Annotated in this window: 36 protein-coding genes; 12 read left to right on the forward strand and 24 right to left on the reverse strand. The window is 43.9% G+C overall.

The genetic code is table 11. The features are described from left to right. Nucleotides 1–334: 334 nt before the first annotated feature. The 3 genes from AAC854_RS08710 (at nt 335) to AAC854_RS08720 (ending at nt 1,904) form a co-directional block, all read left to right on the forward strand. Nucleotides 335–532, forward strand: coding sequence for a hypothetical protein (locus tag AAC854_RS08710; RefSeq protein WP_340616751.1), 198 nt, complete (start codon nt 335–337; stop codon nt 530–532). A gap of 48 nt (nt 533–580) precedes the next feature. Continuing rightward, nucleotides 581–1,441 carry a hypothetical protein gene (locus AAC854_RS08715; RefSeq protein WP_340616752.1) on the forward strand — a complete coding sequence of 287 codons (861 nt, stop codon included), beginning with the start codon at nt 581–583 and terminating at the stop codon, nt 1,439–1,441. Between the two features lie 61 nt (nt 1,442–1,502). Next, a complete protein-coding gene (locus AAC854_RS08720) occupies nt 1,503–1,904 on the forward strand; it encodes a DUF1240 domain-containing protein (RefSeq protein WP_340616753.1) in 402 nt (133 codons plus the stop codon). 34 nt (nt 1,905–1,938) lie between these two features. Here AAC854_RS08720 and AAC854_RS08725 read toward each other — a convergent pair whose 3' ends face one another. The 3 genes from AAC854_RS08725 to AAC854_RS08735 form a co-directional block, all read right to left on the reverse strand. Next, nucleotides 1,939–2,418 (reverse strand): Hcp family type VI secretion system effector, encoded by a 480-nt coding sequence (locus AAC854_RS08725; protein ID WP_340616754.1) that lies wholly within the window; start codon nt 2,416–2,418, stop codon nt 1,939–1,941. A gap of 268 nt (nt 2,419–2,686) precedes the next feature. Further along, nucleotides 2,687–2,860 (reverse strand): hypothetical protein, encoded by a 174-nt coding sequence (locus AAC854_RS08730; RefSeq protein WP_340616755.1) that lies wholly within the window; start codon nt 2,858–2,860, stop codon nt 2,687–2,689. A 32-nt stretch (nt 2,861–2,892) separates the two neighbouring features. Beyond that, entirely contained in the window at nt 2,893–4,341 is a 1,449-nt protein-coding gene (locus tag AAC854_RS08735; protein ID WP_340616756.1) for a flavin-containing monooxygenase, read from the reverse strand. 116 nt (nt 4,342–4,457) lie between these two features. Between AAC854_RS08735 and AAC854_RS08740 the strand changes: the two genes are divergently transcribed. Next, nucleotides 4,458–4,613, forward strand: coding sequence for an AbrB/MazE/SpoVT family DNA-binding domain-containing protein (locus tag AAC854_RS08740; RefSeq protein ID WP_161796539.1), 156 nt, complete (start codon nt 4,458–4,460; stop codon nt 4,611–4,613). 45 nt (nt 4,614–4,658) lie between these two features. On the opposite strand, the gene AAC854_RS08745 is transcribed toward AAC854_RS08740, so the two are convergent. From AAC854_RS08745 to asnC, 17 genes are all read right to left on the reverse strand, one after another. Beyond that, nucleotides 4,659–7,832, reverse strand: a complete 3,174-nt coding sequence (locus AAC854_RS08745) for a type III restriction-modification system endonuclease (protein ID WP_340616757.1) — start codon at nt 7,830–7,832, stop codon at nt 4,659–4,661. A 10-nt stretch (nt 7,833–7,842) separates the two neighbouring features. Further along, complete coding sequence (locus AAC854_RS08750) at nt 7,843–9,786, reverse strand: site-specific DNA-methyltransferase (protein ID WP_340616758.1); 1,944 nt, start codon at nt 9,784–9,786, stop codon at nt 7,843–7,845. Nucleotides 9,787–10,087: 301 nt separating this feature from the next. Continuing rightward, a complete protein-coding gene (glmS, locus tag AAC854_RS08755; protein WP_340616759.1) occupies nt 10,088–11,917 on the reverse strand; it encodes a glutamine--fructose-6-phosphate transaminase (isomerizing) in 1,830 nt (609 codons plus the stop codon). 126 nt (nt 11,918–12,043) lie between these two features. After that, nucleotides 12,044–13,459: a bifunctional UDP-N-acetylglucosamine diphosphorylase/glucosamine-1-phosphate N-acetyltransferase GlmU gene (glmU, locus tag AAC854_RS08760; RefSeq protein ID WP_340616760.1), complete on the reverse strand. Its 1,416-nt coding sequence runs from the start codon at nt 13,457–13,459 to the stop codon at nt 12,044–12,046. A 187-nt stretch (nt 13,460–13,646) separates the two neighbouring features. Continuing rightward, a complete protein-coding gene (locus AAC854_RS08765) occupies nt 13,647–14,069 on the reverse strand; it encodes a F0F1 ATP synthase subunit epsilon (protein ID WP_045967700.1) in 423 nt (140 codons plus the stop codon). 21 nt (nt 14,070–14,090) lie between these two features. Beyond that, complete coding sequence (gene atpD, locus AAC854_RS08770) at nt 14,091–15,473, reverse strand: F0F1 ATP synthase subunit beta (protein WP_047962565.1); 1,383 nt, start codon at nt 15,471–15,473, stop codon at nt 14,091–14,093. 34 nt (nt 15,474–15,507) lie between these two features. Continuing rightward, nucleotides 15,508–16,371 (reverse strand): F0F1 ATP synthase subunit gamma, encoded by an 864-nt coding sequence (gene atpG / locus AAC854_RS08775; protein WP_047962566.1) that lies wholly within the window; start codon nt 16,369–16,371, stop codon nt 15,508–15,510. Between the two features lie 73 nt (nt 16,372–16,444). Next, nucleotides 16,445–17,986 (reverse strand): F0F1 ATP synthase subunit alpha, encoded by a 1,542-nt coding sequence (gene atpA / locus AAC854_RS08780; protein ID WP_047962567.1) that lies wholly within the window; start codon nt 17,984–17,986, stop codon nt 16,445–16,447. A gap of 14 nt (nt 17,987–18,000) precedes the next feature. Next, on the reverse strand, nt 18,001–18,534 hold the full coding sequence (gene atpH / locus AAC854_RS08785; RefSeq protein WP_340616761.1) for a F0F1 ATP synthase subunit delta: 534 nt from the start codon (nt 18,532–18,534) through the stop codon (nt 18,001–18,003). A 12-nt stretch (nt 18,535–18,546) separates the two neighbouring features. Next, nucleotides 18,547–19,017, reverse strand: a complete 471-nt coding sequence (atpF, locus tag AAC854_RS08790; RefSeq protein ID WP_340616762.1) for a F0F1 ATP synthase subunit B — start codon at nt 19,015–19,017, stop codon at nt 18,547–18,549. Nucleotides 19,018–19,072: 55 nt separating this feature from the next. Next, a complete protein-coding gene (gene atpE / locus AAC854_RS08795) occupies nt 19,073–19,315 on the reverse strand; it encodes a F0F1 ATP synthase subunit C (protein WP_099112978.1) in 243 nt (80 codons plus the stop codon). 50 nt (nt 19,316–19,365) lie between these two features. Next, on the reverse strand, nt 19,366–20,190 hold the full coding sequence (gene atpB / locus AAC854_RS08800; RefSeq protein WP_099112977.1) for a F0F1 ATP synthase subunit A: 825 nt from the start codon (nt 20,188–20,190) through the stop codon (nt 19,366–19,368). A 31-nt stretch (nt 20,191–20,221) separates the two neighbouring features. Next, nucleotides 20,222–20,599: a F0F1 ATP synthase subunit I gene (gene atpI / locus AAC854_RS08805; RefSeq protein WP_187653991.1), complete on the reverse strand. Its 378-nt coding sequence runs from the start codon at nt 20,597–20,599 to the stop codon at nt 20,222–20,224. A gap of 611 nt (nt 20,600–21,210) precedes the next feature. After that, a complete protein-coding gene (rsmG, locus tag AAC854_RS08810; protein WP_340616763.1) occupies nt 21,211–21,831 on the reverse strand; it encodes a 16S rRNA (guanine(527)-N(7))-methyltransferase RsmG in 621 nt (206 codons plus the stop codon). An 11-nt stretch (nt 21,832–21,842) separates the two neighbouring features. After that, the gene (gene mnmG / locus AAC854_RS08815) at nt 21,843–23,732 is read right to left on the reverse strand and encodes a tRNA uridine-5-carboxymethylaminomethyl(34) synthesis enzyme MnmG (RefSeq protein WP_340616765.1); all 1,890 of its coding nucleotides are present in this window, start codon (nt 23,730–23,732) and stop codon (nt 21,843–21,845) included. A 375-nt stretch (nt 23,733–24,107) separates the two neighbouring features. Further along, the gene (mioC, locus tag AAC854_RS08820; protein ID WP_340616778.1) at nt 24,108–24,548 is read right to left on the reverse strand and encodes an FMN-binding protein MioC; all 441 of its coding nucleotides are present in this window, start codon (nt 24,546–24,548) and stop codon (nt 24,108–24,110) included. Nucleotides 24,549–24,639: 91 nt separating this feature from the next. Then, nucleotides 24,640–25,101: a transcriptional regulator AsnC gene (gene asnC, locus AAC854_RS08825; RefSeq protein WP_047964586.1), complete on the reverse strand. Its 462-nt coding sequence runs from the start codon at nt 25,099–25,101 to the stop codon at nt 24,640–24,642. Nucleotides 25,102–25,267: 166 nt separating this feature from the next. Here asnC and asnA point away from each other — a divergent pair, with 166 nt between their 5' ends. Next, nucleotides 25,268–26,260: an aspartate--ammonia ligase gene (gene asnA, locus AAC854_RS08830; protein ID WP_340616766.1), complete on the forward strand. Its 993-nt coding sequence runs from the start codon at nt 25,268–25,270 to the stop codon at nt 26,258–26,260. A 3-nt stretch (nt 26,261–26,263) separates the two neighbouring features. Here the strand turns inward: asnA and viaA are convergent, their stop codons facing one another. Continuing rightward, nucleotides 26,264–27,721, reverse strand: coding sequence for an ATPase RavA stimulator ViaA (viaA, locus tag AAC854_RS08835; RefSeq protein WP_340616767.1), 1,458 nt, complete (start codon nt 27,719–27,721; stop codon nt 26,264–26,266). A gap of 170 nt (nt 27,722–27,891) precedes the next feature. On the opposite strand from viaA, the gene AAC854_RS08840 reads away from it, so the two are divergent. Beyond that, a complete protein-coding gene (locus AAC854_RS08840) occupies nt 27,892–31,377 on the forward strand; it encodes an SNF2-related protein (protein ID WP_340616768.1) in 3,486 nt (1,161 codons plus the stop codon). A gap of 83 nt (nt 31,378–31,460) precedes the next feature. Here the strand turns inward: AAC854_RS08840 and ravA are convergent, their stop codons facing one another. Beyond that, complete coding sequence (gene ravA, locus AAC854_RS08845) at nt 31,461–32,954, reverse strand: ATPase RavA (RefSeq protein ID WP_340616769.1); 1,494 nt, start codon at nt 32,952–32,954, stop codon at nt 31,461–31,463. A 276-nt stretch (nt 32,955–33,230) separates the two neighbouring features. On the opposite strand from ravA, the gene rbsD reads away from it, so the two are divergent. The 6 genes from rbsD (at nt 33,231) to rbsR (ending at nt 39,125) form a co-directional block, all read left to right on the forward strand. Continuing rightward, nucleotides 33,231–33,650: a D-ribose pyranase gene (rbsD, locus tag AAC854_RS08850; protein WP_340616770.1), complete on the forward strand. Its 420-nt coding sequence runs from the start codon at nt 33,231–33,233 to the stop codon at nt 33,648–33,650. A 7-nt stretch (nt 33,651–33,657) separates the two neighbouring features. Further along, complete coding sequence (gene rbsA, locus AAC854_RS08855; RefSeq protein ID WP_340616771.1) at nt 33,658–35,202, forward strand: ribose ABC transporter ATP-binding protein RbsA; 1,545 nt, start codon at nt 33,658–33,660, stop codon at nt 35,200–35,202. A gap of 25 nt (nt 35,203–35,227) precedes the next feature. Further along, nucleotides 35,228–36,199 carry a ribose ABC transporter permease gene (rbsC, locus tag AAC854_RS08860; RefSeq protein ID WP_340616772.1) on the forward strand — a complete coding sequence of 324 codons (972 nt, stop codon included), beginning with the start codon at nt 35,228–35,230 and terminating at the stop codon, nt 36,197–36,199. A 24-nt stretch (nt 36,200–36,223) separates the two neighbouring features. Then, nucleotides 36,224–37,114 carry a ribose ABC transporter substrate-binding protein RbsB gene (gene rbsB / locus AAC854_RS08865; RefSeq protein WP_340616773.1) on the forward strand — a complete coding sequence of 297 codons (891 nt, stop codon included), beginning with the start codon at nt 36,224–36,226 and terminating at the stop codon, nt 37,112–37,114. Nucleotides 37,115–37,191: 77 nt separating this feature from the next. After that, on the forward strand, nt 37,192–38,121 hold the full coding sequence (rbsK, locus tag AAC854_RS08870; RefSeq protein ID WP_340616774.1) for a ribokinase: 930 nt from the start codon (nt 37,192–37,194) through the stop codon (nt 38,119–38,121). Nucleotides 38,122–38,123: 2 nt separating this feature from the next. Beyond that, nucleotides 38,124–39,125, forward strand: coding sequence for a ribose operon transcriptional repressor RbsR (rbsR, locus tag AAC854_RS08875; RefSeq protein WP_340616775.1), 1,002 nt, complete (start codon nt 38,124–38,126; stop codon nt 39,123–39,125). 5 nt (nt 39,126–39,130) lie between these two features. Here the strand turns inward: rbsR and mdtD are convergent, their stop codons facing one another. Together mdtD and AAC854_RS08885 are read right to left on the reverse strand one after the other, a co-directional pair. Continuing rightward, nucleotides 39,131–40,513, reverse strand: coding sequence for a multidrug transporter subunit MdtD (gene mdtD, locus AAC854_RS08880; protein ID WP_340616776.1), 1,383 nt, complete (start codon nt 40,511–40,513; stop codon nt 39,131–39,133). A 67-nt stretch (nt 40,514–40,580) separates the two neighbouring features. Beyond that, complete coding sequence (locus tag AAC854_RS08885; RefSeq protein ID WP_340616777.1) at nt 40,581–41,270, reverse strand: FadR/GntR family transcriptional regulator; 690 nt, start codon at nt 41,268–41,270, stop codon at nt 40,581–40,583. Between the last annotated feature and the right edge of the window lie 324 nt (nt 41,271–41,594).

Raw genomic sequence — 41,594 nt, forward strand, 5'->3', positions numbered from 1 at the left:
GCCTAAGGGAACCGCTTTTGGCCCACTGACGGAGCAAGCTATCAGCGATATGGAATTGAGGCTGAATATGACACCAAGAAAGATTTTAAATGGGCTGACGCCAATGGAAGCTTATACCGGTCGCATGTTGCACTTATTGCGTTAATCCAGCATTACGTTACTTATTTCTTTGATTTTTGGATAGGGATAAATAAAATCCTATCAAGTTACAATCATTCTTTATGAATGATTCATCTTTGATTTTAATGGAGTATTACAATTTTATTGGTATGGCTATTTTTTATATAAAGGTGTTATATTCTGTCGATTAATAAATAAATGATAGGGGTGTTGTATGGGTGATAAAGAAGTATTGATGCAGGAAATAAGGCAGGTGTTAGTCAATAGCCCAGCCATGGCAGAAGAGAAACTGGCTGTGATGATGTTTAGTTTTCAATTATTATTGCCGACTCAGGCCGACATGAGTAATATGCGTTTTTCTGATGGTCGAGCATTAACATTAAAATTAGAACATAAAAATTTAAGACATTAAAATCTTTGTTTTAAATTTATTATTTTATTTAAATTGAGGTGTGTTGAAATGAGTCGAAGAGAATTTGAAAGGGCATTTACTGATGGCTCTCTTGTTGTTGAAAATGGAACGTTAAAGCCTTTAAGCATGAGCAAAGAAATCAGACGAAAACAATATTCTGAACTTGAAAAAAAATTAAGTGACAATGAAGAGCTTTATGTTTTATTAACATTTGAAGAAGCTGTTAATATAGTAAAAAACATGTGTGGGCCTAACCCAAACTCATCATGGAAAGAAGCTGGTTTTTTATGTTCAGATTTTGTTACATCCTTCACAGGAAATATAATTGATGCCTATGGTTTTGCTCAACTGGCAAATGAACTCCGCAATAATTTTGGTGTAAGAGTGACTGAATATGTTGATAGATTTGGTAATAGAAGTATAAGGTTAACAGGTAGAACAGGTGTTAGAAGATTCTTGACTGCTGCAAAATATAGTGTGGGTAACTGGAGAATGATCGATATGGGGATAGGAACGCAAGGAATGCAACATGCTGTCATCGATGGGGCTAGGAGAGTTATTTTTGTTGCCGCTGCTTATAGATTATTAGAATTAGCGTTTAGAGACGAGTATGATCTTTATAATCTTCTTGGAAATATAGCTATGGATGTAGCAAAAACAGCCGTTGGAGTTTTGGCAGGTATGGTAGTTACAGCTGCTGCTGGAATGATTTTAACTGCTGGTACTTATGCCCTTGCTGTCGCTGCCGTAGCTGTTGGGGTTGGTCTCGCGGTTAGTTATCTATTATATTACCTTGATAATAAATATGAGTTAAGTAAAGCTCTGATAGACCACATGCGAAAATTAGATCAGATGACAGATGCTCATCCGCGTCCTTGTATTCAGCCATTTGGTTACCCTTGTGAATAAATAAAATTAAAATGGTGATTTTATTTTGATAGATTTTTAGTTTAATGGTAAAGAGGTTGGTATGGATAATAAAAAAAATTTTTTTGTTATAATAAGTTCGCTGTCTATTGTTTTAATAATAACCCTTGTTTCTTATCTTATTTTTGACGATATTTTGTCAATTATTGAAATGAGGAAAGAAATAACTTTCTCTTGGAGGTCTATTGCTATTTTGTCCGTATTTCCTCTTTGTTTTTATATGTTTTCATGCGTTTTTTATTATAGTGTCACATTAAAACCAATGAAGCTTAATGCTAATCTAGTGAAGATCCTTACCATCACCTTTTTTGTTTTTTTATTTTTAAGTTTTCCTTTTTCTTGGTACTTAGATTCAAAGCTGAGGGAAGAGGGATATGTTGTTTGCCAGAGATTGTCAGTTGGCTCACCAAATAAGTATGTAAAAGATCCAAACTTATGTCGCTAAGCATATATATTATATATGCTTAGTTATATTATTTTTAATAAACCCGGTCTTCCCATATACTATATGCGGAAGTTCCTGCTGTTACATGGTTCCATGATATTGATTTATAATTGAGCATTATTTTTTCATATGGCATCTTATCATGATCATTTATAGAGTGTGGGTAGACACAAGAAATATCAGAAATTGTTGCTTCCGTGATCTTGACTTCATAAAAAAGTTCCAGTTGCCCAACCTGACTGGTTCTATAAAAAATAAATTTACCATCCAGTGATTCATTGGCGTCTATCGCCATTGCTAATAATGGCGATGATTTATCGATGGGTTTGATAAATTGTATAGGGCTGTGGCTAACATTTTGTTGACGGGATAGCGAGTGATTTAAACTAAGTATTTGAATTTGGTTTTCGTGTCCTTTTTGATATCGGTTCCCTATCGAATCAAGCGTTGAACATCCCGCAGATATTAATCCTTGTTTCTTACCGTTTAAGGTTAAATAGATCATGTATGACATACAGAGTTCCATCCTAGTTTGGATTTAAATAATATGGGCTTAATGTTTAAGCCAGAGAGGAATACGTTAACATATTAAAAAAAATAGTGATGGGATCGTCAAGGCAAAAAAGACCTGCTTGAGATCCTTTTTGTTACAAGGGGCTGGTCAATTTTTTCCTTCAGCCAGTCATGGTAAAGCATCAAACCAAGACAGTTACTGCATAAGCTTACTTCTTACCCACGACAGAATGAACTGGCAACAGCCCTTCATGAAGTAGGTACAGGGTCTAACCCTGCCGGATAGCACCCACAATATCCGTTTGTTGGATAGTGGCCAGAATATTCTGGCCAATTTCTTCAGGCACGATTTCAGCCAGTTCCCTGAATTGGGAGGCGCTGGTATCCAGTGAGTTGATGGCATTCCGCTTAATTTCATTCAGTTCTGACAGAGCTTGGTTCATGTGCATTTTTTGTGTCGTCGGATATTAAAAAGTCACTTCCAGCGTAATGCCATATCATCTACTGGCTGCCCTATAACTTCTTTATCCTTTTTGTAATCGTGTGGAACATTCCAATTTGGGCTGCGCCCCTGACGAAGAAGACCAAATTCACCACGTTGTACATACCCCGATCGCAATGCACCAAAAATATGCTCATTGGACAAGATTTCACCCGATTGGGCATGTGGTGTCACAACCGAGGCATGGCGACGATCCATCTCGTTTAACAAGCGACAAATATATTCTGCTGATAGATCAACTTTCAATGTCCAGGCATTATTGATATAACCAAATAAATAGGCGAAATTAGGGATATCCTGTATCAATGTCCCTTTATAAAACATTAGGTTATTGCTTTGCGGTTGTTGTCCATCAACTAAAAGCTCAATTCCGCCCATCAATTGTAATTGCAACCCTGTCGCTGTCACTATGATATCCGCAGGTAGTTCTTTACCAGACTGCAATAAAATACCGTTTTCAGTTATACGTTCAATCTGGTCGGTAACGATAGACGCTTTACCTTCTCTCAATACCTTAAATAGATTGCTGTCGGGAACAAAACACAGCCGTTCATCCCATGGCATGTACTTTGGAGTAAGGTGTTTCATATCAAAATCAGGGCCGACTTTTCTGCGAGCTAAACCCAGCAAAAACGATTTCAATAGCTTAGGAGAATATCGGCTTATCCTATACAACGAACTGAAAAAAAAGATATTGCGACTTCTGCTCAACGCGTAAACCCAACGTCGCGGAATAATCCCTTTTAAAATATCAGCGAGCTTATCCTTTCCCGGTATTGAAAAAATGTAGCTTGGGGAGCGCTGAAGCATAGTGATGTGTTCAGTATCATTAGCCATTGCCGGAAGTAAAGTGACAGCAGTTGCGCCGCTCCCAATCACAACAACCCGTTTTCCTTTGTAATCTAATGTTTCAGGCCAATGTTGAGGGTGAATGACCGGACCTTTGAAATTTTCAAGGCCGGGAAATTTGGGTATATAAGGATCATCATAGTTATAGTAACCTGTCGCACCGACAAGAAAATGACAGGTAAATTGCCGAGTATCCCCACTGGTTTCGTCAATCGAGGTAATAATCCATTGGCGAGTTTCATTTGACCAATTAGTTTGGGTGATCTTTAATCCAAACTGGATTTTCTTATCAACTCCATACTCTTCTGCCGCTGAGTTGAGATAGCGCCTGATTGAAGGCGCATCTGCAAAAATACTGGTATCTTCCCAAGGACGAAACTTATAGCCATAGCTCATCATATCGGTGTCTGTGCGAATACCCGGATAGCGAAATAGATCCCAGGTTCCACCTATATTATGGCGACGTTCTAAGATCCCCACTTTCTTGTCAGGACATTCTCTTGCCAGATGACACGCCATACCAATGCCGGAAACGCCAGCTCCCATAATCAAAACATCATAATGGTTATTCATATTATTTCCCCCGCAAAAAGACTTTCTAATCAGATAAGTAGCTTTCTGTTCAATATGTCATGTTATTTTTTATTTGCAGGGACAACCATTTGCATTTATATGGGGGGAGTATCAGGATGTTAATGATCAGAGCAAAAGGCAAGGAACGTACTATCACACCTGTTCAAAATACATGGGATAGTTTTTTTCTCTTAGGTCAATCCGTGGCTGACGATTTTTTATCTGAACGCCCTGATCAAGTAACCAGTCAAAGAGAATCATTTGATGATTAAATATCTACTAAGCAATTATGCACGGCTGATAGCCGTACATAAAGATTAAAAATGAGCACTGAACGTATCAAAGTTATCGGCTTTGACAAATTTGGCAGCATTAGGCACCTCTTTGCCATTTTTGTCTTTGCTTAGCGCATTGAAATGCTCAACGCCACACTTGATCTTAGCCTGTTCAGCCTCACGCAAATCATCTGAGAATATACTTGATTTCGTTTCAACCACGAAGTAAAGCTGCTCTCCCATTCCATCATCTTTGTCAATTAATACCGCCCAATCAGGATTGTAACTGCCCAGCGGGGTATCAATCTTGAACCAAGATGGCAGCTTGGAATAAATCTTCACTTCTTCAGCGCGTTCTAGCTTTTCGGCGAAGTTAAACTCGGTATCTGAATCACAAATGATGTAGTCATATATCGACTTTTCAGCTTTCACCATATCTTTGAGGTAGCCAGTCAGCTCTTCTTCCTGAAAAAGCTCTTGGGCATAGTATGTTTCGTCACCAAGACGGTGATATTTAACACCACCTACAATGACAATACGCATTTGTTTACGAATAACTTCACCAGCTAACTCGATAAAGCGCTGAGGGTTGTTTTTGAAGGCTTCCAGCTTATCGCCCAAACCCAGCAGAATATCGATAATTGTCTGGCGGGTCAGATTGGTCTGATCGGTCAGATAAGTCACGATATCAGGCAACTGGAAGTTGCGATTGCGATAATACTGTATTTTGGTTTTCTCATCGTAAGTTTCCAGTTCAGCTTCAGTAACTGCAACCTTAACTTTGGTGTACTGAAATCTGGCGCTGGCTACCACCACGTTCGCCCTAATTTCCCTGATACAGTTTTCAACCAGTTCGTTGATACTAAAGTTAACACGATAAGTCGTTTTGTATTTAATACGTCCCCAAAGCGCCTTAAAGGCTTCACCAAGTACAACCTGCTTACCATTTGTATCTTCACACAAAGCGACAGAGCACTTCTCTTCGTGTTTTTTCACGTTCAAGCCTTTTGTCAGCTTCTTCAACGTGGCAACGATGGCATCAGTATGCTCAGTGACACTGGAAGGCAGACTCACCTCGTTGTTATTGATGGCAATTTTCAGCGCATCCTGAGTCTTGCCTTTGGCATCGATATAACCTTGAGACATAAGGTGCCGGAAGATCGCTTCTGACTTCTTCGCCCCCAAGAAGGCTTTCTGATCCAGCCCGCCAGAAACAACAATATTGGCAAATTGGTGAGGCTCAACCGCACCAAATTTAATGCCTTCTTCCGCTTCAATCTCTTTTTGCAGTTCAGAAACAAAGCCTTCATAAGATTCGTTTGCCATAACGGTCAGCGTATTTACCTCAAAACCATAAGGCACGCGCTCACCCGATTGATCAACGGCTAAACGTAGGCCACGACCGATTTCCTGTCGTTTTTTAGTGATTGAATTGGTTTCATTCAACGTACAGATCTGGAAAACATTCGGGTTGTCCCAGCCTTCTTTCAGTGCTGAGTGTGAAAAGATAAAGCGCAGCTTCTCGTCTATAGATAGAAGCTTTTCTTTGTCTTTCATAATCAGGTTATAGGCAGACTCATCGGCCGCCGTTTTTCCCCCTTCGCCTTTAGATGAAAGCTTCGAATCAGCGAACTGAGGGTTGCCAGAAGCATCTTTTTTCTTGTCCTGTGCAAAGTAGCCATCATGTAGCGCTTGAATGAGTTCTCGCAACGCGACTTCGTTGATGGTGTATTTATCTCCATCATGATCCCAGATTCTCGGGTACAACACGCGATATTTGGGCTTGCTAACCAGTCTGGCAAACTCTTCTTCAAACCACTTGGCAAACTTACCCTGAACAGGAACGCCATCTTTCGAGTAGCCGCGGTAGTTGGCAACCTTATCGATAAAGAACAGACTCAGCACCTTAATCCCTTTCTGGCTTAGAATTTTCGGGTGCTCGAGCCTGTCATAGCCCGTTGTTACCTTGTGATAGAATTTCAGCTCTTTTTCCAGATGCTCTTCGATAGTTTTGGCTATTTGAAGGCGCTTAAAGGCCTCTGAATCCACTTCACCAATGGCTTGCCCAAGGCGCACAATTTCATCGCGACTGGTAAAATCAATATACTCATTACCTTCTTCGCAATAAATATCGTTAACAATATAGCCTTCATAAACACTACGCCCACCCGAAAGTTCGAATAAGTCATTAATCTGACCATCTTTGATAGTTATTACCTTACGTGGTTGCAGCTTGCCTGTGCGTGTTTGAGCGTCAATTTCAATCTTGGCAGAAATGGGGGACGTCTTATTATCAACACTCACTAGCTTGATGTAGGCTTGGTTGTGCCCGTCCTTAACATCCAGAGAAGCAACCTCAATTTGCTTAACCAGTTTACGCTCATAGGCATCAATAGCGTCAAGTTTATACAGCAGATGTGGCGCTTCCTTCAACGTGGCTGAATAACGGAATGTACACAGCGGTTTTAAGCTGCCTATCGCTTCTTTTCGGTTTGCCGTTGATACTACTGATTGTGGTTCATCAATGATTACCACAGGGCGAGTAACCTGAATAAATTCAATAGGCTTCATCCCGTTCAATCTGTCATCTGTACGGTGAATCAGATTCGCGGTAGTTTCCTTCGTCGGATCGGTGAATGACTTACTGAACGCATCAATATTGATCACCATGATTTGGATGTAATCATTGGTAGCAAAGTTACGAATCTGTTCGCGCTTTGATGAGTCATAGACAAAATAGTCATACTGGATGTTTTTGTACTGCTCACGGAAATGCTGCTCCGTTATTTGCAGTGATTTATAGACACCTTCTTTAATCGCAATGGACGGCACCACGATGATAAATTTTGTCAGTCCATGACGCTGATTTAGCTCAAAGATAGAACGCAGGTACACATAGGTTTTACCTGTACCTGTTTCCATCTCAATGCTGAAATCTAGACTTGGCAGTTCTTGTTTGACGTTTTCAACCTGTGCCAAGCCATTCTTTAACTGGACATTACGTGTGTTGGTATAAATCTCATCAGGCAATAAGGCAAGAATATTACCAACACCGATGTCGTTGTTCTTACCAAAGATATCTAGCTGCTGGTTCGCCAACATATTATCAGCTACAGTGAAATGAGATTGAAATGTTTCCTGCCCTTCAAACACACCTAAAACAGCCTCAACCGCATCTATTTGGTGTGATAAGTTCGATCTAAATTGAATCTTCATTACCATCACCTTAAATGCTCTTCACATCGTCGATACCATACTGCTTCAGGATCTGAATCGTATTGGCCTTCACTACGCTGTCGGCAAAGCCTTGATCCTTAAGTACAACTTGGGTACTTTCAGGGTCAAGCTCTTGTTTCAGTTTGGCAATACCTTCAACCACCTGTTCGGTAATATCGTCATCAAGACAGACCATCAACACACCTGAACCAACTATAAAGACTTTTTTGCCTTCAACCGTAGTTTCTTCTACTTGTTCGGTCAGCTCTAAACCATATTTCAACAAGATCTCGTAAAGCACATCTTCAGGTATACGGTCATCTTTGATAGATTTAGCAGCCAGTTGCAGGGCAGGTTCTAAGCTTTCAAAATCAGCATCCCAAGAATGAATATTTGTTTGATCTAATTTGAAAAACTTAACACCTTGAGTTTTATCTTCTTCTGCAATGGCTTTTTTTATTCTTTTGAGGGAAATTCTGGAGATAAATCCGGGTATTGACTCCTGAGTACAATACTCTGTTGCACCCGCATTTTTTGGGACAGGCTCAGGCAATTGAACCAATATAAACTTTCTTTTACCGCTATCTTTCTTATTTTGTTTTAATACAGCATGACCTGTAGAACCACTTCCAGCAAAAAAATCAAGAATGATATCTTCCCTATCCGTGACCTTCATTAAGTGCTCAATTAATCCTGTCGGTTTTGGATAATCAAAAACAGATGAACAGAGAAGGGCTTCAACCTCTTTACCTCCTTGCTTCGTTGTAAAATCTGTTATTATTGTTTTTGGATGTTCAGTGCCTCGCTTTTTAACATACTGAAGAACACCATTAGGTTTGAAGAAGAACTCAACAACCTGCTGTCCTTTAGAATCAAAAGTATCATTTCCTGATAGCCAATTTTCGATTTGGCTCTTCATTGTCCAACCCGCTTTTAGAGTGACCTCGCTAGCTAAGGCTCCATTCTTACATTCAAATACCCCTGAAGTAACTTCAATAAATTCTTTATCTCCAAATGCTGATGAAAACGTTTTATTTTCACCTAAAAACTTGACGCCAGCAGGGAAGGTTATTTCTGACGCAGGGTTTTTAAAGCTAACCTTTTTTATTGCGCGATCAGAAATCAAGCTATCATCTCCCTTATAAACAATATGAGGTAATTGAGATATATCTTTTGCATAGGCTAAAATATATTCATGTTCTCGGGTAAAAGTTGATGCTGAGGTTCTTCCACTCTTCCAAATAAATCTTTCAACAAAATTATCTTCACCAAATATTTCATTGCACAAATTGGATAAATTAATAACTTCATGTTCATCTATCGATATAAATATAATTCCACTATCGGATAATAAATTTCTGGCCAATTTCAATCTTGGGTAAAGCATATTTAGCCAATCGGTATGATACCGACCAGATGTGTCAGAATTAGTGCTAAAAGGATTACCTTGATTATTTACTTGTCCCGTTAATATCTGATAATTTCTTATGTTATCATGGAAATTATCTTTATAAACAAAGTCTTTCCCCGTGTTATATGGCGGATCGATATAGATCATCTTTACCTTTTTATGGTAAGACTTTTGTAATATTTTAAGTACTTCAAGATTATCACCTTCAATAAAAAGGTTCTCTGTGGTATCCCAATTCACACTTTCTTCTTTACAAGGGCGTAGCGTACCTGTTGATGGAGTTTGAGCAATTTGACGTGCGCGGGTTTTACCATGCCAAGTGAAGTTATAGCGCTCATCTGAATCATCAACGACTTCACCAAGCATAGCTTTTAAGGCGTCAAAGTCGATTTTTCCTTCAGAAAATACCTCAGGGAAAAGTTGTTTAAGTTGATCGATATTTTTTTGAGTGATATCTGCACTCTTGGATTCTGGGTAGTTCAGGGTGATTTTTTCAATTGTCATCAGAGGAATTCCATTTATTGCCAACTGAGCAAAACTCATGCCCGTGGTTCATATTCTTCGTTAAACTGTTAAATTGTTGCCTTAATCGCAGCAAGTTACTGTTTAAGCGTAGTAAAGAATTCCTGAAACATCATAATAAATACTGATGCTTTTATAACATAAACTGATATATGAAACTAAAACCACTGAACCGCCAACATTCTGCTGAATTGAAAACAGCGCCTGTTGCAACACTACAGGCCATGCCCTGCGCACTAATAAAAAATCCGGTCAGCTTACGCGTAACCGGATTTAGAAAGTTTGAATTTTCTTTATGTGTCTATATTAAAACAGATGGGTCTTACTCCACCGTTACCGACTTCGCCAAATTCCGCGGCTGATCCACATCCGTACCTTTGATCAATGCAACGTGGTAAGACAGCAGTTGCAGTGGCACGGTATAGAAGATCGGTGCGATCAACTCTTCTACGTGTGGCAGGGAGATGATCTTCATGTTTTCGCTGTTGGTGAAACCCGCATCCTGATCAGCAAAGACATACAACAAACCACCACGGGCACGAACTTCTTCGATATTGGATTTCAGTTTTTCCAGCAGTTCGTTGTTTGGCGCAACGATAATAACCGGCATATCCGCATCAATCAGTGCCAACGGGCCATGTTTCAGCTCACCGGCTGCGTAAGCTTCTGCGTGAATGTAAGAGATTTCTTTCAGTTTCAGCGCACCTTCAACCGCGATCGGGTACTGATCGCCACGGCCAAGGAACAGTGCATGATGTTTTTCAGAGAAGTCTTCCGCCAGTGATTCAATCAACTTGTCTTTAGACAACATGCTTTCAATACGGCTTGGCAACGCATGCAGGGCGTGGACAACATTTTGCTCTAAAGACGCATCTGCACCTTTCAAGCGCCCCATATATGCCACCAGCATCAATAACACAGTTAACTGTGTGGTAAAGGCTTTGGTGGATGCTACGCCGATTTCTGCCCCGGCTTTGGTCATCAGGGCAAATTCTGATTCGCGTACCAGAGAGGAACCTGCCACGTTACAAATGGTCAGTGAAGTCAGGTAACCCAGCTCTTTGGATAAACGCAATGCAGCCAGAGTATCCGCCGTTTCACCGGATTGGGACAGGGTGATCAGCAGGCTTCCTTTACGGCGCGCCGGCTTGCGATAACGGAATTCAGAAGCGATTTCAACATCACATGGAATGCCCGCCAAAGATTCGAACCAGTAGCGCGAAACCATTCCTGCATTGTAAGAAGTGCCGCAGGCAACAATTTGGATATGCTCAACTTGAGACAATAATTCCGCTGCGTTAGCGCCCAGTTCTGACAGATTTACCTGACCATTGCTCAAACGGCCTTCCAATGTGCTTTTGATCGCCATTGGCTGTTCGTAAATCTCTTTCTGCATGTAGTGACGGTATACACCTTTATCACCTGCATCGTACTGAACGTTGGATTCAATTTGCTCGCGCTCAACCGCTTCGCCCTGTACATCAAAGATACGTACGGTACGGCGGGTGATTTCTGCAATGTCACCTTCTTCCAGATAGATAAAGCGACGAGTTACTGGCAGTAACGCCAGTTGGTCAGAGGCAAGGAAGTTTTCCCCCATCCCCAAACCAATCACCAATGGGCTGCCAGAACGTGCTGCTACCAGTACATCAGGATGACGGCTATCCATAATCACAGTGCCATAAGCGCCACGCAATTGTGGGATCACACGCTGAACCACTTCCAGCAATGAGCCGCCTTGTTGCTGTTCCCAATGAACAAGATGGGCGATAGTTTCTGTATCTGTATCAGAAGAGAAGATGTAACCACGCGCTTTTAACTCTTCGCGCAGTTCTTCGTGGTTTTCAATAATGCCGTTATGCACAACCGCAATATGTTCAGAAAGATGAGGATGGGCATTGCGTTCGTTTGGTTCACCGTGAGTCGCCCAACGAGTATGAGCAATCCCTGTGCCACCAGTGACTGGCTGTTTATCTGCTTCATCAGCCAACATTTGTACTTTACCCACTTCACGCAGACGGGTCATACGGTTTTCACTGTCAACGACAGCAATACCCGCAGAGTCATAACCTCGGTACTCCAGGCGACGAAGACCTTCGATCAGAATTTCTGCTATATCTCGTTGTGCTACTGCACCAACAATTCCACACATGTTGTTTTATTCCTAAGAACAGGGCAAATAAAGCCCTTTTTACTGTCGCCAGCCTGATTGTGTTTCGGCTATCGCCGTCCCCGAGCTTTGTAGAGATGGGGATTATTATTATGGATATATCTTTATTTATTTTTTCTTAACAGGACGTTGCCAATTCTGAATATGGGTTTGCTTCACGCGGCTGATAACCAATTCGTTCTCAGCAACGTTTTTTGTTACTGTGGTTCCTGCTCCAATAGTTGCGCCTTTCGCTACCGTAACAGGTGCAACAAGCTGGGTATCAGAACCAACAAATACATCATCGCCAATGATGGTTTTAAATTTATTGGCGCCATCATAGTTGCAGGTAATCGTTCCCGCACCAATATTCACATTATTACCAATTTCAGAATCACCAAGGTAAGTCAGGTGACCCGCCTTGGAACCTTTTCCAAGAGAGGATTTTTTCATTTCGACGAAATTGCCAACATGCGCTTTTTCCGCCAGTTTAGAACCCGGCCGTAAACGGGCAAAAGGCCCAACGGTGCATTCAGTAGCAAGTTCAGAATCTTCGATTACGGTATAAGGGCTAATTACCGCGCCATCACCAATAATGCAATTTTTTAGGATACAACCAGAACCGATATGAACATGATTTCCCAGTGTGACATGCCCTTCAATAATCACATTGGTATCAATCACTACATCGCGGCCGTGTTCCAATGTTCCACGCAAATCAAAACGGGCAGGATCTAATAACATAACACCCGCCAGCAATAATTTGTCAGCCTGTTCAGACTGGTAAATACGCTCCAGTGCGGAAAGTTGAAGGCGATTATTGACCCCTTCCATTTCACTCAATCGGCTTGGGTGTACTGCCTTTATTTGGCGGCCTTCTTTATGTGCGATCGCAATAACATCGGTAAGGTAATATTCGCCCTGTGCGTTGTTGTTTTCCAACTTGGATAGCCAACGTTTCAAATCACCGCCATTTGCCACCAAAATACCGGTATTAATTTCGTTGATTTTACGCTGCTCTTCCGTCGCATCTTTCTGTTCGATAATGCCCGTTACTTCGCCATTTTCGCGGATGATCCGGCCATATCCGGTTGGGTTATCCAAAATAGCCGTTAATAAACCAATACCGCCTTCTGGCTTAACGTCGACCAGACGCTCTAAGGTATCTTTCGCGATCAAAGGGACATCACCATAAAGGATCAGAATATCTTCATCATCTGAAAAATGCGGGGCGGCCTGCTGCATGGCATGACCAGTACCAAGCTGTTCAGCTTGCAGTACCCAGTTTAAATTTTGGTTGGCAAGATTTTGGTTGGATAGTGTTTGTTTCATCAGGTCACCACCATGTCCATAAACCAGATGAACATTTTGCGTACCTAATTCCATTGCGATATCAATGACATGCTGAACCATCGGTTTACCAGCCAGCAAGTGCAGAACTTTAGGAAGATCAGAATACATGCGCGTTCCTTTACCTGCGGCAAGAATCACAACACTTTTTGCACTGATACTGTTTTCACTGGCACAGTTTTCACTAATAGACATAAGAAACCTAACAATTCCCAATTTTAAGTATGAAAGTAAACCTGTTTCCGAAATAAATTGCTACATATTTCGCAATGCAAAAAAGCCAGTTAGCTTTCACTAACTGGCTTTTTATCTCACTGCCTATACCCTTTATCTTTCAAGTTGCAGCCCAGTTGGGCGCAATTCAAAATCTATCGGGTACTTATTACATCATTTTTTTTGTCAATTCGATAACGCGAAGTTTCGCGATCGCTTTCGACAATTCAGCAGATGCCTGAGCATAATCAACATCGCCGTGAGAATTACGGATATGTTCTTCCGCCTTGCGCTTGGCTTCAAGCACTTTAGCTTCGTCCAAATCCTTACCACGGATCGCTGTATCGGCCAGTACGATAACGCCGTTTGGCTGAACTTCAAGAATTCCACCTGACAGGTAGATAAATTCTTCTTCACCAAACTGTTTAACAATACGTATCATGCCCGGTTTTATGGCAGTAAGCAGTGGTGTGTGCTGAGGATAGATCCCCAGTTCACCTTCACTGCCTGTCACCTGAATTTTCTGTACCAGTCCTTCAAACATCTGTTTTTCAGCACTGACTACGTTCAGGGAGAACGTCATTGCAGCCATATCAACCTCCCGTCAGCCGTATTAAAGCTTTTTCGCTTTTTCCACAGCTTCGTCGATGGTACCAACCATGTAGAACGCCTGCTCTGGCAGGTGGTCATAATCACCGTTCAGGATACCTTTGAAGCCACGGATGGTGTCTTTCAGAGAAACGAATTTACCTGGTGAGCCGGTGAAGACTTCTGCAACGAAGAATGGCTGAGACAGGAAGCGCTGGATCTTACGGGCACGTGCCACAACCAGTTTGTCATCTTCAGACAGTTCGTCCATACCCAGAATAGCGATGATGTCTTTCAGTTCCTGATAACGTTGCAGGATAGACTGAACGCCACGGGCAACATCATAGTGCTCCTGACCAACAACCAGTGGGTCAAGCTGACGGCTGGTTGAATCCAGTGGGTCAACCGCAGGGTAAATACCCAGAGACGCGATCTGACGGCTCAATACGACAGTTGCATCCAAGTGAGCAAAGGTTGTCGCTGGTGATGGGTCAGTCAAGTCATCCGCTGGTACGTAAACCGCCTGTACGGAGGTGATAGAGCCAGTTTTGGTTGAAGTGATACGCTCTTGCAGAGCACCCATCTCTTCCGCCAGTGTTGGCTGGTAACCTACCGCAGATGGCATACGGCCCAACAGTGCAGATACTTCTGTCCCTGCCAGGGTATAACGGTAAATGTTATCAACGAACAACAGAACGTCACGGCCTTCATCACGGAATTTTTCCGCCATGGTCAAACCAGTCAGAGCAACGCGCAGACGGTTTCCTGGTGGCTCATTCATCTGACCGTATACCAGAGATACTTTATCCAGTACGTTTGAATCGGTCATTTCATGATAGAAGTCGTTACCTTCACGGGTACGCTCACCAACACCGGCAAATACGGAGTAACCTGAGTGCTCGATCGCGATGTTACGGATCAGCTCCATCATGTTAACGGTTTTACCTACACCCGCACCACCAAACAGACCTACTTTACCACCCTTAGCGAATGGGCAGATCAAGTCCATGACTTTGATACCGGTTTCCAGCAGTTCCTGAGAGTTGGACAGCTCTTCATAGGTTGGTGCTGTACGGTGAATTGACCAGCGTTCTTCTTCGCCGATCTCACCTTTCATGTCAATTGGATCACCCAATACGTTCATGATACGGCCCAGTGTTGCTTTACCCACTGGTACTTCGATTGGGTGCCCTAAATCAGTTACGTCCAAATGACGGCGCAGGCCATCGGAGGTACCCATTGCGATACAACGAACGATACCACCACCTAACTGCTGCTGAACTTCCAGCACCAATTTTTCTTCACCGTTTTTAACCTCAAGGGCATCGTATACTTTCGGTACGCTGTCCTGAGGGAATTCGACGTCCACTACGGCGCCGATTACCTGGATAATCTTTCCAGTAGCCATCTTGAATCCTCTACGTAATTCGTAAACCTAGCTGTTAAACCGCAGAAGCACCCGAAACGATTTCGGTGAGTTCCTGAGTGATGCTGGCCTGACGAGCCTTGTTGTAAACCAACTGCAACTCTTTGATCAGGTTGCCACCGTTATCGGTCGCGGCTTTCATCGCTACCATTCGTGCGGCCTGTTCACTAGCCAGGTTTTCAACGACGCCCTGATAAACTTGCGATTCTATATAGCGGCGCAGCAGGGTATCCAACAGCGCCTTAGGATCAGGTTCATACAGATAATCCCAGGACTTCTTCTTCAGTGTTTCATCGTCTCCGGCTGGCAGAGGCAATAACTGAGTGATCGTCGGAACCTGAGACATTGTATTCATGAACTTGTTTGTCACTATATACAGTTTATCCAGACGCCCTTCGTCATATGCTTGCATCATGACGTGGACTGGCCCGATCAATTCGGACAATGATGGGTTATCTCCCATCCCTGTTACTTGGGCAACAATGTTGCCACCAACAGAAGAAAAGAAAGAAACCGCTTTCGATCCAACAAGCGCCAAGTCAACCTGAACGCTTTTATCAGACCAGTCTTTCATTTCTATCAGCAATTTTTTGAACAAGTTAATGTTCAAACCGCCACATAAACCACGGTCAGTCGAAACAACCACATACCCAACACGCTTCACTTCACGCTCTTCAAGGTATGGATGTTTGTACTCCAGATTACCTAACGCAAGGTGTCCAATCACACTGCGAATGGTCTCTGCATAAGGACGGCTGGCTGCCATGCGATCCTGCGTTTTACGCATTTTGGACGCGGCGACCATTTCCATCGCTTTAGTGATTTTTTGCGTGTTCTGCACACTGGCGATTTTGGTACGTATCTCTTTTGCGCCGGCCATTTCTGCTTCCCCTCATTAACCAGACGGCCCATGTTTTTTATTCATCAACAGAATCAAACAGGGCCGAATAGTGTTACCAGGACTGAGTCGCCTTGAAGGATTCCAACAGAGCTTTCAGCTTAGCTTCAATCTCTCCGTTGTAATCACCAGACTGGTCAATCTCTTTCAGAAGATCAGCATGTTCACGGCTAGCATATGCCAACAGCGCAGCTTCGAAACTGACCACTTTCGCGATTTCGACATCTTCCAGATAGCCACGCTCAGCAGCAAACAGGGACAGAGCCTGCTGTGCAATGGACATCGGCAGATACTGTTTCTGTTTCAACAGTTCAGTTACTTTCTGACCATGATCCAACTGCTTACGTGTTGCATCATCCAGATCAGAAGCAAACTGGGAGAACGCAGCCAGTTCACGATACTGAGCCAGAGCAGTACGGATACCACCAGACAGTTTCTTGATGATCTTAGTCTGAGCAGCGCCACCAACACGGGATACGGAAATCCCCGGGTTAACAGCCGGACGGATACCTGCGTTGAACAGGGAAGATTCAAGGAAGATCTGACCATCAGTAATGGAGATAACGTTTGTCGGTACGAACGCAGAAACGTCACCCGCCTGAGTTTCAATGATTGGCAGTGCAGTCAGAGAACCTGTTTGGCCTTTCACTTCGCCATTGGTGAATTTTTCGACATATTCAGCGTTAACACGCGCTGCACGCTCCAACAGACGGGAGTGCAGATAGAAAACGTCACCAGGGAATGCTTCACGTCCAGGTGGACGACGCAGCAACAGGGAAATCTGACGGTATGCAACAGCCTGTTTAGACAGGTCATCGTAAACAATCAGTGCATCTTCACCGCGATCACGGAAGTATTCACCCATCGCACAACCAGAGTAGGGTGCCAAATATTGCAGGGCCGCTGATTCTGAAGCGGACGCAACAACAACGATGGTGTTTTCCAGTGCACCGTGCTCTTCCAGTTTACGAACTACGTTAGCAATGGTAGAAGCTTTCTGAGCAATCGCAACATAGATACATTTGATACCAGAATTACGTTGGTTGATGATCGCATCGATAGCCAGAGCAGTTTTACCCGTCTGACGGTCACCGATTACCAGCTCACGCTGACCACGGCCGATTGGGATCATGGCATCAACAGATTTGTAACCTGTCTGGACAGGCTGATCAACGGATTGACGATCGATAACGCCCGGGGCAATCACTTCAACAGGTGAGAAGCCATCGTGCTCAACAGCGCCTTTACCGTCGATTGGCTCACCCAGTGTGTTAACAACACGACCAAGCAGACCACGACCAACAGGTACTTCCAAAATACGGCCGGTACATTTGACTTTCATGCCTTCGGCTAAGTCAGAATACGGACCCATGACAACCGCACCTACGGAGTCGCGCTCCAGGTTCAGTGCAATTGCATAACGGTTGCCAGGCAGAGAGATCATTTCACCCTGCATGACATCGGCTAAACCGTGGATACGAATGATACCGTCGTTAACGGAAACAATCGTACCTTCATTGTGAGCTTCGCTCACGACATTGAACTGAGCAATACGCTGTTTGATCAGTTCGCTGATTTCGGTGGAATTCAGTTGCATATGCTCCAGTCCCCTTAAGACTGCAAGACGTCTGTTAAACGATCCAGACGGCCACGAATACTGCCATCGATCACCATGTCACCTGCGCGAATAATCACACCGGCAATAACAGACTTGTCAATTTTGCAATTCAGCTTCACTTTGCGTGACAGACGTTTTTCCATCGCCGCAGAAATTTTAGCCTGCTGCTGCTCATTCAGTTCGGACGCAGAAATCACTTCAACATCGATAGTTGCTTCAAGTGACGCACGCAATTGGATAAATTGCTGGAAGACTTCTGGCAGTACCAGCAAGCGACCATTTTCTGCCATTACACGAATAAAGTTCTGAGCATGCTCATCAACCTGCTCACCACAAATGGTGATGAAGGTTTTGGCTAACGTTTCCGGTGCCAATGAACCGGAAAGCAGCTCACCAACCTGCTCATTGCGAGTGACCTCGGCAGTGAACGCCAGCATATTTTGCCAGTGTTCAAGAGACTGGTGTTCTACAGCAAAGTCAAAAGCTGCTTTGGCGTAGGGGCGAGCTACCGTAGCGAATTCAGACATGCCCCTCCCTCCTTACAGTTCAGCGACCAGTTTATCAACGATGTCGCTGTTAGCAGCTTCATCCACGGAACGTTCGATGATTTTCTCGGCACCTGCGATAGCCAGCATCGCAACTTGTTTACGTAACTCTTCACGAGTGCGCTTGCGTTCAGCTTCAATTTCAGCATGAGCTTGCGCGACAATTTTGTTACGTTCCAGCTCGGCTTCTGCTTTAGCATCATCAATAATTTGGGCTTTTTGTTTATTAGCCTGCTCGATGATAACTTGTGCATCAGCTTTCGCTTTTTTCAGTTGGTCGGACGCATTGGCTTGCGCTAAGTCCAGGTTCTTTTTGGCACGCTCTGCTGAAGCCAAACCGTCAGCAATCTCTTTCTGACGTTTTTCAATGGCCGCCATAATTGGTGGCCATACATACTTCATGCAGAACAAAACAAACAGGACAAACGCGATGGCCTGGCCGAGGATTGTTGCGTTAATATTCACAGCACAATACCTCTATTTCAATTAATGAATTGGCGTAATTTGCAGTTCTGCTATTTTATTGACCACCAACAGCGAACATCATATACAAGCCCAGGCCCACAGCAATCATCGGGATGGCGTCAACCAGACCCATGACGATAAAGAACTGCGTACGCAGCAGAGGAATCAGATCAGGTTGGCGAGCAGCGCCTTCCAGGAATTTACCCCCGAGGATGCCGATACCGATCGCAGCACCGATAGCCGCCAAACCCATCAGAATAGCGGCAGCTATGTACAGCAGATCCATGTTTATATCCATGACAGTCTCCAGTTTGTTTCAGTTAAAACACGATTAATGATTGATAAAAATTAATGCTCTTCAGATGCCATCGAGAGATAAACAATCGTCAGAACCATGAAAATAAAGGCTTGTAACGTAATAATCAGTATGTGGAAAATCGCCCACGGCAGGCTGAGTAACCACTGTGACCAAAACGGTAAGAGAGCCGCAATAAGAATAAAGATCAATTCGCCGGCATACATATTACCAAACAGTCGAAGACCGAGTGATATAGGCTTAGACAGCAAGCTGACCCCTTCCAAAATTAAGTTAATTGGAATAAACAGTGGATGGTTGAAAGGCTGTAATGTCAGCTCCTTCGCAAAACCACGGATTCCTTTCATCTTAACGCTGTAGAACAGAATGAGGACAAAGACGCCCAGAGCCATCGACAAGGTAACACTGACATCTGCTGTTGGAACAATACGCAGAGCAGGTAAGCCGAAGACATGTTCACCGATCAAAGGAATGAAATCGATTGGCAGTAAATCCAATGCGTTCATCAGTAACACCCAAACAAACACAGTCAAAGCCAGTGGGGCTATCACTTTGCTCTTTCCGTGATACATATCACGAACGGTGTTATCAACGAAACCGATTACCATTTCTACCGCAGTCTGGAATTTACCCGGAACGCCATCAGTAGCGCGAACCGCGACTCTTCTGAATACAAATAGAAACAACATCCCTAATACGATGGAGAAAAAAAGCGAGTCAATGTTCAGTGTCCAGAACGTCGCCTCATAACCACTAGCGTGGGGGTTGACCAACTCAAAAGTACGCAAGTCCAACTGAAGATGCCTCAGGTGGTGGCTTATGTACTCCGAAGTTGAAACTTCTCCTGATGCAGACATGATGCTTTTTACCCTTTTGTTGTTAAAAACGCTAACCGTTCATTACGGCAGGTGCGATGATCTGCACAATCAGCACCGCTAAATAGGCCACACCAAGTGGTGCAAATGCCGCTTTGAACACCCCTAAAGCGACTATCAGCACGGTTATCGTAATGATAACTTTAACCCCTTCGCTAATCGCGAAAAACCATGCAATCCGTACTGGAACACCTTCTTCTTTCGCTTTTTGGAAGCGGCTAAGCAGCATGAAAATGACATTTGGTAGCCAACATGCCAACCCACCTGCAAAAGCAGAAGCGCCCCACTCTATACTTTTGGTACAAAAAGCTACACTGAGAATAACAAAAGTCATTAACTGCAAAAGTAACAGTTTCAGTGCCGTTCTACCGCTGTAAAGGGATACAGACATGACTTTTGTTTTCTCCCTGAGGTACACCATCACATATCAGGTTTTGCTGAATGTTGTATAAAACTGGCTTTGCTTAAGAGTGTCAAGTGACAAAAACGTGCAAATTATACGGGCCGCCAAAATGAATTCAATCCATAAGTAGCGAAAAAGTGAATAATTATTTAAATTTCTAACTTTGGTGCTAGATTGCTCACAAATACCCTTTAATATTCTGCAACGATTAATGGGATAAACGCGAAATTAAACGTGATACGTATCACACCAAACAAAATCCATCAATTATTTTTATCATTAAATATATGATAAAATTTTTTTTATTTTTTTACTTAAAATCAATCAATTAATATTATACCTATAAAGTTTTATCTGATATATCGATGAAAAAGGTTAAATGTTTATTTTGCTCACTTTCTCTAAATTTTATTTATAAAGAAAATCGATAGCTATCATCAGAAAGAAAAATCATATCAATATAAAAATAACGTTGTTTTTCTGTAAACAACCAGTAAATAAAATTAAAACAATGGAAAAGAATAATTAGTGACGCTAGCAACATCTTAAATGTGGTTAGCATCACTAATTATTTATATTTTTATTGACAAATAACAAAGTTAGTTTGACTTAAGAATAACCAGATGACGCTGTTCATCCAACTCTGCAACCTGAAGAGAAATCGATTTCTCAAGGACGATCCCTGTGGGCAATTGAGCCAACTCATCTTCCGGTAACACACCTTTCAGAGCATAAAAACGTCCTTCAAGCGGCTTAGGGAGATGATGGCACCATGAGAGCATATCTTGCAGAGATGCAAATGCACGGCTAATCACACCATCAAAAGGCGGTTCAGGGATAAACTCTTCAACCCGGCTTTGCACAGGTTCGATATTGGTTAAACCTAATTCATGCTGAACCTGACGTAAAAAACGAACGCGTTTTCCCAAACTGTCCAATAAGGTGAAATGGGAGTCTGGTCGCACAATAGCCAATGGGATGCCCGGCAAGCCAGGCCCTGTTCCCACATCAATAAATCGCGTTCCCTGAAGGAATGGACTAACAACAATACTATCCATGATATGCCGAACCAACATCTGCTTTGGATCACGAACAGAGGTCAAATTGTAGGCCTTATTCCATTTGTTTAGCATATCAACGTAGGCAACAAGCTGTTGTTTCTGTTCCAACGATAACTCAATGCTGGTTGTCGCCAACAGCGATTCCAATTTGTTAAGCAAAATCTTTCCCCTTAGGCGCTACGACGCAATAAACCTTGTTTTTTCAACCATACCAGCAAAATAGAAATGGCTGCTGGTGTAATGCCTGAAATACGTGAAGCCTGACCAATAGAGCTTGGTTTATGGTCATTCAATTTTGCAATAACTTCGTTGGAAAGCCCGCTGACTTGCTGGTAATCCAGATCAACCGGCAGTGCAGTATTTTCATTACGCAGTTGTTTCTCGATCTCTTCCTGCTGACGAGCGATATAACCTTCGTACTTCACTTGGATCTCAACCTGATCTGCGGCTTGCGGCTCTGTGATCCCAGGAGCAAAACGCGGCAGGGATGTCAGCAATTGGTAATTCATCTCAGGGCGACGCAGTAAATCTTCACCATTGGCTTCTTTTGACAGTGGTGTTTTCAAGATCTGGTTGATATCACCCAAACTATCGGAGTGAGGATGTACCCAGATATTACGCAGACGCTGACGTTCTTGCTCGATCATTTCAACTTTACGGGAATAATGCTCCCAACGGAGATCATCAACTAATCCTAGTTTACGGCCCTGTTCTGTCAAGCGAAGATCAGCGTTGTCTTCACGCAGCATCAAGCGGTATTCCGCGCGGGATGTAAACATACGGTAAGGTTCTTTTGTTCCCAGTGTGCATAGATCATCAACCAGAACGCCGATATAAGCCTGATCACGACGTGGGAACCACCCTTCTTCACCAGTGGCATAGCGTGCAGCATTGAGACCTGCCAGCAATCCCTGTGCTGCGGCTTCTTCGTATCCTGTGGTCCCGTTGATCTGACCTGCAAAGAACAAGCCGTGGATAAATTTGCTTTCCAGCGTCTGTTTTAAATCGCGTGGATCGAAGAAGTCATATTCGATCGCGTAACCCGGACGAATGATACGGGCATTTTCCATCCCTTTCATTGAATGGACGATCTGCATCTGTACATCAAATGGCAGACTGGTTGAGATGCCGTTTGGATAGATTTCGTTACTGGTAAGCCCTTCTGGTTCCAGGAAGATCTGGTGAGCGTTCCGATCGGCAAAACGCATGACTTTGTCTTCAATGGAAGGACAGTAACGAGGGCCGATCCCTTCGATGATCCCTGCGTACATCGGGCTGCGATCCAAGTTGTTGCGGATCACTTCATGGGTTTTTTCATTGGTATGAGTGATATAGCATGGAATTTGCCGTGGATGTTGATCCACATTCCCCATGAATGAAAATACAGGTGTTGGATTATCACCTAGTTGTTGTTCAAGTTGGCTGAAATCAATGGATCTCGCATCAATGCGAGGTGGCGTACCTGTTTTCAGGCGTGCTACGCGTAAAGGCAGTTCACGTAAGCGGTGAGATAATGAGATCGCAGGAGGATCTCCGGCACGTCCGCCACTGTAGTTTTCCAATCCGATGTGAATTTTTCCATCAAGGAAAGTTCCTACAGTCAGAACGACTGATTTAGCCTTGAATTTTAATCCCATACGAGTAACAACGCCTGTAACTGTATCGTTTTCGACAATGAGATCTTCGACCGGCTGCTGGAAGATCATTAAGTTAGGCTGATTTTCCAACGCGGTTCTTACGGCATGTCGGTAAAGTACTCGATCCGCTTGTGCCCGTGTTGCCCGGACAGCAGGGCCTTTGCTGGCGTTGAGTGTTCTAAATTGAATACCTGCCTGATCTGTAGCCTTTGCCATCAGACCGCCAAGTGCATCGATCTCTTTTACCAGATGCCCTTTACCGATCCCACCAATGGCTGGATTACATGACATCTGGCCCAAAGTATCAATATTGTGAGTCAGTAGTAAGGTTTGGCGCCCCATACGTGAGGCAGCCATTGCTGCTTCTGTACCGGCATGACCTCCGCCGATAATGATGACGTCAAAGTGCTCTGGATAAAACATGTTCGAACCTTCAATTGTGAGAATGCTTCAAATGCATTGGGGAGAGAATTCTACTCAAGTTTGGTCCTCAGACCAAGTAGGGAGAGATCATCATTATTTAAAAGAAGATCTTTTTATTTAAAGATCTCTTTATTGGATCTTTTATTAGGATCGCGATCATCTGTGGATAAGTGGATTTTCCATATAAAGATCATGATGCTGTAAAGGATCATTTGCTGTGAATGATCCGTGATCCAAGTCAGTATAAGCTGGGATCTAAATGCAGAGTTATTCACAGCCACTAGATTGAAACTCGATTATCAAATGGATAACTACGGGTTAACCCCTGCTTTTCAGATGAGTTATCCACAGTTGATCGTTATATTTTTAATCGGATCAGAGTAACTTTGACCAATCTTTAACCCATTCTTCGGCTGGATCTTCAGGAATTTCATGTTGCAGGATGTCTATTTCCAGTCGATCCCCGATCCGTTTTGCTCCGAGATCCTCCAATAAGCGTTCAAGTGATCTTATGGCACCACAGAATGTGTCATATTCAGAACTGCCAATTCCGACTGCGCCGAATGTTACATTGCTTAGATCAGGTTGTTGCTGAGTGATCGTATCAGCCAGAGGTTGGAGATTTTCAGGTAAGTCCCCCGCTCCATGTGTTGAAGTAACTATAAGCCACAGGCCTTCAAGAGGAAGATCATCCAATGAAGGACCATGAAGCATCTCTGTTGAAAACCCGTTATTTTCTAAGATATCAGCCATATGTTCGGCAACGTATTCGGCGCTACCCATTGTGCTGCCGCTAATTAAGGTTATCGTGCTCATCATGATCCTTGCTAAATTAAAGAGCAACTATTGTACGCTGTGAGTCTATTGGGATCTACCTGTGGATAATGTGGTTAAGCACTTTTCTGGTTTAAGGTTTTATTGTCCTTGTAATAGGGTTTTGCAAAGAGATCAAAGTTTCTGTTGACTGGATTTCATCAATCGTTTGGATCTTGTTGATAAGTACGTCCTGAAGGGCTTCGATAGATCGGCACATGACCTTAATGAAAATGCTGTAATGGCCTGTGGTGTAATAAACCTCAACAACTTCATCAAGCATATCGAGTTTTTTCAATGCTGCGGGATAGTCTTTGGCACTTTTTAATATAATGCCGATGAAGCAGCACACATCGAATCCCAGCTGCTTGGCACTGATATCAACCCGAGTACCCGTGATGATCCCTGATTGTTTCATTTTTTCTACGCGAACATGGATGGTTCCCGGGCTAACTGCGAATTTTTTTGCTAATTCTGCATAAGGTGTACGTGCGTTTTCCATTAAAGCGTGAAGTATGTCACGGTCTAAATTATCGATCTGATAAATTTCTGCCATTTTTAATCCCCATTTTTGAATGATATTCATTTTTCTAGTGTAAAAATTATCGTTTATTAATCTTACACAATATTTTTATTATCAGATATTGAATTTGTACCTCATTTTGTTGCTTAATCTATATCAACAGGACACAGAGTCACTAAAAAATTTTGAGAACAGCATCATGAAAACATCCTTCATTGAAAAACAGCAGCAGATTAGTTTTGTGAAATCATACTTTTCCCGTCTGCTAGAGAAACAACTTGGTTTAATCGAAGTTCAGGGACCTATTCTGAGCCGCCTTGGTGACGGTACTCAGGACAACCTGTCCGGCCATGAAAAAGCAGTGCAAGTGAAAGTGAAAACTTTGCCAGATGCAACGTTTGAAGTGGTTCATTCTCTGGCTAAGTGGAAACGCAAGACATTAGGTCGCTTTGGTTTTCAAGCTGAACAAGGGTTATATACCCATATGAAGGCTCTGCGTCCTGATGAAGATCGCTTGACCCCTATCCATTCTGTTTTTGTTGATCAGTGGGATTGGGAGAAAACGATGGGTGAAGGTCAGCGTTCACTCGACTATTTGAAACAGACAGTAGGCAAAATCTACGAAGCAATAAAAGAAACACAACAAGCTGTAAGTAAGGAATTTGGTCTGGCACCGTTCCTGCCAGATCAAATTCACTTTATCCACAGCGAAGAGCTTCTGAAACGTTACCCTGATCTGGATGCTAAAGGTCGTGAGCGTGAGGCCGCTAAAGAGTTTGGTGCTATTTTCCTGATGGGAATTGGTGGCAAGCTGTCTGATGATCAAGCGCATGATGTCCGCGCACCGGATTACGACGATTGGACAACACTGAACAGTGATGGTTTCTTCGGTCTGAACGGTGACATTATTGTCTGGAACCCAGTTTTGCAGGATGCTTTTGAAATTTCTTCAATGGGCATTCGCGTTGATGCAGAAGCGCTGCAACGTCAGCTTGCTCTGACCAGTGATGAAGATCGCTTACAGTTGGATTGGCATCAGGCCCTGCTCAAAGGTGATATGCCGCAATCCATCGGTGGTGGCATTGGTCAATCTCGTTTGGTCATGCTGTTGCTGCAAATGGCGCACATTGGTCAGGTTCAGTGTGGGGTTTGGTCACCAGAAATTATCGAATCAGTTGAAGGTGTGCTCTAAGGTTTAATTTCGCCATCTTCGCCGTAAACGGCTTGTGATCCCGGTATCAAAACGCCAGATATGATCAAATATCCGCATGATACCGGGTTTTCCATAGTGGGAAAGGGAGACCGCATGGAAGCGGTGTTGTTGATGCTGTTGCAGGTTTTTTATCTGATGGATTAGAGTGCCTGGCAAACGTTGGGCAATGAAATCTGAAATGACAACAGTATCAGCATCTTTCCAGATATTCTCTTTCATTTTTTCAACTGTTGCATTCAGGCAGGATGCCAGATCGGTTCCCCCTTTGAACGTTTGTCCCAGAAAATGTACTGCTTGGGTGAGTCCATCCGGTGACGTCAAATCATAGTGAACGAGTTCTGTTGAGAATAATATGATATGGCAGTAACGGTTATCCGCCAGCGCGATACGCATTAACGCCAGACAAAATGCCTTAGCACACTGTTCATTAAATCCCCCCATTGAACCAGAGGTATCGACGCAAACAATAAAGGGTCCTCGTGGTTGGGCTTCATTATGATGATGAGTAACGGGTTTTAATGCAGTTTTTTGCTGCCAGTTATCCCCTTGCAAGCGATAAGACAGCAGTTTTTTTTCCACCAGCCGCCGATAAAATTCATATTCCAGCTCTTGAATACCCAGCATGGCCATCTCAGCAGGTAACAACCTTAAGATGTCATCACTTTGTCGAATCCCGCTGACCTGCTCTGGCACGGTATCCGGCATTCTTTCAATTTGGGTGAATGGTTCAAGAACATGGCTTTCTTCGGGAATGGGTTTCGCAGTTTGGCTGCGGCCAAGCAATTGCGCCAGTTTTTCTAGTTCAGGTTGTTGCCTGAGAAAGTCAGCGTAAAGGGTGAATAGCTGTATATTGTTTGAGTTCAGGTGTAGCTGGCTTTTACTCATATCCCATAATCGGCCTGCGGCGCGATCATTGTGATCAAATATTGGATCGAGATTACCGCTGAGAGTTAATTGTTTCTGGATCTCTGCCAGTAACTGTTCTTTCTCTTGTTCTAATAATGCCTTGTTAAATGTTGTTACTTGCAGGATCAAGCTGATTCGCCATCGTTGAAGAAACAGAATTTGCTCTGAGTGGGTATGTTCAGATAATGCCTTGAACAGTGAGCCGGCCTCATTGGCAAAAGGGGATGAAAGCTGTTGGAGTTTCTCTGTAATTTCAGGTAGCTGTTGATAAAACTCTGTCGTATTGGCTGCCTGTAAGTGTTGGTATAACTGAAATTCTTCGGCTAATCGGACCGGTATAAAAGCTTCTTTTATTCTTTGGCGTAATGTTTGCTTCCACGCGGGAAGATCTTTTAGCAATGCCTGTTTAAGTCTTGGATGTTTTTCAAAGAAAATAACTAACTGAGGAGTACTCAACAATATCAAAATGATCTCTTCGATCAGCTCCCCTTCATTGATAGAAAGCAGGAGATCGAGTGTGGTCAGCGTTAACATATGGCTACCCCATATTTGATCTCAATTGTTTTAGTCAATCCCACCCTGACCGGAGGTCTGGTGAGTTTCCCATTGTGGAGCATGTGCCAATGTTGCAGAAATAGTCATGTGCTTTGTAGCCAAAACTCGTAAAATTCAGTCTATATCTTCTATATTCTTTGGTAAATAACATGAATTATGGTAATTCCTGGTGGGGTAAACAGTGGCTGAACGCTCTCACTAATATCGATTATGACACCCGATTGCCGCGTGGGCGAACTTACGCCAATAAAGGCGCGGTCAAGAATCTGACATTGAAGGGAGGCACTTTGCAGGCTAAAGTGCTGGGTTCTCGTCCATCACCTTATCAAGTTTTAATTCAAGTCCCCCCACTGGCCCAGAAGCAAGTCGATCGATTGCTTGATGCGTTAGTGGATGATCCTGGTGTGATTGCCCGTCTGCTCAATCGAGAATTGGATCCTTCAGTGTTAGAGCAGGCTAAACGCTTGGGTATTGCCATCTTTCCGTCCCAGTGGAAAGATTTAGTAATGAGATGTTCCTGCCCCGACTGGGCGGTGCCTTGTAAGCACTTGGCGGCAACGATTTACTTGATCAGCCGTCAAATCGACAGCAATCCTTTTCTGGTGTTCTCCCTGCGTGGTGTGGATCTGATTCAGCAGCTAAAAGAACGAGGGATTAATATTGAGCGCGAGGCGGTGGTCAATGTGCCGCGCTTGTCGGCCCTGTTAATTGAAGATGGCGCGCCGGCAGAGGCTACCCCGCCGGACCCGATGGCACTGGAAACGTTGGCTTATGCTGATTTGCCATCTCTGTCTGAGCCGTTATTGGCGGTACTGCCAACGAATACCGTTTTTTTCCCTGACGGCGATCTGCGCAAGGTGATGCAGAGAGTACTGGCGCGGGTGGCTAAGTTTGCCCGTAAGGTGTTGGATGGCAAGATTCTGATGGATATGCCTATAGTCACCTTGTTGGCTCCCCACCGCCCCCGTATCACGCTGAGTCGGGAGGGAGACGCCATCATCAGCGGTGTCAATGGCCTGTACTCCATTGAAGAACTGGACACCGCGCTGGCACAACTCACGCCGGCAGACTTGCCGGACAGGCAACCAGAGGTAGCCGCACTGTTCCACCTGCGCATGATATCTTTACATCTGTTGGCTCACGGCGCGGTAGTGCCACAGGTGTTTTCTGTGGAGTCAGGTGTTCTGGGAGTGCGTTGGTTACCGGCCATGCTCGATAACCGGGTTGCTGAACAGATAGAGCTTCTGGCAAGAGGCCTGCCGCCGCAACTGGCCGTGTTGAGTCGGAATCAGGCTATTTCACCCATGATGCAGACCTGCGCGCTATGTGCGGTATTTCTCGGTTATTACCTGCGAATGGAGTCGGAGTATGTCAGAGAGAAACCGCGCGATAATAAAATCTTGTCCCTGTTATTCAGTGGTGAACCGAAAAGCTTTGATGGTCCGGAGGAAAGTGCTATCGGTCCTGCCTTACAGACTTGGCTCGCACGCTATCATCTGGCCGAACGGGACTATTTTCCCGTGCTGAGTCTGGATGAGGGAGCGTTCGGCGATTTCGAGGTGGGGTTGGCTGTTCAGCCCAAATCAGCCTTGTTGACACCACCGGTTTCGTTGCACAGAGTGCTGACTGAGCAAGAGTGGAGTCAGGCGCGTTTCGGCATCTTGCAGACGGTCGTCCTGCTGGCAGAATTTTTCCCACCCCTTAATGACTACTTGAGACAGGGCGCACGCTCTCCTATTGTTCTGACGGCTGAACAACTGCCTGAGCTATTGTTCAACACACTACCTGCCATTCAACTGCTCGGCATTCGTACTTTGCTACCCAAGGCACTGGAACGATTGTTACGCCCTCGGTTATCGATGAATATATCCAGTCAGGCTCAGGGGCTGGGAAGCAATCAATTGAGGGTTGATGAGATACTGACTTTCGATTGGCGGGTAGCTCTGGGTGAACATTATCTGACTCGTGCTGAGTTCGAGCAACTGGTTCAGGGCGCAACGGGCGTGGTGCGTTTCAAAGGAGAATATGTCTACCTCGACCCGGAAGAAATTGCGAGTTTGCAAGCCCAACTGAGCCGGCCCTCTCACTCTAAATTGTCGGGTACTGAACTGCTGCGCACTGCATTGGCTGGCGAATATGCCGGTACACCGGTAAAGCTTGACGACAACACACTACAACTGCTAACCGAATTAAGGGAGTCGGGTGAAGTGCCCTTACCGTGCGATCTCAACGCCACCTTGCGCCCATATCAACAACGTGGTTACGCTTGGATGTTGCGCAATTTACAGGTAGGATTTGGCAGTGTTATTGCTGATGATATGGGGCTTGGGAAAACGCTGCAAGTGATCGCTACACTGCTCAAACTTAAGCAGGACGGCGCCTTAGAGCAGTCTAAAGCATTGGTAGTGGTTCCCACCAGTCTGCTGACCAATTGGCAGAGGGAAATCGCTCGCTTTGCGCCAACGATCAGCATCGGCGTATTTCATGGCAGCAAACGTGAATTGACCTGTGAACGACCGGACGTTTTGCTGACTACCTACGGTATTGCTCGTAGTACGGTGACCTCGCTCAAGGCTATGTCCTGGCGGGTGCTGGTGGTGGATGAAGCGCAGAACATCAAGAACCCGTCGGCCGCGCAGACCAAAGCGATCAAGTCCATTCCTGCTGCTGGCTATATCGCCATGAGTGGTACCCCCGTTGAAAACCGTCTGTCTGAATACTGGAGCTTAATGGATTTCGTCAATCGTGGTTATCTGGGCACACTTAAACGTTTCGAGAAAGATTACACTACGCCGATCCAGATCAACCGTGATCGACAGGTAGCGGCACGCTTTCAACGCATCACAGCTCCCTTTCTCCTGCGCCGCCTTAAGTCCGATCGCAACGTGATCAGCGACCTGCCCAACAAGGTTGAGAGTGATCAATATTGTACCTTGACGGCAACACAAACCGCACTGTACGAATCGGTGGTGCGTGAAGGCCTGCTGACCCTTGAAGCCGAAGAAGATCAGTTCAAACGGCAGGGCTTGGTATTACAAATGATTCTGGCGCTAAAACAGATCTGCAACCATCCCGATCTATACCTGAAGCAACCTGCCAGCGACGCTGTGGCTTCCGGTAAGCTCGAACGCTTGTTCGATCTGCTCGACGATATACATGCCAGCCACGAGAAGACGCTCATTTTCACTCAGTTCCGTGAAATGGGGGAATTACTGGCCCACTGGTTGCGGCAGCGCTACGGGCAGGCCCCGATGTTCCTGCATGGCGGCCTATCCCGCTCCAAACGTGATGAAATGGTAGAGAAATTTCAGACCGACCGCACTGAACGGGTGTTTCTGTTATCCCTCAAGGCCGGAGGCACGGGTCTTAACCTAACTGCGGCCTCAAACGTGATTCACTTCGATTTATGGTGGAATCCTGCGGTAGAAGCGCAGGCCACTGACCGTGCGTATCGCATAGGTCAACAGAGTAATGTGCAGGTGCACCGCTTTATTACCAGCGCCACCTTTGAAGAACGCATTAACGAAATGATCCAGCGTAAGCGTGAGCTATCGGATATGGTGGTGGGTAGTGGGGAGCAATGGATAGGCAATCTGGATACGCAAGCGCTTAGAGAACTGTTTGCGCTTACTTGATGTATGACTTCATCCCAAGGGAGATGATATTTGACATTCTGTATAAGTCATAAATCGCTCCCTTGCAGAAGAGCCACACGATATTACTCTCCCATTCTTGATTCCAACTGTTTCTGTTTTTCGGTTAATTGCAGGAAACTTTGTTCAATGCTGGCAAGCCAATGTTCTTCGATGAATAAACAGGGTTGATGTTGATTAAACAGATAGCGTTGCTGTTGAATTTCATCGCTGATAGCCGCTAGATTTTCATGCCATTCTGTATTGGTGTTTTTTGAGATGCCAGATAGGCATAGGACGGCGCTATTACGGCTAATATCCAGCACTGTAAGCTGGTTCTTCTCGTTGATTTCTGCCGTGATGGTTTGCGGAAAACCAATGCCATTTAAGCAGACAGGGAGTTCTCCTGTATTATTTTTTAGGGCGTTTTCCAGTGACTTTTTATCTATTTCGATGAAGTTGACTTCAATATCATGCATGTTTAATGAAGGATGTAAAAACAGAGTCAGCTTTTCATCTGTAATATCTTCGGGCAGTGAATAAAGGGTTTTGCGACCAAACAGAGAGGATTTGGTGACTAATTTCAGGGGATGAAGGTCATTTTTGTCTTGGTTGGATTGTACCCATTGCTGGTATAACTTCTCCATTTTTTGCATAAGGGAATGTTGTAGATAAGCCTGTTCTGTCAATAAAGCATGTAAGAATTGGGATAAAAATTTTAAATCATGCAAATCGTGCCATAGGCAATCTTTTAATAACACCATATCTAGCGGAGATATCTCATTTCTGCCACTGAAAAAGGCACTGGCCTGTAGTAAACGGATAGATTTTTTCCAGCGGCGATCTGAAATGCCAGGAATATTTCCAGTAGCATTTATTTGCTGACGTAGCTGATAAATCAGCTCGAAAATATGATCTGGCAAAGATATATGGCTGATCTTGTCTTGCCATTGATGAAACTCATCATCAGTGATCTGAATGTAGGCAGGGATGGGGTTGCCATTTTCGTTGTTCCGATCAGTCAGCAAAGCCCGAAAATTTTTCTTTTCCTGAATCTTGTCCAGCCAAATCCGGATCAACATACGATCATAGAGCGCTTCTAAACCGCTATCTGTATCGGGAAGTTCATTGGATGCAGTAACCAGTAAACGCATTGGCAGCTGCTCTTCCTGAATGCCATTCCTGAATTTCTTTTCATTGATTGCGGTCAGTAGCGTATTCAGAATAGCCGGGCCTGATTTCCAAATTTCATCCAAAAAAACAATCTCAGATTCAGGTAAATAGCCTTCGGTAAGGCGTTGATAACGCCCTTCGTCTTTGAGCGCTTGAATGGAAAGGGGGCCGAAGATTTCTTCTGGAGTGGAAAAACGGGTCATGAGGTATTCAAAAGCGCGTGCATTTTGAAATGCAAACTTGAGCCGACGGGCGATCAGGCTCTTAGCTATGCCGGGGGGACCAAGGAGAAAAATGCTCTCTCCACATAAAGCGGCCAGCAAACAAAGGCGAATGGCTTGTCTTCTTTCGTATAAGCCACTTTCCAGATGCTGGCATAACTGAGATATTTTCTCGACCAATTGCATATTATTGACACCATGGCTCGGATAGTTACCTTCCTTTATTTATAGGTAAAATTCAATCTATGCAAAGATTTTGATAATGGCTTATTAAACTTTAATGGTATATTTTAAAAAAACGATTTAGCCTAACTTATTCAATAAGTTAGTTTTTTTCTTTTATTTGTCTCCGCCCTAAACGTTTTTATGATGATCACATTTTCGTATCAATCATGTTGTCTTTGATATTGACCTTTATATGATGGCTCTCTGGCGAAACGTTTCGCCAAGGAGTTTATAAATATGAAAAAAGGCGTTTTATTACATTCTGATATTTCAGCCGTTATTTCTCGTTTGGGGCATACGGATCAGATAACTATCTGTGATGCGGGATTACCTATTCCGTTGTCTACCCAACGAATTGATTTAGCGCTAACCCAGGGAATACCCGATCTGCTATCTGTGTTTGATGTGGTTGTTCAGGAAGTTCAAGTTGAAGAGGCCATTCTGGCCTCTGAAATTATTGAGCACAATCCGCAAATACATCAGCAAATCATTAAGCGTATTGCTGATCTCGAAATACAACAGGGAAATGCAATTGCGATAAAGTATGTCAGTCATAGCATTCTGAAAGAGAAAACAGAGAAGAGCAAAGCAGTTATTCGCACGGGAGAGTGTTCCCCCTATGCAAATATCCTTCTTTGTTCTGGCGTAACTTTCTGAGGTTATTATGGAGCCATTACTGGAACTAAAGGGGATTGATAAGGCTTTCCCTGGGGTAAAAGCATTGTCAGGAGCCGCACTGCGTGTTTATTCCGGGAAAGTGATGGCATTAGTCGGCGAAAACGGTGCCGGCAAATCCACGATGATGAAAATTTTGACCGGTATTTATACAAAAGATACTGGCACGATCCGCTATCTTGGGCAAGATATGGCTTTCTCTGGCCCTAAATCCTCTCAGGAATCTGGTATTGGCATTATTCATCAAGAGCTAAACCTCATCCCCCAACTAACGATTGCTGAAAACATTTTTTTGGGCCGTGAATTCGTCAATAAATTCGGCGTTATCAACTGGAAAAAAATGTATCAAGAAGCCGATCACTTGCTGAGGCGTCTAAATATCCGTTATAGCAGTCATCGGCTTGTTTCTGAATTATCCATTGGTGAACAACAAATGGTAGAAATTGCCAAGGTGCTGAGTTTCCAATCCAAAGTCATCATTATGGATGAACCTACGGATTCCTTGACTGATACGGAAACTGAATCCTTGTTTCATGTCATACGTGAACTGAAAGCGCAGGGATGTGGCATTGTCTATATTTCCCATCGCCTGAAAGAGCTTTTTAAAATTTGTGATGATGTGACGGTATTGCGCGATGGGCAATTTATTGGTGAGCAGCCCGTTCGTACCCTAAAAGAGGATTGTTTGATCGAAATGATGGTGGGACGCAAGTTGGAGGATCAATATCCTCGCTTGGATCTACCAAAGGGAGAAAAACGGCTGGAAGTCGAAAATCTTTCTGGATCGGGGATCAACAATGTCAGCTTTTCTCTGTTTAGCGGAGAAATTTTGGGGATCTCAGGTTTGATGGGGGCTGGTCGTACTGAATTGATGAAGGTGATTTATGGGGCATTGCCGAAAACAGCCGGCAGGATCTTACTTGATGGCAAGCCTCTCAAGATTGGCAATCCACAGGAGGGGCTAACCAATGGCATTGTCTATATCTCGGAAGACCGCAAACAGGATGGATTGGTTTTAGGCATGTCGGTCAAAGAAAATATGTCCCTTACTGCGTTACGCTATTTCAGTCGAAATTCCTGCCTCTTGCACCATTCCGCAGAACAAAAAGCCGTTGCCGATTTCATCAAGTTATTTAATATAAAAACCCCTTCAATGGAACAAACAATAGGGCTGCTTTCCGGTGGTAATCAACAGAAAGTTGCTATTGCCCGTGGATTGATGACACGTCCAAAGGTGTTGATCCTTGATGAGCCAACTCGAGGTGTGGATGTAGGGGCAAAAAAAGAAATTTACCAGCTGATCAATCAGTTTAAAAAAGAAGGCTTGAGCATTATTTTGGTTTCTTCTGAGATGCCGGAAGTAATGGGAGTGAGTGATCGTATTCTGGTTATGCATGAAGGCCGCATCAGTGGGGAATTCAGTGTGGAAAATGTCTCTCAGGAAGTGTTGATGGCTGCTGCCGTTGGCAAACAATTTATCAGTGCACTCTCTGACAGCACACAATCTATCGATAAACAAAATACGGTCAATTAAAAGAGAATGGTCAAGGATAATGGATATGAGTTCTAATACAGCGCCAGCCTCCAGACGTTGGTTTACGAAAGCATGGTTGATGGAGCAGAAGTCACTGATTGCACTCTTATTGCTGATTACGGTGGTTTCTTCCCTTAGCCCTAACTTTTTCACATTAAATAACCTTTTTAACATCCTCCAACAAACCTCTGTCAATGCCATCATGGCGGTGGGGATGACACTGGTGATCCTGACATCGGGCATTGATCTGTCTGTTGGTTCTCTGTTGGCTCTGACAGGCGCAGTAGCGGCATCAATGGTAGGTACAGACAGCAACGCCTTGGTCGCCGTTGCGGGAGCATTGGTATTGGGGGCAGCCATTGGTGCCTGTACAGGTGTGATTGTTGCAAAAGGCAAGGTTCAGGCATTTATTGCGACATTGGTAATGATGCTCTTGTTGCGTGGAGTCACTCGCGTTTATACCGATGGTAGTCCGATTAATACGGGGTTCAGTAACAATGCTGACCTGTTTGGGTGGTTCGGTATTGGGCGTCCTTTGGGAATACCGACACCTGTGTGGATTATGTTGCTGGTTTTTGTAGCGGCTTGGTTTGTCCTTCATCACACTCGTCTTGGTCGTTACATTTACGCATTAGGCGGAAATGAATCTGCAACACGTTTATCGGGTATTAATGTTGATAAAATAAAAATAATCGTTTATTCCCTATGTGGTCTATTGGCAGCATTGGCAAGCATCATTGAAGTTGCCCGATTATCTTCTGCCCAACCGATGGCAGGAAGTGGTTATGAACTGGATGCCATTGCAGCGGTTGTGCTGGGTGGGACCAGTCTGGCTGGAGGTAAAGGGCGGATTGTTGGGACGTTGATAGGTGCGCTGATTTTAGGCTTTCTGAATAATGGTTTGAATTTATTGGGTATTTCTTCCAACTACCAAATGATCGTCAAGGCAGTTGTGATTTTACTTGCGGTCTTGGTTGATAACAAAAGCAGTAAATAACCTTACCCTACAGGAAAAAACAACATGAAAATGAAGAAGCTGGCAACTATTCTCTCCGCCGTGGCATTGAGTGCCGCTATGAGTGCTAATGCACTGGCGAAAGATAGCATTGCATTGGTTATTTCAACCCTGAATAACCCCTTCTTTGTCACAATGAAAGATAGCGCACAAAAAGAAGCTGATAAATTGGGATACAACCTGATTGTGCTTGATTCTCAGGATAATCCAGCAAAAGAGTTAGCCAATGTGCAGGATTTGACGGTTCGTGGCATAAAATTGATGTTAATTAACCCAACCGACTCGGATGCTGTTGGCAATGCAGTGATCGTGGCAAATAAGGCGAATATTCCTGTTATTACGCTTGACCGTATGGCGAACAAAGGTGAAGTTATCAGCTATATTGCTTCTGACAGCCGTTTAGGCGCCAAAATGGCAGCTGATTTTATCGCTAGAAAATTAGGTAATAATGTCAAGATCATTCAATTAGAAGGTATTCCAGGAACTTCAGGTGCACGCGAACGTGGTGAAGGTTTTGGTCAGGCAGCCCAAAAGCACAAATTCAATATGTTGGCTAGTCAGCCCACTGATTATGATCGTACAAAGGGAATGAATGTCATGCAAAACTTGCTGACAGCTCATCCGTCAGTGCAAGCCGTTTTCGCTCAAAATGATGAAATGGCTCTTGGTGCATTGCGAGCGTTGCAGGCAGCCAATAAAGAAGATGTGTTGGTGGTCGGATTTGATGGTACTGACGATGCTCTTAAGGCTGTGCAGAGTGGTAAATTGGGCGCAACGATCGCACAGCGCCCAGACCAGATTGGCATTATTGGTGTACAAGTCGCAGATAAGGTACTGAAAGGTGAAAAAGTTGACGCTACCATTCCGGTTGAGCTGGAATTAGTTATCAAAAAATAATCAGTATTACCATACAGCCATCGATCTTGATGGTTGTATCATTGCTGAACAGAAGTAGCTGAACAGGAATAAATGTAATGCGTATGGCAAAACTTGTCGTGATGGGCAGCGTCAATGCAGATCACATCTTGAACCTCGAAGCTTTTCCTCATCCAGGGGAAACGGTGAAAGGGAAACAATATAGAGTTGCATTTGGAGGAAAGGGGGCAAATCAGGCTGTTGCTGCTGGTCGTTGTGGTGCTGATATTACATTTATTGCTTGCGTTGGTCAGGATGATATTGGGGATCGTGTTTGCCGACAGTTGGTGAAAGATAATATCAATACCTCATCAATTGAGGCTATTGAAGGGGAAACAACGGGAGTTGCCCTTATTTTTGTCAATCAGCAGGGTGAAAATGTGATTGGCATTAACGCAGGGGCAAATGGAGCATTATCTCCTGATTATTTTCACCGTCATGAGCAGTCCGTCAAAGAGGCTGATGCACTGCTGTTGCAGCTTGAAACACCGTTGGAAACCGTCCAACTTGCTGCTGAAACGGCGAAGCAGCATCACGCCAAAGTAATCCTGAATCCCGCTCCGGCACAAAAAATCTCAGAAAAATTGCTTTCACTGGTGGATATCATCACACCTAACGAAACTGAAGCCGAATGCTTAACAGGCATTGCCGTGAAAGATGATGTAGGCGCAGGAAAAGCCGCTCAGGCTTTACATGATAAGGGTATAGAAATCGTCATTATCACACTGGGTAGCCGAGGTGTATGGCTGAGTGAAAAAGGCAGGGAAGGAAAAATTGTTCCCGGGTTTAAAGTAAAAGCGATCGACACAATTGCTGCTGGGGATACATTTAATGGCGCCTTGGTAACGGGATTGCTGGAAGGAAAAGACATATTGTCGGCGATCCGCTTTGCTCATGCTGCTGCTGCGATAGCTGTGACACGTGAGGGAGCGCAGCCTGCAATTCCGTGGCGAAATGAAATTGATACATTTCTATCTGAACAGGATTAACTGTGGCTACCATGAAGGACGTTGCCCGTCTTGCGGGTGTATCGACATCAACGGTCTCCCATGTGATTAATGAGAACCGCTATGTCAGTGAAAACGTGAAAAAGAAAGTCAATGCAGCGATCGAAGAACTCAACTATGCCCCTTCTGCATTGGCAAGAAGTTTGAAAATCAAACAAACTAAAACCATTGGTATGTTGGTGACTACCAGTGATAACCCGTTTTATTCCGAAGTTGTCAGGGGTGTAGAAAGGAACTGTTACGAACGGGGATACAGTTTAATTTTGTGTAATACCGAAGGTAACGTTACCCGGATGTCCCGCAGTATGGAAACATTACTGCAAAAGCGTGTTGATGGCTTATTAATCATGTGCGCTGAAACTCAGCGTCCATCCAGTGATGTTCTTCGTCGCTATCCATTGGTACCGATGGTAATAATGGATTGGTCACCATTTGATATTTCCAATGACATTATCAAGGATAACTCCCTGCAAGGGGGAGAAATGGCGACCAATTACCTGATTAATCGAGGTTTTCGTAAGATCGCCTGTGTTACTGGCCCACAGGATAAAACACCTGCCTGTCAGCGTTTGGCTGGATATCAAAAAGCAATGCAAAGCGCTGACTTGGAAATTCCAGCAGGCTATGAGGTCTACAGTGATTTTGAATTTGCTGGTGGATTTTCATCAATGAAGCAGCTGCTCCAACTACCTGACCCACCAGAAGCCTTGTTTGCAGGAAATGATGCTATGGCGATTGGTGCATATCAGGCCTTATATCAGGCGGGCCTCTCAGTGCCGGATGATATTTCTATTATCGGATATGATGATATTGCAATAGCACCTTATCTTATCCCTCCGTTGACGACTATCCATCAGCCAAAAGATGAATTAGGTAAGCTGGCGATTGATAGCTTGTTGTATCGAATGGATAATCCGGAAAGCGAACCCAAGGAACTGATTCTGACGCCAAAATTGATCGAGCGTAGTTCCGTTGCCAGCCGATAGTGACGTTATTTCTTAATTAAATTATTGCCATCTTCTTTATTCAGTAACAGGAATACAGTAGAAGAAATCAAGGTAATAATACCCATCGTAATCAGGGTATAGTGGAAATGGCTCACAGTTGAGCCATATTCCATTGACTCATAAAACCGAAGAACGGCGGCACTGATGGTTACCCCAAAACTGATGGATAACTGTTGAGTGACCGCTAGCAGACTATTACCAGCACTTGCATTTTTATCATTTAGATCACCAAGAGTAATCGTATTCATTGCTGTGAACTGTGTAGACATCGCCATCCCCAATATAAATAGAGGGATTATCAAAAATGCGACAGGTATTTCCGGTGTCTGTAGAGAGAACTGTGAAATCATCACACCAATAATAATCGTGGCCCAGATAAGCGTACTTCGATATCCAAACTTAGTCAGTATCTTGGTAACAAATGATTTGGCGAAGATAGATCCAATAGCATTTGGGGCCATAATGATACCGGCAATCACCGCTGAGTACCCAAACCCGACTTGTAGCATTAACGGAATGATAAATGAGAGCGAACCTGTACTTAAACGAGTCACAATATTGCTGGCGATACCGATTGAGAATGTGTGTGTCTGAAACAGTCGGAGGTCGATAAGGGGATCTGGATGCCTTTTGGCATGGAAAATGTACCCTAACAGCATAATGACACCGCTAGCTAACAACGCCACAGGAATATAGCCAGCGAATGAATTGTTACCAAGCAAATCAAAACTGACTGAAATCATCACCAATCCCATACTAAACAATATGAATCCCAGAAAATCGAAAGGACATTTTGGCATGGTCAAATTAGGCATGTGCTTGATGGCATAGATAATGCCTAACAAACCGATGGGTATATTAATGATGAAAATCCAATGCCATGTGGCATAAGTGACTAACAGGCCACCGAACACTGGGCCTAAAATCGGTCCCAGTAACCCAGGCATGGTAACAAAACTCAAAATAGATAACAGTTCACTGCGTGGGTATGTTCGCAATAATGCCAGACGTGCAACAGGCATCATCATGGCCCCACCTATCCCTTGAATCACCCGGGAAATGACTAATAAAGAGAGATTGTGGGACAAAGCACAAGCGAGTGATCCTAATGAAAAGAAAGAAACGGCATAAATGAATACTCGTTGAGTGCCAAATCTATCAGCCAACCAACCGCTGACGGGTATCAGCATCGCCACAGTTAAAGTATAGCTAACAACAGCAGGTTGCATTGCTAGTGGAGAATGATTGAGGCTCTTAGCAATTGCCGGTAGTGCGGTGTTAAGAATTGTGGCATCCAAAGACTGCATAAAAAAAGCCATGGCTGCAACCCAAGGCAAGCCCGACATATTGCGTGCGGATTTAACCATCAGAGATCCCATTTTATTTTGTAGTGAATCGATAATTAGTCAATACAAGATATTTTAATACATTAAACTATTCGCTGGTTATTAGTAACCTGTGGCATTCCGTTAAAGCCAGTTGGCTGTCGCCGTGGATAATTGCATCAACAATCGCTTTATGTGCTTTCAGGCGGAAGGATTTGCCTGAAATGATTTTTTCAAAGTAGTGTTGGTACACGGGCTGCAACAAATTAACAAAAGAGCCAAGAAATGGATTGCCGCAAGACTGATAAATGATGTGATGCAGTTGTTGATCCGCCTTTATCCATTTTTCACGATCAAATTGCTTAGCCAATAAGTACATCTCTTTGATTAAGGAGGACATGATTTGTTTTTGGATATGGGATGCGTTGATGGCGGCATAAAAGCAGGCTTGTGGTTCTATAATCAGACGCAATTGTTGGAAGTGTGTCATGACCTCATTAATATTAGAAGGAGTTAGCCACCACCTCAATAAATCTTGATCAAGAAAGTTCCAGTGGCTGGCTGGCATAATGTGTGTACCGATTCTGGGCCGGGATAACAACATTCCTTTAGCGATTAAAATCTTTATTGCTTCCCGTACAGCCGTGCGGCTGACATCAAAAAGTTTAGTCAATTCCATTTCGCCAGGCAGAAGACTTCCAGCGGTATACTCACCAGAAAGAATTTGCTGGCCTATTTGTTCAGCCAAAAGATGGGACAGATTCCTTTTTTCCACATTTTTTTGTTCTTTTAACTGCATGGATATCATCCCTCCCCTTTATTCAACTTGTTATCCTACTGCATTGATTTAATAATTGTTGTCTATTTCATCAGTTTTAGGGTGTAAAAAGAACAAAAACGTCATATTTGTTGAAAAAAAACACGAACAGAAAAAAAATGCAAAAAAAACTATTGTCAGCGCCGTAAAACTCCCTATAATGCGCCACCACTGACCGACGCTGAGCTGACACAGGCCGCTGAGGAAAGGGGGAGAAAAGTGAAAATAAACGCTTGACTCCGGAGGCGAAAAGCGTAAGATACGCAGCCTCGCAACCCGGAAGAGACTTCCGGTTGCCAACGCTCT

Source organism: Xenorhabdus entomophaga (genome assembly GCF_037996725.1).
Taxonomy (GTDB): Bacteria; Pseudomonadota; Gammaproteobacteria; order Enterobacterales; family Enterobacteriaceae; genus Xenorhabdus; species Xenorhabdus khoisanae.

Excerpts from the sequence above, each read along its gene's own strand:
- AAC854_RS08720 (WP_340616753.1), top strand. The coding sequence starts at position 1,503 with ATGGATAATAAAAAAAATTTTTTTGTTATAATAAGTTCGCTGTCTATT.
- AAC854_RS08735 (WP_340616756.1), bottom strand. The coding sequence starts at position 4,341 with ATGAATAACCATTATGATGTTTTGATTATGGGAGCTGGCGTTTCCGGC.
- AAC854_RS08715 (WP_340616752.1), top strand. The coding sequence starts at position 581 with ATGAGTCGAAGAGAATTTGAAAGGGCATTTACTGATGGCTCTCTTGTT.
- AAC854_RS08765 (WP_045967700.1), bottom strand. The coding sequence starts at position 14,069 with ATGGCTGCAATGACGTTCTCCCTGAACGTAGTCAGTGCTGAAAAACAG.
- atpA (WP_047962567.1), bottom strand. The coding sequence starts at position 17,986 with ATGCAACTGAATTCCACCGAAATCAGCGAACTGATCAAACAGCGTATT.
- rbsC (WP_340616772.1), top strand. The coding sequence starts at position 35,228 with ATGAGTTCTAATACAGCGCCAGCCTCCAGACGTTGGTTTACGAAAGCA.
- atpB (WP_099112977.1), bottom strand. The coding sequence starts at position 20,190 with ATGTCTGCATCAGGAGAAGTTTCAACTTCGGAGTACATAAGCCACCAC.
- viaA (WP_340616767.1), bottom strand. The coding sequence starts at position 27,721 with ATGTTAACGCTGACCACACTCGATCTCCTGCTTTCTATCAATGAAGGG.
- rbsK (WP_340616774.1), top strand. The coding sequence starts at position 37,192 with ATGCGTATGGCAAAACTTGTCGTGATGGGCAGCGTCAATGCAGATCAC.
- rbsD (WP_340616770.1), top strand. The coding sequence starts at position 33,231 with ATGAAAAAAGGCGTTTTATTACATTCTGATATTTCAGCCGTTATTTCT.
- AAC854_RS08710 (WP_340616751.1), top strand. The coding sequence starts at position 335 with ATGGGTGATAAAGAAGTATTGATGCAGGAAATAAGGCAGGTGTTAGTC.
- ravA (WP_340616769.1), bottom strand. The coding sequence starts at position 32,954 with ATGCAATTGGTCGAGAAAATATCTCAGTTATGCCAGCATCTGGAAAGT.
- asnC (WP_047964586.1), bottom strand. The coding sequence starts at position 25,101 with ATGGCAGAAATTTATCAGATCGATAATTTAGACCGTGACATACTTCAC.
- rbsB (WP_340616773.1), top strand. The coding sequence starts at position 36,224 with ATGAAAATGAAGAAGCTGGCAACTATTCTCTCCGCCGTGGCATTGAGT.
- rbsA (WP_340616771.1), top strand. The coding sequence starts at position 33,658 with ATGGAGCCATTACTGGAACTAAAGGGGATTGATAAGGCTTTCCCTGGG.
- AAC854_RS08740 (WP_161796539.1), top strand. The coding sequence starts at position 4,458 with ATGTTAATGATCAGAGCAAAAGGCAAGGAACGTACTATCACACCTGTT.
- atpH (WP_340616761.1), bottom strand. The coding sequence starts at position 18,534 with ATGTCTGAATTCGCTACGGTAGCTCGCCCCTACGCCAAAGCAGCTTTT.
- atpG (WP_047962566.1), bottom strand. The coding sequence starts at position 16,371 with ATGGCCGGCGCAAAAGAGATACGTACCAAAATCGCCAGTGTGCAGAAC.
- glmU (WP_340616760.1), bottom strand. The coding sequence starts at position 13,459 with ATGTCTATTAGTGAAAACTGTGCCAGTGAAAACAGTATCAGTGCAAAA.
- mdtD (WP_340616776.1), bottom strand. The coding sequence starts at position 40,513 with ATGGTTAAATCCGCACGCAATATGTCGGGCTTGCCTTGGGTTGCAGCC.
- atpE (WP_099112978.1), bottom strand. The coding sequence starts at position 19,315 with ATGGATATAAACATGGATCTGCTGTACATAGCTGCCGCTATTCTGATG.
- AAC854_RS08885 (WP_340616777.1), bottom strand. The coding sequence starts at position 41,270 with ATGCAGTTAAAAGAACAAAAAAATGTGGAAAAAAGGAATCTGTCCCAT.
- AAC854_RS08840 (WP_340616768.1), top strand. The coding sequence starts at position 27,892 with ATGAATTATGGTAATTCCTGGTGGGGTAAACAGTGGCTGAACGCTCTC.
- asnA (WP_340616766.1), top strand. The coding sequence starts at position 25,268 with ATGAAAACATCCTTCATTGAAAAACAGCAGCAGATTAGTTTTGTGAAA.
- AAC854_RS08745 (WP_340616757.1), bottom strand. The coding sequence starts at position 7,832 with ATGAAGATTCAATTTAGATCGAACTTATCACACCAAATAGATGCGGTT.
- AAC854_RS08730 (WP_340616755.1), bottom strand. The coding sequence starts at position 2,860 with ATGAACCAAGCTCTGTCAGAACTGAATGAAATTAAGCGGAATGCCATC.
- atpI (WP_187653991.1), bottom strand. The coding sequence starts at position 20,599 with ATGTCTGTATCCCTTTACAGCGGTAGAACGGCACTGAAACTGTTACTT.
- glmS (WP_340616759.1), bottom strand. The coding sequence starts at position 11,917 with ATGTGTGGAATTGTTGGTGCAGTAGCACAACGAGATATAGCAGAAATT.
- AAC854_RS08750 (WP_340616758.1), bottom strand. The coding sequence starts at position 9,786 with ATGAGTTTTGCTCAGTTGGCAATAAATGGAATTCCTCTGATGACAATT.
- atpD (WP_047962565.1), bottom strand. The coding sequence starts at position 15,473 with ATGGCTACTGGAAAGATTATCCAGGTAATCGGCGCCGTAGTGGACGTC.
- mioC (WP_340616778.1), bottom strand. The coding sequence starts at position 24,548 with ATGAGCACGATAACCTTAATTAGCGGCAGCACAATGGGTAGCGCCGAA.
- mnmG (WP_340616765.1), bottom strand. The coding sequence starts at position 23,732 with ATGTTTTATCCAGAGCACTTTGACGTCATCATTATCGGCGGAGGTCAT.
- AAC854_RS08725 (WP_340616754.1), bottom strand. The coding sequence starts at position 2,418 with ATGTCATACATGATCTATTTAACCTTAAACGGTAAGAAACAAGGATTA.